This is a genomic window from Streptomyces gamaensis (assembly GCF_042656465.1).
Lineage (GTDB): Bacteria > Actinomycetota > Actinomycetes > Streptomycetales > Streptomycetaceae > Streptomyces > Streptomyces gamaensis.
The window spans coordinates 285,625-341,994 of sequence record NZ_JBHSPB010000007.1; the positions used below are offsets into that span (position 1 = coordinate 285,625).

The window sequence follows — 56,370 nt, forward strand, 5'->3', positions numbered from 1 at the left end:
GAGGGTGGCCTCCGCGCGGACCGCCTCCAGCATCGGAGCGATCATGTTGGAGCCGTCGTGGGCCGCGGCGATCATCGCCGTCAGGGAGGCGCGCACCTTCGCGTCGTCGCGGGCCGCCCTGCGCCCGCCCAGGACGCGGACCTGCTCGCGCTCGACCTCGTGGCTCACCCGCAGGATCTCCAGGTCGCCGGTGACCGAGCCCTCGTGGCAGTTGACGCCCACGACGCGCTTGTCGCCCTTCTCCAGGGCCTGCTGGTAGCGGAAGGCGCTCTCGGCGATCTCCCCGGTGAACCAGCCGTCCTCGATGCCCCGCAGGATGCCGGAGGTCATCGGACCGACGGGGTGCTGCCCGTCGGGGTGGGCCAGCAGTCCGCGCTCCTTGATCCGCTCGAAGATCCGCTCCGCGTCGGCCTCGATGCGGTCGGTGAGCTGCTCGACGTACCACGAACCGCCCAGCGGGTCCGCGACGTTGGCGACGCCGGTCTCCTCCATGAGCACCTGCTGCGTGCGCAGCGCGATCTCCGCGGCCTGCTCGCTGGGCAGCGCCAGGGTCTCGTCGAGGGCGTTGGTGTGCAGCGAGTTGGTGCCGCCCAGGACGGCGGCCAGCGCCTCCACGGCCGTACGGACCACGTTGTTGTACGGCTGCTGCGCCGTCAGCGAGACACCGGCGGTCTGGGTGTGGAAGCGCAGCCACTGCGCCTTGTCGCTCTTCGCGCCGTAGACCTCCTTCATCCAGCGCGCCCAAATCCGGCGGGCCGCGCGGAACTTGGCGATCTCCTCGAAGAAGTCGACGTGCGCGTCGAAGAAGAAGGACAGACCGGGCGCGAAGGTGTCGACGTCCAGCCCCCGCGACAGGCCGAGCTCGACGTACCCGAAGCCGTCGGCGAGGGTGTACGCGAGCTCCTGCGCGGCCGTCGCGCCCGCCTCACGGATGTGGTAGCCGGAGACCGACAGCGGCTTGTAGGCGGGGATGGCGCTCGCGCAGTGCTCCATCAGGTCGCCGATCAGGCGCAGATGCGGCTCCGGCGGGAAGAGCCACTCCTTCTGCGCGATGTACTCCTTGAATATGTCGGTCTGCAGCGTGCCGTTGAGGACGCCCGGGTCGACACCCTGCCGCTCGGCGGCGACCAGATACATGCAGAAGACGGGGACGGCGGGCCCGCTGATGGTCATCGACGTCGTCACGTCGCCCAGGGGGATGTCCCGGAAGAGGACCTCCATGTCCGCCGCCGAGTCGATCGCGACGCCGCAGTGGCCGACCTCGCCGAGCGAGCGCGGGTCGTCGGAGTCGCGGCCCATGAGGGTGGGCATGTCGAAGGCGACGGACAGGCCGCCGCCCCCGGCGGCCAGGATCATCTTGTACCGCTCGTTGGTCTGCTCGGCGTTGCCGAAACCGGCGAACTGCCGGATGGTCCAGGCGCGGCCCCGGTAGCCGGTAGGGTGCAGGCCGCGCGTGAACGGGTACTCACCGGGCCAGCCGATCCGCTCGAAGCCCTCGTACACATCGCCCGGGCGCGGCCCGTACACCGGCTCCACCGGATCACCCGAGAGCGTACTGAAGTCGGCCTCCCGCTTGCGGGCCGCGTCGTAGCGCGCCTGCCAGCGGGCGCGCCCCGCCTCGATCGACTCTGCGTCCATGCTGCTGCCCCGCCTCCACCAGATTTACTAGGACGTCCTACTAAATCGTCGCGCACGAAAGCCCCGAACACAAGGGCATTCGGGGCTGTGCGGGGCCGTCCGGGAAGGACGCGCAGGTCAGGCGGGAACTTCGGCGGCGACGAGGGGTTCGAGGTCGCGGGTGGCCCGGCGCTCGACGAAAAACGCCGCCAGCGGGATCGTGCCGGCGACCAGGGTCCACACCAGGCGGCCGAACGACCACTTGGCCTTGGAGGCCATGTCGAAGGCGAAAACCAAGTACACGACAAAGAGCCAGCCGTGCGCGATCGCCACGATCCGGACCGCCCCGGCGATGTCCATGTCCAGCCCGTACTTGGCGATCATGCCGAGCGTCAGGAGGATCAGCAGCGCACCGGTGATGTATGCCATCACGCGATAGCGGGTCAGCACAGATCGTTTCATGGTGGGGTTCCTCGTCTTGCGGTCCGTTGCGCGGCCTCTCGCGGAAGACCGGCCTCGCCCGAGCGTAACCGCCCGATCCGGGGCGATCTTCGCCGCCCCCGCGGACACGCGCTACTCGTCCGCGAAATCCCCCGCCGCCACCCGCAGCGGCCGCAGCAGTTCGAAGATCCGCGCGCACTCCTCCGCGTCGTACACGCCCAGCCCGAAGTCCATCGCCATCAGATCCCGCGTCGCGGCCTCCACGACCTCGCGCCCCTTGTCCGTGATCGAGGCGAGCGTGCCGCGGCCGTCGTCGGGGTTGGGGCGCTTGGCGACGAGACCGGCCCGCACCAGACGGTCGACGGTGTTCGTCACCGACGTCGGGTGCACCATCAGACGCTCGCCGATCTTCGACATCGGCAGCTCCCCCGCCTTGCTGAAGGTCAGCAGCACCAGCGCCTCGTAGCGGGCGAAGGTCAGCCCGTACGGCTTGACGACCGCGTCGACCTGCCCGAGCAGGATCTGCTGGGCGCGCATGACCGAGGTGATCGCGGCCATCGAGGGCACCGAGCCCCAGCGCTGCTTCCACAACTCGTCGGCGCGGGCGATGGGATCGAAGGAGAGGCTGAGCGGCTTGGACACGGCACGAGCCTAGCGGGCGGCCGTGGCCCCGTTCCCGCCGTCTCGGATGTCGGGATCCGCGAACCGCCCGCTCCCCCGGGGCGTCGGCTACGCGTTGACCACGCCCTCCTTGCGCGCGCGGGCCGCGATGACGCTCGCCTCGGCCTCCCGGCACAGCCTGCGCTCGGCGAAGAAGCCGCCGGTGGGCAGGACGGACAGGACGAAGTAGAGGGCGGCGGTCTTCAGCGGCCACTTGGTCTTGTTCCAGGCGTCGAGCCAGAACAGGACGTAGAGGACGAAGAGCACACCGTGGACGGCGCCCATGACCGGGACGGCGTCGAAGTCGGTCGTGCGCTTGAGGATCGAGCACACCAGCAGGACCAGGAACGAGATGGCCTCCGGGGCGGAGACCAGGCGGAGCCGGCGCAGGGCGGAGGCGGTCTTGATGTCCACGGAGGGCACGCACCTTCCTTCGGTGAGCAGTGGCGGAACGACTACAGCTTGTGAGGGTATTCACAAGCTGCTCCATTGTCGCAGTACCGCGTTCGATCACCGCTTCCGGGTCCGCGGCCCGCCCGCTAGCGTCGGGGGGCGTGGCACAGTTTCGGCTCCAGGGGAGCAGGGTCCTCGCCGTCGACCTGGCGGGAGACGCGGTCAAGGCCAAGAACGGCTCGATGGTCGCGTACGAGGGCGAGATGACGTTCAAGAAGCGCACCGGTGGCGGTGACGGGCTGCGGGGCGTGGTCACCCGCCGCCTCACCGGCGAACAGATGGAGGTCATGGAGGTCAGGGGCAGCGGCACCTGCTACTTCGCGGACAGGGCGAGCGAGATCAACCTGGTGTCGCTGCACGGCGGGACGCTGTACGTGGAGGCGGGCAATCTGCTGTGCACGGACGCGGCGCTGCGGACGGGCACGACGTTCACGGGGCTGCGCGGCGCCTCGCAGGGCAACGGTTTCTTCACCACGACCGTCGAGGGCACGGGACAGGCGGCGATCCTGTCGGAGGGCACGGCGGTGGTGCTGCGGGTGACGGCGGAGACGCCGCTCCAGGTGGACCCCGGCGCGTACATAGCGCACACGGGCCGGCTGCGGCAGCACTTCCAGTCGGGCGTGAACTTCCGCACGTTCGTGGGCGAGGGGTCCGGGGAGGCGTTCCAGATCCGCTTCGAGGGCGAGGGCCTGGTGTATGTGCAGCCCAGTGAGCGGGAGACGTTCGGGGGTGATCTGTGATGCCGATCCGGTCGCTGAACTCGCGGATGGCGGAGGCGCAAGTGCTGCCCGGGCAGCGGATGTTCAGCCAGCGCGGGGCGATGCTGGCCTGCCGGGGCGAGGTGTCGTTCACCCCGAGCATCACGGGCGGGCAGGGCGGGGTCATGGGGATGATCGGCCGCCGGGTCGCGAACGAGGCGACTCCGCTGATGACGGTGGAGGGGAACGGGACGGTGATGTTCGGCCACGGCGGCCATCACGTCCAGGTGATCACGCTGCACGGCGAGACCCTGTACGTGGAGTCGGACCGGCTGCTGGCCTTCGACGGGACGCTGCGGCAGGGGACGGTGTTCCTGGGGTCGCAGGGCGGCGTGATGGGCATGGTGCGCGGTCAGGTCACCGGGCAGGGGCTGTTCACCACGAGCCTGGAGGGGCACGGGGATGTGGCGGTGATGGCGCACGGCGGATTCATCGAGCTGCCGATCACACCTCAGCGGCCGGTGCACGTGGATCCGCAGGCGTATGTGGCGCACCGGGGCGAGGTGCGCAACCGGCTGTCGACGGCGATCGGCTGGCGGGAGCTGGTGGGGCGGGGCTCGGGCGAGGCGTTCCAGCTGGAGCTGTCGGGTCAGGGCACGGTGTACGTACAGGCCTCGGAGGAGAAGCTTTGAACGCCGCGAACGGCGCGCAGTGGGGTGCGGCCGGCGGGCCGCAGGTGTACGACGCGCACACGCTGCCGGTGGACGACAATGTCAACCCCTATGTGTTCAGCGTGGAGTTGGACGGCCGGTGGTTCCTGCAGAAGGGCAAGATGATCGCCTATTACGGGCGGATCGATTTCCACGGCATCGGGCACGGACCGCTGGACCGTGTGATTCAGGCCAGTTTTCACTCGCCGTTGCACGCGGCGGACTGGGTGGTGGCCGAGGGCCGGGGGCGGATGCTGCTGTCGGACCGGGCGTTCGAGGTGAACTCCTACGACCTGACCGAGGGCAATCTGACGGTGCGTTCGGGCAACTTGCTGGCGTTCACACCGTCGTTGGCGCTGAAGCAGTCGATCGTGCCGGGGTTCGTGACGCTGATCGGGACGGGGAAGTTCGTGGCCGCGTCCAATGGTCCGGTGGTCTTCGCGGAGCCGCCGATCCGGGTGGATCCGCAGGCGCTGGTGGGCTGGGCGGACTGCCCGACGCCGAACCACCACTACGACCACGGGTATCTGCGCGGTGTGCTGGGCGGGCTGCGGGGGCTGACGGGCTTCGGCGGCACCTCGGGCGAGGAGCACCAGTTCGAGTTCGTCGGCGCGGGGACGGTGCTGCTGCAGTCCTCGGAGCAGCTGATGGCGGAACGGGCCGTGGGGCGGCCGCCCGAGGAGGAGGGGGTGCCGCAGCACGGCGGCCCCGCGCGGGGTTCCGACTCCGGAACGCCTCGGCTGCCGGGTCAGCTGGGGGACCTCCAGCGCCGCTTCGGCCTGTGAGCGGTACTCTGCGGAATGTGATGTCGAACGTGTGACCTCTCTCCTGTGGAATTTCCGCCCCTGCCGAGCCCTTACTGGTTAATATTTCAACTTCCTTAGGTAGAATTCCTCTATGTCTATGGACACCGAGAACGGCACGCGCTGGCTCAGCGAAGAGGAACAGCGCACCTGGCGCACCCACCTGGACGTCAGCCGGCTGCTGATGCACCAGCTCGAACGCGACCTGCAGCCCTTCGGCCTCACCAACAACGACTACGAGATCCTGGTCAACCTCTCGGAGTCCGAGGACCACCGGATGCGGATGAGCGACCTCGCGGCCGCCACCCTGCAGTCCAAGAGCCGGCTCTCCCACCAGATCACGCGCATGGAGAACGCGGGTCTGGTGCGCCGCGAGAACTGCGAGTCCGACCGGCGCGGGCTGTACGCCGTGCTGACCGAGCACGGCTGGCAGACCATGCGGGAGGTGGCCCCGCACCACGTCGCCTCGGTGCGCGAGCACTTCATCGACCTGCTGGGCGAGGACCAACTCAAGGCGCTGTACGACTCGTTGCTGCCGGTGGCGGGTCATCTGCGCGCGACGCGCGGCAAGTACTGACGCGGTGCGGGCGGGCCCGCGCCGGACCGGCGGGCCCGCCCGGACCGCGTACGGCGCGGGGCGCCGTACGGCCCGTACGCCCGGCCGTCAGTTGCCCGTCAGCCCCGCCACCAGTTCGTCCGCCGCCGCGTACGGGTCCAGCTCGCCCGCCACGATGCGCTCCGCGAGCGCGCCCAGCCGGCGGTCGCCGTGCAGGTCGCCGATCCGCTCGCGCAGGGCCGTGACCGCGATGGTCTCGACCTCGTGCGCGGCACGGGCCCGGCGGCGCCCGTCGAGCACGCCGCGCTCCTCCGTCCACGCGCGGTGCTTCTCCAGCGCCGCGACGAGCTCCTCGGTGCCCTCGCCGCGCGCGGCCACGGTCTTGACGATGGGCGGCCGCCAGTCGCCGGGGCCGCGGGCCTCGCCCAGGCCGAGCATGTGGTTCAGCTCGCGGGCCGTGGCGTCGGCGCCCTCCCGGTCGGCCTTGTTGACGACGTAGACGTCACCGATCTCCAGGATCCCGGCCTTCGCGGCCTGGATGCCGTCGCCCATGCCGGGCGCGAGCAGCACCACGGTGGTGTCGGCCTGCGCGGCGATCTCCACCTCGGACTGGCCCACGCCCACGGTCTCCACGAGCACCACGTCGCAGCCCGCCGCGTCCAGCACCCGGATCGCCTGCGGCGCCGCCCAGGCCAGCCCGCCGAGGTGGCCGCGGGTGGCCATCGAGCGGATGTAGACGCCGGGGTCGGAGGCGTGCTCGGCCATCCGCACCCGGTCCCCCAGCAGCGCGCCGCCGGAGAACGGCGAGGAGGGGTCGACGGCCAGCACCCCGACCCGCTTGCCGGCCCGCCGGTAGGCGGTCACCAGCGCGGAGGTCGAGGTGGACTTGCCCACGCCCGGCGATCCGGTGAGCCCGACGACATAGGCGCCGCCGGTCAGCGGGGCCAGCGCCGCCATGACGTCGCGCAGTTGCGGGGACGCCCCCTCCACCAGCGAGATCAGCCGGGCCACGGCCCGCGGCCGGCCCTCCCGTGCCTGCTCGACCAGTGCGGGGACGTCCACCATGTCTGCTCCGAATCTGCTAGGCGCTCCGCGGAAAGGACAGCCCCCCAGGCCAGGGGCGTCCACGGGCGCGGTCAGTTGCCGTTGGCGGGGACCTTGAGGATCAGGGCGTCGCCCTGGCCGCCGCCCCCGCACAGCGCGGCGGCGCCCACGCCGCCGCCGCGCCGCTTGAGCTCCAGCGCGAGGTGCAGCACGGTCCGGGCGCCGGACATGCCGATGGGGTGGCCGAGCGCGATGGCACCGCCGTTGACGTTCACCTTTTCCGGGGAGACCCCGAGGTCCTTGATTGACTGCACGAGGACGGCGGCGAACGCCTCGTTGATCTCGATGAGATCGAGGTCCCCGACGGTCAGCCCCTCCTTGCGCAGGGCGTCGTCGATGGCGTTGGAGGGCTGCGAGTGCAGGGAGTTGTCGGGGCCGGCGACATTGCCGTGGGCGCCGATCTCCGCGATCCACGCCAGGCCCAGCTCCCGTGCCCTGGCCTTGCTCATCACGACGACGGCGGCCGCGCCGTCGGAGATCTGCGAGGAGGTGCCGGCGGTGATGGTGCCGTCCTTGGCGAAGGACGGGCGCAGCCTGCCCAGCACCTCGGCGGTCGTGTCGGCGCGCACGCCCTCGTCCTGCCGGAAGAGCACCGGGTCGCCCTTGCGCTGCGGGATCTCCACGGGGGTGATCTCCGCGTCGAAGATGCCGTTCTTCTGTGCGGCGGCGGCCCGTTGGTGGGAGCGGGCGCCGGCCTCGTCCTGCTCGCGGCGGCCGATCCCCAGACGGGTGTTGTGCCGCTCGGTGGACTCGCCCATGGCGATGTGCTCGAAGGAGTCGGTGAGCCCGTCGTGCTCCATCGAGTCGAGCACCTCGATCGCACCGTACTTGTAGCCCTCGCGGGACTTGGGCAGCAGGTGCGGGGCGTTGGTCATGGACTCCATGCCGCCGGCCACCACGATCTCGAACTCGCCCGCGCGGATGAGCTGGTCGGCCAGCGCGATGGCGTCGAGCCCCGACAGACAGACCTTGTTGACGGTCAGCGCGGGCACGCTCATGGGGATGCCGCCCTTGACGGCCGCCTGGCGGGCGGGGATCTGCCCGGCGCCGGCCTGGAGCACCTGACCCATGATCACGTACTGCACCTGGTCGCCGCCGATGCCCGCGCGGTCCAGGGCGGCCTTGATGGCCACACCGCCGAGGTCGGCCGCGGAGAACGTCCGCAGGGAGCCGAGGAGTTTGCCCATGGGCGTACGGGCGCCCGCGACGATCACGGAGGTGGTGCGGGGAGAACCGTTCGTACCAGTCATGAGGCGTGGCCCCTTCGAGCAGTGGAGGTTTCGGGGGTTAACGGTGGTTCCCGTCAATGTACTGAGCGGTACGGTGCCCGGTCACCGGGCAGTGGGTGTGATCGCGCGCACGTCGGGGGCCATTGCGCGCGGCCGCCGAAGGGCGGTGGACTGTTGGCATGCTGACGCGCATCGACCACATCGGGATCGCCTGCCTCGACCTCGACAGGACTGTCGAGTTCTACCGTGCCACGTACGGCTTCGAGGTGTGCCACACGGAGGTCAACGAGGAGCAGGGCGTACGCGAGGCCATGCTGCGGGTCAACGGGACCGACGACGGCGGCTCCTCGTATCTGCAGCTCCTGGAGCCGATCCGGCAGGACTCCCCGGTCGGCAAGTGGCTCGCGAAGAACGGCGAGGGCGTCCACCACATCGCCTTCGGCACCGCGGACGTCGACGCCGACGCGGAGGCCGTGCGCGGCAAGGGCGTCCGGGTGCTGTACGACGAGCCGCGCACCGGCTCGATGGGCTCGCGCATCACGTTCCTGCACCCCAAGGACTGCCACGGCGTGCTCACCGAACTGGTCACCTCGGCGCCGCCCGCGGAGCGGGAGCACTGACCCACCCCTTCCCCGGCCGGTAGAGTGCAGGTTCGGCCGGGGTCCGGCGAGGTGGGGGCCCGGGCCAGGCTGTACCGATGATCTGACACCATTTCTTCGGAAGGGCAGGCTCCGGCATCCCGCCGCCGGGCAGGACGGGGCCCGCCGCCAACGCGACCAGGGGACGGATGGGACCGCGCAGTGCGGGGCTACGACCGCTACGAGGCTGACGACCACCTCTCGCAGTTCGAGGCCGAGATGGAGCGGCTGAAGAAGGAGCGGGAGAAGGCGGTCCAGCACGCCGACGACCTCGGCTACCAGGTCGAGGTGTTGCGCGCCAAGCTCCACGAGGCGCGCCGCAAACTCGCCCACCGTCCCGCCTACGACTCCGCGGGTCTCGGCTACCAGGCGGAGCAGCTGCTGCGCGACGCCCAGATCCAGGCCGAGCAGTTGCGCACCGACGCCGAGCGGGAGCTGCGCGAGGCCCGGGCCCAGACCCAGCGGCTGCTGCAGGAGCAGGCCGAGCGGCAGGCCCGGGTGGAGGCCGAGCTGCACGCGGAGGCCGTCGCCCGCCGCCAGCGGCTGGACGAGGAGCTCAACGAGCGCCGGCAGACCGTCGAGTCGCACGTCAACGAGAACGTCGCCTGGGCCGAGCAGCTGCGCGCCCGTACCGAGTCGCAGGCGCGCCGGCTGCTGGACGAGTCCCGCGCCGAGGCCGAGCAGTCGCTGGCCGCGGCCCGCGCGGAGGCCCAGCGCGTCACCGAGGAGGCCCGTACCCGGCTGGCCGGCGCCGCCGAGGAGGCCCGCGCCGAGGCCGAGGCGCTGCTGCGCCGCGCCCGCGGCGACGCCGAGCGCCTGCTGACCGCCGCCTCCGCGCAGGCGCAGGAGGCCACCGAGCACGCCGAGCGGCTGCGCGGCGAGGCGGGCGCCGAGGCCGAGCAGGCCCGCGCCGCCGCCGCCGAGCTGACCCGGACCGCCGACGCCCGGCTGCAGGCCGCCGACACGGCGCTGCGCGAGGCCCGCGCCGAGGCCGAGAAGCTGCTGGCCGACGCCAAGGAGCGGGCCGACGCCCAGGTCGCGGGCGCCGAGTCGGAGAACGAGCAGCGCACCCGCACCGCCCGCGCCGAGATCGCCCGCCTGGTGGGCGAGGCCACCAAGGACGCCGAGGCGCTGCGCGCGGAGGCCGAGCAGCTGCGCGCGGACGCGGCGGCGGAGGCCGAGCGGCTGCTGGCCGAGGCCACCGAGACCGCCCGCAGCGCCGCCGCCGAGGATTCGGCCGCGGCCCTCGCCAAGGCCGCCCGCAGCGCCGAGGAGGTGCTGGCCAAGGCGTCCGAGGACGCCAAGGCGACGACCAGGGCGGCCGCCGTCGAGGCCGAGCGGATCCGCGCGGAGGCCGAGGCGGAGACGGAGCGGCTGCGCGCGGAGGCCGAGGCGGCCGCCGAGCAGCTCAAGGGCGCGGCGAAGGACGACACCAAGGAGTACCGGGCCAAGACCGTCGAGCTGCAGGAGGAGGCCCGCCGGCTGCGCGGCGAGGCCGAGCAGCTGCGCGCGGACGCCGTCGCCGAGGGCGAGCGGCTGCGCGGCGAGGCCCGCCGCGAGGCCCTGCAGCAGATCGAGGAGGCGGCCAGCACCGCCGAGGAGCTGCTGGCGAAGGCGAAGGCGGACGCCGAGGAGACCCGTTCGGGGGCCGGCGCGGAGAGCGAGCGGGTCCGCGCGGAGGCGGCCGAGCGGGCCGCCGCCCTGCGCAAGCAGGCCGAGGAGCTCCTGGAGCGGGCCCGCAACGAGGCCGAGGAGATGGCCAAGGAGGCCGAGGAGCACTCCGAGCGCACCCGTGGCGAGGCCGCCGAGGCCGCCCGGCAGCTGCGCGAGGAGGCCGAGCGGGCCGCCGCGGCGCGGCGCGAGGAGGCCGAGGAGGAGCTGTCCCGGCTGCGCGCCGAGGCCGGGCAGCGCGTGGAGTCGGCGGAGGAGGCGCTGCGCGAGGCCCGTGCCGAGGCCGAGAAGCTGCGCCGGGAGGCCGCCGAGGAGACCGAGCGGCAGCGCGCCGAGTCCGCGGAGCGGGTACGGGCGCTGCGGGAGCAGGCCGACGCCGACGCCGAGCGGCTGCGCGCCGAGGCCGCCGAGGAGGCCGCGGCCGCCCGCGGCGAGGCCAAGGAGACGGCGGCCCGGCTGCGCGAGGAGGCCGACGCGGAGGCGGAGCGGCTGCGCGCCGAGGCGCAGGAGAGCGCCGACCGGATCCGCAGTGAGGCGAACGCCGCCGCCGAGCGCACCGCCACCGAGGCCGCCGAGGCCCTGGCCGCCGCCCAGGAGGAGGCCGCGCGCCGCCGCCGGGAGGCCGAGGAGACCCTCAGCGGCGCCCGCAACGAGGCGCAGGCCGAGCGCGAGGCCGCCCACGAGCAGAGCGAGGAGCTGCTGGCGGCGGCCCGCAAGCGGGTCGCCGAGGCGCAGCAGGAGGCGACGCTGCTGGTCGAGGAGGCCGAGCAGCGGGCCGCCGAGCTGGTCTCGGCCGCCGAGACCACCGCCCAGCAGGTGCGGGACTCCGTCTCCGGGCTGCGCGAGCAGGCCGAGGAGGAGATCGCCGGGCTGCGCTCGGCCGCCGAGCACAGCGCCGAGCGCACGGTGACCGAGGCGCAGGCCGAGGCCGACCGGGTCCGCTCCGACGCCTACGCCGAGCGCGAGCGGGCCGGCGAGGACGCGGCCCGGGTGCGGGCGGAGGCCCAGGAGGCGGCCGAGGCCGCCAAGGAGATGGCCGAGCGCACCATCGAGGAGGCCATCGCCGAGGGCCGGCGCGTGGAGGGCGACGCGGCCCGGGTGCTGGACGAGGCCCGCGACGCGGCGGGCGCGCTGCGCTCGGAGGCGGCCGGGCAGGCCGAGGAACTGCTCGCCAGGGCGCGGGAACAGGCGCGGCGGCTGGAGGCCGAGGCCGAGGAGCTGCTGGAGAGCGCGCAGCAGGAGGCTGCCCGTACCGCCGACGAGGCCCGTGCGGCCGCCGACGCCCGCCGGGCCGAGGCCGCCGAGCAGGCCGACGCGCTCATGGCCGAGGCCCAGACGGAGGCCGAGCGGCTGATCGCCGAGGCGACGGCGCTGCTGGACGAGGCGCGCGAGAGCGCCGCCGCGCAGAAGGCGGAGGCGACGGCCGAGGCGGAGCGGCTGCGCGCCGAGGCCGCCACCACCGTGGAGGAGGCCGGTGAGGAGGCCGCCGCCCTGGTCGCGAAGGCGACCGCGGAGGCCGACCGGCTGGTGTCGGACGCGGGCGCCAAGGCGCAGCAGCTGCGGACGGACGCCTCCGACGCGCTGGCGTCCGCCGAGCAGGACGCGGCGCGCGCCCGGGCCGAGGCCCGCGCGGACGCGAACAAGATGCGGGCCGACGGCCGTACCGAGGCCCAGCGGATCGTCGACGAGGCCCGGGAGCTGACCTCCTCGGCCCAGGACGACGCCGACCGCATCGTCGATCAGGCCCGGGAGTCGGCCTCGAAGAAGCTGGCCGAGGCCGCCGAGCAGGCGGACGCCCTGATCGCCGAGGCCACGGCCGAGAGCGAGCGGACGGCCGCCGAGTCCGCCCGGGCGGTGGAGCGGGCCCGTGAGGAGGCCGAGGCCCACCGGTCCGAGGCCGCCGGGCAGGCCGAGCGGACGCTGGCCGGGGCGGACGCGGAGGCGCGGCGGCTGCGGGCCGAGGGCGAGCAGGCGCTGGCGAAGGCGGAGGCCGAGGCCCAGCGCGTCACGGACGAGGCGCGCGAGGCCGCCCACACCCGCCGCAGCGAGGCCGCCGAGCAGGCCGACTCCCTGATCGCCGAGGCGACCGCCGAGGCGGAGCGGATGGCCGAGGAGGCCTCCACGGCGCTGAAGTCCGCGCAGGAGAACGCCAACAGCACGCGCGCCGACTCCGCGAAGATCAAGGCGGACGCGGTGCTGGAGGCCGAGAGGCTGCGCGAGGAGGCCATCGCGGCGGGCGAGCGCACCGTCGACGAGGCGCGCGAGAGCGCGGCGAAGAGGCTCACCGAGGCCGCCGAGCAGGCCGACGCGCTCGTCGCCAAGGCGCAGGAGGAGGCGCTGCGCACGGCGGCGGCCGCCGAGGAGCAGGCCGACACGATGGTGGGCGTGGCCCGCCGGGAGGCCGAGCGGATCGTCGCCGAGGCCGCCTCGGAGGGCAACTCCCTGGTGGAGCAGGCCCGTACGGACGCCGACACCCTGCTCGCCGAGGCGCGCGGGGACGCCACCGCCATAAGGGAGCGCGCCGACGAGCTGCGTGCCCGGGTGGACGCCGAGGTCGAGGAGCTGCACGACCGGGCGCGCCAGGAGGCCGCCGAGGCGATGCAGTCGGCGGGCGAGCGCTGCGACAAGCTCGTGGCCGCGGCGACCGAGCAGCTGGCGGAGGCCGAGGCGAAGGCGAAGAAGACCCTGGCCGACGCCGGCAGCGAGGCGAACAAGGTCCGCATCGCGGCCGTGAAGAAGGCCGAGGGGCTGCTGAAGGAGGCCGAGCAGAAGAAGGCGGCCGCCGTCCGGGAGTCGGAGCGCCTGCGTGCCGAGGGCGAGCAGGAGGCGAAGCGCCTTGTCGACGAGGGAAAGCGGGAGTTGGAGGTGCTGGTCCGCCGCCGCGAGGACATCAATGCCGAGATTTCCCGTGTCCAGGACGTGTTGGAGGCGTTGGAATCATTTGAAGCCCCGGGGGCGGCAGGCACCAAGGAGAGCGGGGTGAAGGCAGGGGCGGTTGCGGGTGCAACTCGATCGGGTGGCAAGCAGGGCCAGAAGTAGCCACTCAAACGAGGGGTCATTCTCCAGTTCTGCCAGCGAATCACTCGATGACACGCCGCTCGCGCCCCTAGGATTCCCTCTATCACCTCACCGGTCTCTTATGACAGGAACCCCATGAGCGACACTTCCTCCCCCTTCGGCTTCGAGCTCGTGCGGCGTGGATACGACCGCGGCCAGGTGGACGACCGTATTACCAAGCTCGTCGCCGACCGTGACAGCGCACTGGCACGGATCACTTCTCTGGAAAAGCGCATCGAAGAGCTCCATCTCGAAACGCAGAATGCCCAGGCCCAGGTCAACGACGCCGAGCCGTCGTACGCGGGGCTGGGCGCGCGGGTCGAGAAGATCCTGCGGCTGGCCGAGGAAGAGGCCAAGGATCTTCGTGAGGAGGCCCGTCGCGCGGCCGAGCAGCACCGCGAGCTCGCGGAGTCGGCGGCGCAGCAGGTCCGTAACGACGCCGAGGCGTTCGCCGCCGACCGCAAGGCCAAGGCGGAGGACGAGGGCGCCCGGATCGTCGAGAAGGCCAAGGGCGACGCCGCGTCGCTGCGGGCCGACGCGCAGAAGGACGCGCAGTCCAAGCGCGAGGAGGCGGACGCCCTCTTCGAGGAGACCCGCGCGAAGGCCGCCCAGGCGGCCGCGGACTTCGAGACCAATCTGGCCAAGCGCCGCGAGCAGTCCGAGCGTGACCTGGCGGCCCGCCAGGCCAAGGCGGAGAAGCGGCTGGCGGAGATCGAGCACCGGGCCGAGCAGCTGCGTCTGGAGGCGGAGAAGCTGCGGACGGACGCCGAGCGGCGGGCCCGGCAGACGGTGGAGACGGCGCAGCGGCAGGCCGAGGACATCGTGGCCGACGCCAATGCCAAGGCGGACCGCATCCGCAGCGAGTCCGAGCGCGAGCTGGCGGCGCTGACCAACCGCCGCGACAGCATCAACGCCCAGCTGACCAATGTCCGCGAGATGCTGGCGACGCTGACCGGCGCGGCGGTGGCCGCGGCGGGTGCCCCGGGTGACGACGAGCCGATCACGCGCGGCGTCCCGGCCCAGCAGAGCCGCTGAGCGGGCCTCGCGTCGGCGTCCCGTGTGCCCGGTGAGCCCTGTGCGGCCCTGACTGTTCGACGGCATGCGGGGCGTCGGCCCCGCCCCGCTCCGGCCGCCCGCTCCGATACCACCGGCGGAGCCCTCGCCACCGGTGGCGGAGCACGACGGCCGCCCTTACCGTGGCTGAATGATCGAGCTGGACGGTCTGACCAAGCGGTACGGCGACAAGCTCGCCGTGGACGGCATCAGCTGCACCGTGCGGCCCGGGATCGTCACCGGCTTTCTGGGGCCCAACGGCGCGGGCAAGTCCACGACGATGCGCATGATGCTCGATCTGGACCGTCCGACGGCCGGTGAGGTCCGCCTCGACGGCAGGCACTACCGGCAGTTGCGCGATCCGCTGCGGGTCGTCGGCGCGCTGCTGGAGGCCAAGGCCGTGCACGGCGGCCGCAGCGCCTACCACCACCTGCTGTGTCTCGCGCAGAGCAACGGCATTCCGCGCTCCCGGGTGTGGGAGGTGCTGGACACGGTGGGCCTGACGTCGGTGGCGAGGAAGCGGGCCAAGGGCTTCTCCCTGGGCATGGGCCAGCGGCTGGGTATCGCGGCCGCGCTGCTCGGCGATCCGCAGGTGCTGCTGTTCGACGAGCCGGTCAACGGGCTCGACCCCGAGGGCATCCACTGGATCCGCAACCTGATGAAGAATCTGGCGGCCCAGGGCCGTACGGTCTTCGTCTCCTCGCACCTGATGAGCGAGATGGCGCTCACCGCCGACCACCTCGTGGTCATCGGGCAGGGCAGGCTGCTCGCCGACACCTCGATGGCCGACTTCATCGCCCGCAACTCCCGTTCCTACGTGCGACTGCGTGCGCCGGAGCACGAGCGGCTGCTGGACGTGCTGACGGGCGCCGGGATCACCGCGGTGACCACCGCGGGCGGCGCCCTGGAGGTCGACGGCCAGGACGCCGCGCACCTGGGCGAGCTCGCGGCGCGGCACCAGCTGGTGCTGCACGAGCTGAGCCCGCAGCAGGCCTCGCTGGAGGAGGCGTTCATGCGGCTGACGGCGGAGTCGGTGGAGTACCACGCGCACACCGATCCGCTCTCCGTTCCGCAAGCTGCCGGTGCTCCCGGGCAGCCTTCGGCGCCGCCGCCCGCGCCCCGGGCCGGCTGGGGCGCGGACTGGCGGAAGAAGGGGTCGTGAGGCGATGGCCGTGGTGACGCAGGTCCTCCGCTCGGAATGGACGAAGATCAAGTCGGTGCGGTCCACGGTGTGGACGCTCGGCCTCGCCCTGGTCGTCACGGTCGCGCTCGGCGCGCTCATCAGCGCGCTGACCAAAGCCGACTTCGACTCACTGTCCCCCGGGGACAAGATCACATTCGATCCGACGTTCACGAGTTTCGCGGGGATGGGTCTCGGCCAGCTCGCATTGATCGTTTTCGGGGTGCTGGTGGTCTCCAACGAATACAGCACCGGAATGATCAGGGCTTCGCTCGCGGCGGTTCCGCAGCGCGGGACTTTTCTGTTCAGCAAGATCGGTGTGGCGACGGTGATCGCGTTCGCCGTCGGCATGGTCACGAGTTTTCTGGCCTTTTTCGTCGGCCAGGCCATGCTCGGCGCTCACCGTACGTCGCTGGGCGAGCCGGGAGTACTGCGCGCGGTGATCGGCGGCGGGCTCTATATGACGCTGATCGCGGTGTTCTCGATGGGTGTCGCGGCGATGCTGCGCAGTCCGATGCTCTCGCTCGGCATTCTCATGCCGTTCTTCTTCCTGATCTCGACGGTCCTGGGCAATGTCCCGGCGACCAGGAAGGTCGGGCAGTACCTTCCCGACCAGGCCGGGCACAAGGTCATGCAGGTCGTCACGGCCGGCGACCAGGCGCCGTACGGGCCGTGGGGAGGCTTCGCGATCATGGTGCTGTGGGTGGTGGCGGCGTTGGCCGGGGGGTACACGGTGCTCAAGCGGCGCGATGCGTAGCCCGCGCGAGCGCGGGGCGACCGGGAGCGGCGGGGAGCCGCGTGCGGCCCTGGACCCCGCTTCCGGGAGGGCCGCCACGAACGACCGCAGGCTGGAAGCCCTCGGCTTCACCGACGTGCCCGCCGAGCGGCCGCTGTCCTATCCGGGCCGTCCGGTCACCGAACCCTCCCTGCTCACCGGGCCGGAGCTGCTGCCGCTGCGGGTGGGGACGGGCCGGCTCGGCGGCTGGCGGGTGGTGGACGCGTACGGCCCGTACGCTCCGGCGGCGGCCCGCGAGCCCGCTCTCGACGAGGCCCTCGCCGCGCTCGGCGCCCCGCCGTGCGGGGAGCGCCGCCCCGTGCTCGCCGTGGGCTCCAACGCCTCCCCCGCCCAGCTGCGGCACAAGCTGACCCGGTGCGCCCGCTCCGCCGTCGTGCCGCTGGTGCCGGTCCGGGTGCGGGGGGTGTCGGTCGGCTGCTCGGCGCACATCGGGGTCAACGGGTATGTGGCCGCCGCCCCCTTCGCGGCGCCGGAGGCGGTCTCGACGCTGGTCCTCGGCTGGCTGGACGCCGGACAGCTGGCGGCCGTCGACGCCACCGAGCACAACTACCGGCGCGTCCTGCTGCCCGGGGACGCCTTCCCCGTGGAGCTGCCCTCCGGGGAGCGGCTCGACGGCGCGTACCTCTACGTGAGCCGGCACGGCGTCCTGGCCGATCCGGCGGATCCGGGCCGGCCCCGGCCGGCCGGCGGGCAGCGCGCCCTGCTGGCCTCCCTGCTCGCCGCCTCCCCCGCGCTTCGCGCGCTGCTCGGGGCGGACCCGGAGAGCTGGGTGGCGCGGGCGCGTGCCGACGAGGCGGTGCGGGCTGCGGGCAAGCGGATCTTCGGCGAGCTGGGCTGGACGCTGCCGGTGCGCGGCTTCCCCGGGGCCACCGCCCCACCATCGGGACAAAGCTCACATATCGGGAATCTCCCCTAACGGGAACCGTCAGCCCCTCGTTAAGCTTCTAAGGCTTACGGGGCTCACGCCCCCTGTTTCCACGCAGAGCTCGCGAGGGGCGGAGAATGATCGAGGCAGTCGGCCTGACCAAGCGCTACGGCGCCAAGACGGCCGTGGACCATCTGTCGTTCCAGGTGCGGCCCGGCGCCGTGACCGGCTTCCTGGGCCCCAACGGCTCCGGCAAGTCCACGACGATGCGCATGATCCTCGGCCTGGACGCCCCCACCTCCGGGCACGTGACCGTCTGCGGCCACCCCTACCGGCAGCTGCCGAACGCCCCGCGCATGGTCGGCGCCCTGCTCGACGCGAAAGGCGTGCACGGCGGCCGCAGCGCCCGTATGCACCTGCTCGCGCTCGCGCAGCACGCCGGCATCCCGGCCCGCCGCGTCGACGAGGTGCTCTCGGTGGTCGGCCTGCAGGACGTCGCCAGAAAGCGCCCGGCCGGCTTCTCCCTGGGCATGGGCCAGCGGCTCGGCATCGCGGCCGCGCTGCTCGGCGATCCGCAGGTGCTGCTGTTCGACGAGCCGGTCAACGGGCTCGACCCCGAGGGCATCCTGTGGGTCCGCAACCTGATGAAGGCCCTCGCCGCGGAGGGCCGTACGGTCTTCGTCTCCTCGCACCTGATGAGCGAGATGGCGCTCACCGCCGACCACTTGATCGTCATCGGGCGCGGGCAGCTGCTCGCCGACATGAGCGTGAAGGACTTCATCTCCGCGAACTCCGCCGACTTCGCGCGGGTGCGCACCCCCGACTCCGAGCCGGAGCTGCGCGAGAAGCTGACGGCCGCGCTCGTCGAGGCGGGCGCGCACGTCCTGGCCGAGACCGACGGGGCGCTGCGGGTCATGGGCCTGCCGCTGCCGCGCATCAGCGAGGTCGCGCACAGCGCGGAGGTCCGGCTGTGGGAGCTCTCCCCGCACCAGGCGTCGCTGGAGGAGGCGTACATGCGCATGACGCAGTCGGCGGTGGACTACCGCTCGACCGCCGACCAGCGGGCCGGGCTGCAGCAGTTCGCGCAGCCGTACACCTACGCGCCGCCGGCGGCCGTCCCCCAGGACTGGGGTGCCCCGGCCGCCCCGCACCGGCAGGACCGGCTCCAGGACCCGCGGCCGACGGCCTCCGAGCCGCCCCGGAGCCCCGGCGCCGCGCCGTCCGCCGACGCTTCCCCCGCCCTCTCCGGCCCCGACAGCGAGGACGCCCGATGACCGCCCCCGCCCCCCAGCCGCAGCACACGCCGCAGCCCCCCGCCGGCCCCCTGGCCCGGCCCGCGCAGCCGCACTGGCCCGGTGCCGCGCCGTTCGGCGGCTACACCTCGCCGATCCCGCTGCGCAAGGCGCACCTCGGGGACGCCGTGGCCGCCGAGTGGACCAAGATCCGGTCGCTGCGCTCGACGATGTGGACGCTCGGTGTGCAGGCCGTCCTGATCATCGGCATCGGGATCCTGTTCGCGGCGGCGGTCGGCGCCTCGGACGCGGCGGTGACCGAGGGGACGACACCGCTGGCCTACAGCGTGTTCGGGACGCTGCTGGGCCTGGTCTGTGTGATCACCCTCGGGGTGCTGACGATGTCGTCCGAGTTCGGTACGGGCCTGGTGCGCACGACGTTCACCGCCTGCCCGGACCGTACGCGCGTGCTCGCCGCGAAGGCGATCGTCTACTTCCTGCTGGTGACCGTCGTCACCACGGTCGCGGTGGCGGTGACCGGCGCCGTCTCCGTGGCGCTGCTCGACGGCCGCGGCTTCGCGGAACCGACCGGCGGGGAGTGGCTGCGCTCGACGCTGGGCACGGGTGTCTTCACCGGGCTCGTGGGCCTGGTGGCCCTCGCGGTGGGCACGCTGCTGCGGCACTCCGCCGGGGCGATCACCGCGATGCTGGGTCTGGTGCTGCTGCCGATGGTGGCGGGCGCCTTCATGTACGCGGAGAGCCTGATGGACCTCCGCCAGGCGCTCATCGAGTACTCCATCCCCTACCAGCTGTTCAGCCTCTACGGGTCCGATTCCGGGTCCGGCGGGCCCGGTGGCGGCGGCCCGCTCACCGGCTGGGACGCCGTGTGGCTCATGCTGGCCGTGGCGGCGGCCGCGCTCACCGCGGCCTGCGCGACGCTGACGCGCCGCGACGCCTGACCGCGGGCCGGGTACGAAGCGCCCGCGCGCTTTTTCAGCAGCGCGGCTTTCAGTAGCGCTTCAGTAGCGCGGCGCGTTACGGGACCGCTGGAGCCTCGCGCCCCGGCGGTCCCGCGCGTTCCAGCAGGACGTGTGCCAGTGCCGCCGGTCGTCGACTCCGGCGCCGTACTGCGGCCAGGCCACCAGGTGCGGCACTCCCGGCGGGATCTCCTGGTCGCAGCCCGGGCAGCGGTAGTGCTTGGTGGCCGCGCCGCCGCCGATGGTGCGCACGGCCCACTCCTCGCCGCGCCAGCTCACCGTGGTCTCCAGTCCGTAGCGGTCGCCGCCTTCCGCGCGCGTCGGGTCTGATCGCTTCTCGGCGCCGCCTCGCGGGCGGTTTCGACGCGGGGACACGGGGCACCTCGGGGGTTCATGGGAGCTACGGGCCGCGACCAGGGTACGCGGCATTGTCACGACGTCGGGCGGTCGTCCCGCCCGTACCACCGGAAGCGTTGTGATCATCATGAAAACTTCACGGACGGCCGTGCCCATGGCACGTGTCAGGCGTTGATTCCGGGTGGGGGAGGCCGCGTCGGTCGCAGCGAGGAGTCAAGAGCGATGCGCGTTGGAGCATTCGTCCTGGCCGCCCAGTTCCCGGGCCAGGGCCATGGGGAGGCACTGCATCGCGCGGTGCGTTCGGCGGTCGTCGCCGAGCAGGCCGGGCTGGACGCGGTCTGGCTGGCCGAGCACCACTTCGTGCCCTACGGGGTGTGCCCGTCGGCGGTGACGCTGGCCGCCCTGCTGCTGGGGCGTACGCAGCGCATCGGGGTCGGCACGGCGGTGAGCGTGCTGCCCACCGCGCATCCGGTGGCCCTCGGCGAGCAGGCGGCCCTGCTGCATCTGCTCTCCGAGGGCCGGTTCACCCTGGGCGTGGGCCGGGGCGGCCCGTGGGTGGACCTGGAGGTCTTCGGCGCGGGCCTCGCGGCGTACGAGGAGGGCTTCCCCGACTCCCTCGACCTGCTGCTGCGCTGGCTGCGCGAGCCGCGGGTGAGCGCGTGCGGGCCGCGCTTCTCCTTCCGTGAAGTGCCCGTCGTCCCCCGGCCGGACGATCTGGAGTATCGTTCCGGCCCGCCCGTGATGGTGGCCTGCACCTCGCCCGCGAGCGTGGAACTGGCGGCCGTACGGGGGCTGCCGATGCTCCTGGGCATGCACTCCGGCGACGAGGAGAAGGCGGAGATGGTCGCCCTGTGGCGCAAGTGCGCGCTGGCGGCGGGGAGTTCACCGGAGACGGTCGCGGCCGTGGCGGCCCGCCATGTCGCGGCCGGGGTCGTGCAGATCGCGGACCGGCGCCAGGAGGCGGCCGAGACCCTCGCCAAGGCCATGCCGGGCTGGCTGCACCAGGGGCTCGCCGCCCATGTGACCGTCGACGGCCGGCCGCGCCGTATGCGCGACCCCTTCGCGTACACCCGGCTCCTGTGCGAACTGCACCCCGTCGGCGCCCCCCGGCTCTGCGCGGACCGCCTCGCGGCCACCGCCGAGCGCACCGGCATCACCCGCTTCGCCCTTCTCGCCGAGGGCTCGGGTGATCTCTCCGCCACGGAGGAGAACCTCCGCCGCCTCGGCACCGAGGTCCTGCCGCTGCTGCGCTGACCCGGCGCCCGTTCCCGCAACTCGCTGTCGCCCGACCGCACTTGCCGCCCGTCCCGCTGTGTGCCGGCCGGACCCGGCGCCGGCGCGGAGCTGCCGCTCCCGCACTGCTTCGCACCTCCCGTACGGAGCGGCAGCACACGCAACTCAGCAGTCCCTGAGCTCCGGTGACTGGTTCAGTAACTGGCCGCGGACCGAGATGAAGCGCGCCAGCCGGTCGTTTGCCGAGCCGTCGAGCGGGAATACGGCAACTCGATGGCAGTTCTGGAATGCGAGCCGCACCCCGAAGTGCCGCTCCAGCGCACCGCGAATCGCGTCACTCGCCAGGGCTCGCAGCAGCTGTCCACGGGCCTGCTCGTCCGGCGGCGGGGTCCGGTTGTCCGCGAACCCGCCACCGTCCGTGCCGAGCCGGTCCACCAGGGAGCTGATCACCCCCCACGCGTACGGCAGGGAGGTCCGGACGCAGTCGACGAACTCCGCTTCGTCGACCTCGCCTCGCTCGGCCTGTGCGAGAAGGGCCGGTGAGACGTCGAGCGACATGGGTTCTCCTCTCGCGACCCCGCGTGAGCGAGGTCTCACGGGACGGGCGAGCGGACGACGACGCCCCGTACCTGTACGACGACCGCCCGCTTCAACGGTAATTCGGCCACTGCGGGCGCACCAGGACAGCGGACCGACAACCAGCCACCCCCGAACGGGACCGACGGGGGCGAATCGCGTCGGGTGCCCCGAGTCGAGTAGCGTTGCCCACCATGCGTCTCGTCATCGCCCGTTGCTCCGTGGACTACGCGGGGCGGCTCACCGCCCATCTCCCCTCCGCGCCGCGGCTGATCCTCATCAAGGCGGACGGCAGCGTGTCGATCCATGCCGACGACCGCGCCTACAAACCCCTCAACTGGATGTCCCCTCCGTGCACGCTCAAGGAGGGCGACGGGGACGTGTGGACCGTCGTCAACAAGGCGGGCGAGAAGCTGATCATCAATCTTGAGGAGATCCTGCACGACTCCTCCCACGAGCTCGGCACCGACCCCGGGCTCATCAAGGACGGCGTGGAAGCGCACTTGCAGGAGCTCCTCGCGGACCGGATCGAGATCCTCGGCGAGGGCTACTCCCTCATCCGCCGCGAGTACATGACGGCCATCGGCCCGGTGGACATCCTGTGCCGGGACGCGGACGGCGGCACAGTGGCCGTCGAGATCAAGCGACGCGGCGAGATCGACGGCGTCGAGCAGCTCACCCGCTACCTCGAACTCCTCAACCGCGACCCCCACCTCGCGCCGGTGCGCGGCGTCTTCGCCGCGCAGGAGATCAAACCGCAGGCGCGGGTCCTGGCCACGGACCGGGGGATCGGGTGTGTGGTCCTCGACTACGATGCGATGCGCGGCATCGAGGACGACAAGCTCAGGCTTTTCTAGGGGGCGTCCTCAATTGCCGGACGGGCTTGAAAATCAAGCCCGTCCGGCGATTGAGGACCGGGGTCTGGGGCGGAGCCCCAGTTTCGGGAAGGGGCGGGGAGGGGAAAGCCCGCCGCAGGCGCCCCACCCGCACCCGGACACGGCCCTACGCACCCGACGGAGAGCCCGGCGTCCCCTCCGTGGAGCCGCTCGCCGACGTGTGGTCGCCCCCAGAAGACGGCCGCGTCGGCGGCACCGGCGTCTTGGTCGAAGGCGTCTCACTGCCCCCACCCCCCGTACTACGGCTGGGCGAGGGCCGGGACGGCCCAGAGCTCTCCCCGCCGGACGGCGAGCGCGATCCGGAGGAGCCGTGCGAGGGCTCCCCGCCCGGCTCCTCCGGATCGGAGGAAGCGGACGAACCGTGTGAGGGTCGGCCGCTGCCGCCCGGCTCCTCCGGCGGCAGGGCGCTGCCCGACGGGCCGGGCGGCGTCGCCGGGCCGCTCGGGCCGGCGCTGTGGCCCGGCTTTCCGGGTGCGCCGGGCAGCGGACGGTGGCCGCTGCCACCGCGCACGGGTTCGTCGGCGGTCAGCTGGTCCGGGCCGTTGTCCTGCCGGGAGGCGGAGCGGTCCGGCTTGACGCCGCTGTCGGCGGGCGGTCCGCCGTTGCCGCCGCCGGACGCGGTGCCGAGGGCGACGATCGTGCCGAGCACGGCGGCGAGCGCGACGCCCGCTCCGGCGGCGGCGAGATTGCGCCGGGTGCCGGCGGCCGCGAGCTTGCGCAGCCACGGCGGACGCGCGGTGGGCGTGGCCGCGCCGGCCGGCTTCTTCGGCCCGCCGGGGACGATCTTGTTGATGACGGCGGTGCTGACGTTGTCGGGGTCGGCGGCCGGCGGCGGCGCCGACTGTTCGCTGCGGGCGGCCGGGACTTCCTCGCCCGCGCGGGTACGGCCGCTGGGCGCGCCGTGCAGCGGGGCGGGCGGCACGGCGGGGGCCGCGGCGCCCGTACGGACCGGTCCCGTGGCGGGGGTGCGGGGAGCGGAGCGGTCGGCGACCAGGGCGAGCGCGCGGCGTCCCGCTATGGCGCCGCGCTGGTCGGAGAGCGCGCCACGCATCGCGATGGACGTCTCCAGTTCGGCGCGGGCCCGTTCCAGGTCGCCGGCGCACAGGGCGAGGATGCCCAACTCGTGGTGGAAATAGGCTTCTTCGCCGGCTTCTCCGGCGAGTCGGGCGGCTTCCTGCCCGTACCGCAGGGCGCGCTCCCAGGCGTTCCAGTGCAGGGCGGCGGCGAAGGCGGGCGCGGCGGCGCGGGCGAGGGGCACCGCGTCGTCGGGGTGCCCGGCGAGGCCCTCGCCGGTGAGCGCCGCGAGCGCGGCGAGGACGGTGTCGGCCTCGGCGGCGGCGCGGGCGGGTTCGACGGAGGGGTGGCCGGCCCACCAGGTGTAGTGCCGGGCCGCGGCGAGGGCGCGCTCGGCGGAGCCCTGCGCGTGGCCGGCGGCGGCGAGTTGCTCGGCGACGCCGGCGGCGAGCCGGTAGCGGGCGCCGGCGGCGGTGACGAGCCCGTGGTCGAGGAGTTCGCCGATGACGGTGTCGGCGTGGGTTTCGCCGACGAGGGCGGGCAGTTGGGCCTGGTGCGGGACCTCGCCGCCGAGCGCGAGCGCGAGCCGCAGGGTGTCGCGGGCGGCGGTGGACAGGCGGGCGGCGAGCAGCGCGGCGGGGGCGGCGGCCTCCGCGACGGCGGGCAGCGGCGGCGTGGCAGCTGCCACGTCCTCGATGTCCGAGGCACCCGAGGTGCCCGAAGCGTCCGACGTGCCCAAGCCCGAGGCACCCGACGTACCCGAGGTGCCCGAAGCGTCCGACGTACCCGAGCCCGAGGCACCCGACGTACCCGAGGCACCCGAGGTGCCCAAGGTCTCCGACGTGCCCGAGGCGGATGACGCGCCCGACACACCCGAGGCCCCCGAGGCCCCCGAGGCCCCCGAGGCGTCCAGCTCATCCGAGGTGGATGACGTGCCCGAGAAGCCCGACGTGCCTGACGTACCCGAGGCGTCCGACGTGCCTGAGGCACCAGAAGCGTCCGGGGCACCCGAGGAGCCCGACGTACCCGAGGCGTCCAACGCATCCGCGGCGCCCAAGGTCTCCGAGGCACCCGAGGCACCCGACGCGTCCGCGCCCTTCGCGTAAGCGCACTCCGCGAAGACGCCGTGCGCATCAAGCGCCCCCTCCCGCGCGCCGAGCGCATCCCGCTGCCGCAGCAGCGCCCCGGCCTGGACGAAGCGCAGCGGCAGCCCGTCGCAGGCGAACCACAGGTCGGCGGCCCAGCGGGCCTCCTCGTCGGTGAGGGGCCGGTCCACCGCGTGTTCCAGCAGCTCCAGGCAGTGGGTGCGGTCGAGCCCGCCGAGGGAGACCTCTTCGAGGTGGGAGCCGGGGGACGGGGCGGCGACGTCGGGGGTGGCGGCGAGCAGGAAGGCGCACTCGGGGGTGGCGTCGAGGAGCGCGTCGAGCGCGGCGCCCCCGAATTCGAGGTCGTCGAGGACGACGACGGCGCCGATCTCCTGGACGTGCGCGAGGAGTCGGTCGTGGTCGGGGCGGTGGCGGGGGGCCGCGTGGACGGCGGCGAACAGCTCGTGGAGCAGGTCGTCCGTGGTGCGTCCGCGGCCGTCGAGACGGACGACGCCGTCGGGGGCGAGGCCGGCGCAGTCCTCGGCGACGGCGTCGAGCAGGACGGTGCGGCCGGAGCCGGAGGGTCCGGTCAGCCGGACGGAACGGCCGCGCGAGAGCAGCCGGGAGAGCCGCTCGCGCTCCTCCTGGCGGGCGGTCAGGGGCAGTTGGGGGCCGGGGCGACGGGCGGGCGGCGGCGGGGCGGCGGCCCGGTCGCGTTCGGCGCGCTCCTCGGCGCCGTGCCGGGCGGGCGGGCCGGGGCGCTCCATGGGCGGGCAGGGCTCGATCTCGCTGCCGTCGACGGGGTTGACGGTGACGAGGTGGTCACCGGCGACGATCCGCACGACGCGGGCGGGTCCGGCTGCCGCGCCGGACCGCGGGAGCGCTGCGGCGGGGCGCGGCTCGCGCGGCGCCGCCTCCTCGCGCTCGCCGCGCGTGCCCCGGGTCTCCCCCGGGCTGTACGGGCCGCGGCCGTCGTGTGTCTCCCGCCCGTCACTCCCGCCCGGGGAGGCCGCCCCTGAGGGGGCGTCGGCCCGGGGCGGGCGGCCCGCGGCGCCGGGCTCGCGGCCCTCGGCGCCGGATCCCTCGGGTCGGTTCGTCGAGTCCATGGTCAAAGCCCCCAAATGCGTGGCGTGCCGTCGTGCCCTCCCGGCCTGTCCGCACTCCCTCGGCCCTGGTGGCCGGGGACCGACCCGGCCGGTGCCTCGGTCCGGTGCCTGTGGGCTTGCTCTGTCGGCCTTGCGCGGCGGGCGGGAACACCGAGCCTGAAGACCTGTGGACAGTATCCACGAACACGACGGCCGCTCGCCGCCCGGGGACGTCCCGTCGCGTGAGGATTCGCGTACGGACCGGGGCGGCGAACTGCCGTGAGGACGCCCGTACCCCAGGGGGCACGGGCGTCACACGCGGGGCAGGGACTCCGCAGCGATACCGCCCTCGATGGAGAGGATGCGGTGCAGTCGCGTGGCGACGAGGAGGCGCTGCATCCGGTCCGGCACCCCGCGCAGGACGAGGCGCCGGCCGCTGCGCCCGGCGCGGCGGTGGGCGCCCATGATGACGCCGAGCCCGGTGGCGTCCCAGGAGTCGAGCTCGGTGAGGTCGAGCACCAGGTCGCCGCGGCCCGCGTCGAGGGCGGAGTGCAGCACCGCACGGGCGTCCGCCGCGCTGCGCACGTCGAGGCGGCCCCCGACGGCCAGTTCGGCGTGGTCGCCCCTGATGTGCATATGCGCTCCCGGGAGTGGTGCGTCAGAACGGGCCCGCGACGGCCCGCAGTGGCGGGTGTGACTGGAGACAGTTCTCAAGGACTGACTGCCTCTCACACGACAAGGTTGCCGTTTGCGGGAGAACCGATACCTAATTCACCCCGCTGAGTGAACCGGGTAGCCCTGACCCCCTCAGTACTGGTAGAAGCCCTGCCCGCTCTTACGGCCCAGATCCCCCGCGTCCACCATGCGCCGCATGATCTCCGGCGGCGCGAACTTGCCGTCGCGGCACTCGTCGTAGATGTTCTCGCTGGCGTGCAGCAGGATGTCGACCCCGGTCAGGTCGGCGGTGGCCAGCGGGCCCATGGCGTGCCCGAAGCCGAGCCGGCAGGCGGTGTCGATGTCCTCGGCGGTGGCCACCCCGGACTCGTAGAGCCTGGTGGCCTCGACGACGAGCGCCGAGATCAGCCGGGTGGTCACGAAGCCCGCGACGTCGCGGTTGACGACGATGCAGGTCTTGCCGACGCCCTCGGCGAACTCCCGTGCCCTGGCGAGGGTTTCGTCGCTGGTCTTGTGGCCGCGCACCAGCTCGCACAGCCGCATCATGGGCACCGGCGAGAAGAAGTGCACGCCCACGACCCGCTCGGGGTGCCGGGTCGCCGCCGCGATCTTGGTGATCGGGATGGCGGAGGTGTTGGAGGCGAGGACCGTCTCCTCCTTCACCACGGCGTCCAGGGCGGCGAACAGCTCCCGCTTGACCTCGACGTCCTCGAAGACGGCCTCGACGACGACATCGGCGTCGGCGGCCGCGTCCAGGTCCGTGGTCGTGGTGATCCGGGCGAGGGCCTCCTCGGCCTCGGCCGCCTGGAGCTTGCCCTTGGCGACGAACTTCTCGTACGAGGCGGCGATTCCGTCCGTGCCCCGCTTGAGGGCCGCGTCGGTGACATCCCGCAGCACGACGTCCCAGCCTGCCTGCGCGGAGACCTGCGCGATCCCCGAACCCATCAGTCCGGCCCCGATGACGGCGAGCTTCCTGGCCACTGCTTCCCCTTACTCCCATGCGGACCTGGTGCACACGAACGCCGGCACCCGCCCGTCACCGCACAGCCCTCCACGGCCCTGCTTCTGACCGGGTGTGTACGGAAATGGCGCCTGTCGTGCACGGCTCATGGCCGGACCTTAGCGGCAGCGGAGGCGCCGTTGGGCGGTAAGAGATGCGCGTCACGTCCCGTTTGACGGACGTCACACTACGGAACAGTACGGAACAGCGGTTCGCTCATCAACCGTGCCCCGCACAGCAGTTGGACCTGCTCCGGGGCGCGGCTCGCCGCGCGGGCGCGGCGGAGCGCTTACGCTCGTCACCATGGTCAATCTGACGCGTATCTACACCCGCACCGGAGACAAGGGCACCACCGCGCTCGGCGACATGAGCCGTACGAAGAAGACGGATCTGCGCATCGCCGCGTACGCGGACGCCAACGAGGCGAACGCCGTGATCGGGGTGGCCCTCGCGCTGGGAGCGCTGCCCGAGGAGGTCCGGGCGGTGCTCACCCGTATCCAGAACGACCTCTTCGACGTCGGCGCCGACCTCGCGACGCCGGTCGTCGAGCAGCCCAAGCACCCGCCGCTGCGCGTCGAGCAGTCCTACGTCGACCGTCTGGAGGCCGACTGCGACCGCTTCCTGACGGGGCTGGAGAAGCTGCGCAGCTTCATCCTGCCCGGCGGCACCCCGGGGGCGGCGCTGCTGCACCAGGCGTGCACGGTGGTCCGCAGGGCCGAGCGCTCGACGTGGGCGGCGCTGGAGGAGCACGGCGAGAGCATGAACGCGCTCACCGCGACCTATCTCAACCGTCTGTCGGACCTGCTGTTCATCCTCGCCCGCACGGCCAACAAGGAGGCCGGGGACGTCCTGTGGGTGCCGGGCGAGAACCGCTAGCGCCGGCCGAGCTCCCGCTCGCGGCCCGCGGCGGAGTCCGAACCCTCCCCGCCCGGGGGCTGCTTGGGCCAGATCGTGTAGCTCAGCGCGATGGCCAGGTTGATGCCGATCACGATGAGCATCTTGGTCTGCCAGTCCCGCAGCGAGCCGGTGTCGCCGCCGTCGCCCACGTACCAGACGGCCGCCTGCAGCAGGGCGAGCGCGACGCCGGCGGCCAGGCACCAGCGGCCGGCGGCGCGCCACTCGTGGGCGGTGCGCGCCGCCCCGTACTTGGGCGGCTTCACCGGCGGCGGGCCGCCCGCGAAGCGGTGGGCGAAGCGGACGTCGACCCACTTGAGGGTGGCGTGGCCCAGGCCCACGGACCAGCCGAGGTAGACGGCGGCCAGGCCGTGCTTCCAGTCCGGGGAGGCGCCGTTCTTCAGGTCGACCGCCGTCACGACCAGCAGGACGAGCTCCAGCAGCGGCTCCACCAGCAGCACCGCGAGTCCCGTGCGCGGCATGCGCGCCAGATAGCGCAGGGCCAGTCCGGCGGCGAGCAGCACCCAGAACCCGATCTCGCAGACGACGATCAGTGTGACGATCACGGATCCCGTCCCCCCTTCCCCTTGCTCTTCCCGGCCTGTTCTCCCGGCTTGCTCTTCCGGCGGTCCGTGGTCACCAGCCTCTCCCCCGCCGCGGGCGGTTTCGTCGTCGCGGGAGAGGATCCGCGACTGCATCCTTCGATGTAGCGGGCAGCGGTCGGCAGGGCCCCGGGCGGGACGACCGCCCCCGCCGCGACGTGCTGTGATGGACCCATGCACGGCCCGATCCCCCAGCTGTCCCTGGTGCGCCGCCTCGGCCGCGACGAGGCCCTGATCGCGGCCGGCGGGCTGCTCTGCGGGCTCGTGCTGTGGTCCCTCGGACTGCACGGCGGGCCACCGCTGTTCGGGCTCCCGGCGTGGCTCACGCTGGGCTCGCTGACCGTGATGGCGGGCGCGGAGCTGCTGCGCCGCCGGGCGCCGCTGACCGCTCTGGCGATCGGTACGGGCGCGCTCGCGGTGGACCTGAGCACGGGCACGCTCATCGCGACGATCGTGATGTACACGGACCTGGTCTACGCGGGCGTGCTCTACGGACGCCCCGCGGCGGCCCGGCGCATCCCCCGGGCCTGCGAGATCGCCACGCTCGTGGCGACACTGCTCGCGCTGGCCCTGATGCGCAGACCCGAGGGGCTGATGATCGGCTTCGTGATGGCCGCGATCACGATCGCCCCGGCCTGGACGGGGGTCAGTGTCCGTACGCACCGCGACGCCGCCGAGTCCGCGCGGCTCGCGGCGGAGCGGACCGCGCTGCTGGCCGAACTGGACCGGCGCGAGGCGGTCGGCGCCGAGCGCGCGCGGATGGCCCGCGAGCTGCACGACATGGTGGCGGGCCATCTGTCGGCCATCGCCATCCACTCCACGGCCGCGCTGTCCATCGGTGAAGAGGCCGCCTCCCGCGAGGCGTTGGGCGTCATCCGGGAGAACAGCGTGCAGGGGCTCGCGGAGATGCGCCGGCTCATCGAGGTGCTGCGGCGGGCCGACGAGAACTCCGGCGAGCCCGCCGCCACCCCGACGCTCGACGGTCTCGACGCGCTGCTCACGCACGCGCGGGCCGCCGTCCGCGACAGCCGTTTCTCCTTCGCGCTGCGCGACGAGCGCGGCCCGGACCCGCTGCCGGCCCCGGTCGAGCTGGCCGCGTACCGGATCGTCCAGGAGTCGCTGACGAACGCGGTCAAGCACGCGGCTCCCGGCGAGGTGACGGTCGCGCTGCGCCGCGCGGGCCCCGGGCCGCTGACGGTACGGGTCACCAGCGCGCTCGGCGAGGGCGTGGGGCCGCGCGCGCCGGGCGCGGGGGCCGGGCTGGTCGGGATGCGCGAGCGGGTGGCCCTGCTGGGCGGCCGGCTGACGGCGGGCCCGGCGCCGGAGGGCGGGACGAAGGTGTGGGAGGTACGGGCGCATCTGCCCGTGGACAGCGAGGAGTTGCCGTGACGGTGGACGGGGCGGACATCCGGGTCGTCGTCGCCGAGGACCAGGCGGCCGTACGCTCGGGGCTGGTGCTGATCCTGCGTTCGGCGCCCGGCGTCGAGGTGGTCGGCGAGGCCGGAGACGGCGAGGAGGCGGTGCGGCTCGCCCGCGAACTGCGCCCGGACGTGGTGCTGATGGACATCCAGATGCCGCGCCTGGACGGGGTGTCCGCGACCCGGGAGATCGTCGCCGGGCAGCTCGCCGACGTGCTCGTGCTGACCACGTTCGACCTCGACGAGTACGTCTTCGGGGCGCTGCGCGCGGGGGCGGCCGGGTTCCTGCTGAAGAACAGCGAGGCCGCCGAACTCGTCGCGGCCGTACGGACGGTGGCCGCCGGAGAGGGGCTGATCGCGCCCGCGGTGACGCGCCGGCTGATCGCGGAGTTCGCCCGCCCCGGGCGCGTACGGCTGCCGGGCGGTCCGGACCCGGCGGTGCTCGACACGCTCACCCGCCGCGAGCGCGAGGTGCTGGCGCGGCTGGGCGAGGGGCTGTCGAACGCGGACATCGCACGGTGCCTGGGCATGGCCGAGGCGACGGTGAAGACGCATGTGAGCCGCGTGCTCGGGAAGCTGGGGCTGCGCAGCCGGACCCAAGCGGCCGTCCTCGCCCAGGAGTTGGGTCTGGTCCAGACCTCTTGACCATTGGTACGGACCTTTCTACCCTCCCCTCACACCCGTGCGGACCGCGTCCGCGACAACGCACTCCTTGCGGGCTCCCACAGGTCCGGACGGCATCAACCCCCCACACCGGCCAAGGAGCTTCCTTGAGCACTGGACCGAGCACCGGAATCCCCAGCCCCCTGCGACGACTGCCGCACAGAGCCCTCGCGGCCCTCGCCGCACTGCTGCTCCCCCTCGCCGCACTCGTCGGCTACGCGTCCCCTTCCCAGGCAACTCCCCTGTCCCACAAGCCCGTTGCCGCCGCTTCCACCACCTCCGCCACCGCCGTCTTCGCCAAGACCTCCGACTGGGGGACGGGCTACCAGGCGGCGTGGACGATCAAGAACACCGGCACCACGGCCCTCACCGGCTGGACCGTGGAGTGGGACCTGCCCGCGACGACCGCGGTCGGCTCCTTCTGGGACGCCCTGATCACGGGATCCGGCAACCACTACACGGCCAGGAACCGCGAGTACAACGGCACCGTCGCCCCCGGCGCGAGCGTGTCCTTCGGCTTCGTCGCCTCCGGCAACGGCGCCCCCACCGGCTGCCGGCTCGACGGCGGCGCCTGCGACGGCTCCTCCCAGGACACCCCGAGCGCCCCCGGCACCCCCTTCTCGACCGCCGTGACCGCGGACAGCGTCTCCCTGAAGTGGCCTGCCGCCACCGACGCCAAGGGCATCAAGAACTACGACGTCTACCGCGGCTCCACGAAGGTCGCCACCGTCGGCAAGCTCGCCCACACCGACACCGGCCTGACCGCCGACACCGAGTACACCTACACCGTCGTCGCCCGCAACACCGCCGACCGCACCGGCCCGGCCGGCCCGCCGCTGACCGTACGCACCACCCGGGGCGGCACCCCGCAGCCCGCCGGCGACCGCGCCAAGGTCGGCTACTTCGTGCAGTGGGGCATCTACGGGCGCGGCTACACCGTGAAATCCCTCGACACCACCGGAGCCGCCGCCAAGCTCACCCACCTCAACTACGCGTTCTCCAACATCGATCCGGTCAACCTCACCTGTCTCAACGGCGTCACCAAGGCCACCACGCCCAACCCCCAGGACCCCAGCCAGGGCGACGGCGCGGGCGACTCCTGGGCCGACTACGAGAAGGGCTTCGGCGCCGGGGAGTCCGTCGACGGCACCGGCGACACCTGGGACCAGCCGCTCGCCGGGAACTTCAACCAGCTCAAGAAGCTCAAGGCCAAGTACCCGAACCTCAAGGTGCTGATGTCCATCGGCGGCTGGACCTACAGCAAGTACTTCTCCGACGTCGCGGCCACCGACGCCTCCCGGCAGAAGTTCGTGAAGTCCTGCATCGACATGTACCTCAAGGGCGATCTGCCGGTCAGCAACGGACGCGGCGGGCCCGGCAGCGCCGCCGGGATCTTCGACGGCTTCGACATCGACTGGGAGTGGCCGGGCTCCGAGGGCCACGCGGGCAACCACGTCTCGAAGGACGACAAGGCCAACAACACCCTGCTGTTCGCCGAGTTCCGCAAGCAGCTCGACGCGCTCGGCTCCACCACCGGCAGGAAGTACCTGCTCACCGCCTTCACCCCGGCGGACCCCGCGAAGATCGCGGGCGGCTGGGAGATCGGCGGGAAGACGGGCGTCTTCGCGTCCATGGACTACGCCAACGTCCAGGGCTACGACTTCCACGGCTCCGGCAGCGACAACAGCTGGGAGCCGAACCTCACCGGCCACCAGGGCAACCTCTACGCCGACCCGAAGGACCCCTACGCCACGAAGTTCAGCGTCGAGAAGGCCATCGGCACCTATCTCGACGCCGGCGTCGACCCGCGCAGGCTCGTCGTCGGTCTCGCCTTCTACGGGCGCGGCTGGCAGCAGGTCACCGACGGCGGCGCCCACGGCGTCTGGCAGAAGGCGAACGGGGCCGCCCCCGGCCAGTTCCCCGAGGAGGCCGGCACCCGCGGCTACGACAACCTCCTCGCCTCGGTCGCCAACCTGACCGTCCACCACGACGAGAACTCCGTCGCGACCTACGGCTACACCGGTGACGGCGGCCAGTGGTGGTCCTTCGACGACGCCTGGTCCATCGGCAAGAAGGCCGCCTGGCTCACGTCGAAGAACCTGCTGGGCGCCATGATCTGGGAGATGTCCGGCGACAGCGGCACGCTGATGACGGCACTGGACAACGGTCTGCGCGACTGACAGCGAACGACTGACAGCCGCAGCTGACAGCGGCGGCAGACAGCGAAAAGCCGGACGGGCTGCACCAGCGGCCTGTCCGGCATCCCCTGCTCTGTCCCTGCTGTGCCCCTGCTATGCCACGTTCACCCGCTGGCCGGGAGGCGCCGCCTCCAGCCACGCCAGGAACCCGGTCAGCGCGTCCTCGCTCATGGCGAGCTCCAGCCGCGTCCCCCGGTGCGCGCACACCAGCACGATCGCATCGGACAGCAGAGCCAGCTCCTCGTCCCCCGCGGGCGCCCGCCGCCCCAGCACCTCGATGCGCCCGCGCTCCAGGATCCGCCGCGGACGGGGCGCGTACGAGAAGACCCGGAACCACTCGACACGGTCGCTGTTGTAGCGGGCGACCCCGTACACCCACCCCTTGCCGGGCGGCTCGGGGGCCTCCTCCGGTACGTTCCAGCGCAGGCTGCAGTCGAAGGTGCCGCCGGAGCGCTGGATGAGCCGGCGGCGCAGCCCGAAGACGAAGAGCCCCAGCACCACCAGCAGTACGACGATGCCGCTCACGAGCAGAGCGAGGACCATCTCCACCGACCTCCTCGCATCATCTAGAGCAACCGCACCTGTATTGCCTCAGCCGCGGACCGCCCTGGATTGTTCCAGTGCGGTCCGCGGCTGAGGGACGAACTTCCGTCGGTCGTGGGCGCTCAGTGAGTACCCGTGACCGCACGCAGCCGGACAGCCGCGCGCCGTTCGGCGGCGGCGTCGGCGTCGCCCTTCGCACGCTCCAGCGCCCGCTCCGCGCGCTGGACGTCGATCTCGTCGGCCAGCTCCGCGACCTCGGCCAGCAGCGAGAGCTTGTTGTCCGCGAACGAGATGAAGCCGCCGTGCACCGCGGCGACGACATTGCCGTCGCGCGTCTTGATGGTGACCGGGCCGGACTCCAGGACACCGAGCAGCGGCTGGTGGCCGGGCATGACGCCGATATCACCCGATCCAGTGCGCGCGATGACCAGGGAAGCGTCGCCGGACCAGACGCTCCGGTCCGCCGCGACCAGCTCGACGTGCAGCTCAGCAGCCAACGTGGCTCCTCGGGTTACCACCCGCCGGGTTCGGCGGGTGTTGGGTCAAAGAATAGGGGACGTGGTGGCCGGGGGCGGGAGTGCCCCGCCCCCGGCCGTGAGCACGAGGGCTTCAGGAGACGCCCAGCTCCTTGGCGTTCTTCTTCAGGTCCTCAAGACCACCGCACATGAAGAAAGCCTGCTCCGGGAAGTGGTCGAACTCGCCGTCGCAGATGGCGTTGAACGCGGCGATGGACTCGTCCAGCGGCACGTCGGAGCCGTCCACACCGGTGAACTGCTTGGCGGCGTGGGTGTTCTGGGACAGGAAGCGCTCCACGCGGCGGGCGCGGTGCACGACCAGCTTGTCCTCCTCGCCGAGCTCGTCGATACCGAGGATCGCGATGATGTCCTGGAGGTCCTTGTACTTCTGGAGGATCCCCTTGACGCGCGAGGCGCACTCGTAGTGCTCCGCGGTGATGTAGCGCGGGTCCAGGATGCGGGACGTGGAGTCCAGCGGGTCCACCGCCGGGTAGATGCCCTTCTCCGAGATCGGACGCGAGAGCACCGTGGTGGCGTCGAGGTGGGCGAAGGTGGTCGCCGGCGCCGGGTCGGTCAGGTCGTCCGCGGGGACGTAGATCGCCTGCATGGAGGTGATCGAGTGACCGCGGGTCGAGGTGATGCGCTCCTGGAGCAGACCCATCTCGTCGGCCAGGTTCGGCTGGTAGCCCACCGCGGAGGGCATCCGGCCGAGCAGCGTGGAGACCTCGGAACCGGCCTGGGTGAAGCGGAAGATGTTGTCGATGAAGAACAGCACGTCCTGCTTCTGCACATCGCGGAAGTACTCCGCCATGGTCAGACCGGCCAGGGCCACGCGCAGACGGGTGCCCGGGGGCTCGTCCATCTGACCGAAGACCAGCGCGGTCTTGTCGAGCACGCCGGACTCGTCCATCTCCGCGATGAGGTCGTTGCCCTCACGGGTGCGCTCACCGACACCGGCGAACACGGAAACACCGTCGTGCAGCTTCGCCACACGCATGATCATTTCCTGGATCAGCACGGTCTTGCCGACACCGGCACCACCGAACAGACCGATCTTGCCGCCCTTGACGTACGGGGTCAGCAGGTCGACGACCTTCAGACCGGTCTCGAACATCTCGGTCTTCGACTCAAGCTGGTCGAAGGCCGGGGCCTTGCGGTGGATGGACCAGCGCTCGGTGACCTCGGACTCGGCCTCGGGCTCGTTCAGGATGCGGCCCAGGGTGTTGAACACCCGGCCCTTGGTGACATCGCCGACGGGCACGGTGATGCCGTCGCCGGTGTCGGTCACCGGGGCCTGGCGCACCAGACCGTCGGTGGGCTCCATGGAGATGGCGCGCACCAGGCCCTCGCCCAGGTGCTGCGCGACCTCCAGGGTCAGGGTCTTCTTCTTGCCCGCCTCGGAGGGGTCCGAGACCTCGACGGTCAGCGCGTTGTAGATCTCCGGCATCGCGTCGACGGGGAATTCCACGTCGACGACCGGGCCGATGACCCGGGCGACGCGGCCCGTGGCGGCGGCCGTCTCAACAGTGGTGGTCATTTAGCGGTCACTCCCCGCGGTCGCGTCGGCAAGGGCGCTCGCGCCACCGACGATCTCGCTGATTTCCTGGGTGATTTCGGCCTGTCGGGCCGCATTGGCAAGCCGCGTCAGCGACTTGATGAGCTCTTCGGCGTTGTCGGTCGCCGACTTCATCGCCCGGCGGCGGGCCGCGTGCTCGGAAGCGGCGGCCTGCAGCAGGGCGTTGTAGATACGGGACTCGACGTAGCGCGGCAGCAGCGCGTCGAGCACGCCCTCGTCGGACGGCTCGAAGTCGTACAGCGGCAGGATCTTGCCCGCCTCCGACTGCTCCTGCTCCGTCTTCTCCAGGCTGAGCGGCAGCAGCCGCCTGTCGACGGGCGTCTGCGTCATCATCGACACGAACTCGGTGAAGACGATGTGCAGTTCGTCCACGCCGCCCTCGGCCGTGTCCGTCAGGACGGCCTCGATCAGCGGGCCCGCCACCTGCTTGGCGTCGGCGTACGTCGGGCTGTCGGTGAAGCCGGTCCACGACTGCGCGACGGGGCGCTCACGGAAGGCGTAGTACGCCACACCCTTGCGGCCGACGACGTAGGTGACGACCTCCTTGCCCTCCGCGCGCAGCCGCTCGGTGAGCCGGTCCGCCGCCTTGATGGCGTTGGAGGAGTAGCCGCCGGCCAGACCGCGGTCGCTCGTGACGAGCAGCACCGCGGAGCGCACCGGGTTCTCCGCCTCCGTCGTCAGCGGGTGCTTGGTGTTGGAGCCGGTCGCCACCGCCGTCACTGCCCGGGTGAGCTCACTGGCGTACGGAGTGGACGCGGCCACCTGGCGCTGTGCCTTGACGATGCGCGAGGCGGCGATCATCTCCATCGCCTTGGTGATCTTCTTGGTCGCGGAGACGGACTTGATCCGCCTCTTGTAGACCCGGAGCTGGGCACCCATACGCTCAGCCCTCGCCCAGCAGCTTGCCGTCCGCGGTCTCGAACTGCTGCTTGAAGGACGCGATCGCGTCGCCCATGGCCTGCAGCGTGTCGTCGGACATCTTGCCGCCCTCGACGATGCTGGTCATCAGGCCCTTGTGCTCGCGGTGCAGGTAGTCCAGCAGCTCACGCTCGAAGCGGCGGATGTCCTCGACCGGGACGTCGTCCATCCTGCCGGTGGTACCGGCCCAGATCGAGAGCACCTGGTCCTCGGTGGCGTACGGCGCGTACTGGGTCTGCTTCAGCAGCTCGACCATGCGCTTGCCGCGCTCCAGCGCCGCCTTGGAGGCCGCGTCCAGGTCGGAACCGAAGGCGGCGAACGCCTCCAGCTCACGGAACTGGGCCAGGTCCACCCGGAGTCGGCCGGAGACCTGCTTCATGGCCTTGTGCTGGGCGGAGCCACCGACACGGGAGACCGAGATACCGACGTTCAGCGCCGGGCGCTGGCCCGCGTTGAACAGGTCGGACTCCAGGAAGCACTGGCCGTCGGTGATGGAGATGACGTTGGTCGGGATGAACGCCGAGACGTCGTTGGCCTTGGTCTCGACGATCGGCAGACCCGTCATCGAGCCGGCGCCCATGTCGTCGGAGAGCTTGGCGCAGCGCTCCAGCAGACGCGAGTGCAGGTAGAAGACGTCACCCGGGTACGCCTCACGGCCCGGCGGGCGGCGCAGCAGCAGGGAGACGGCACGGTAGGCGTCGGCCTGCTTCGACAGGTCGTCGAAGACGATCAGGACGTGCTTGCCCTGGTACATCCAGTGCTGGCCGATGGCGGAACCGGTGTAGGGGGCCAGGTACTTGAAGCCGGCCGGGTCGGACGCCGGGGCCGCGACGATCGTCGTGTACTCCAGGGCGCCGGCCTCCTCCAGCGCGCCGCGCACGGACGCGATGGTGGAGCCCTTCTGGCCGATGGCGACGTAGATGCAGCGGACCTGCTTGTCGGGGTCGCCGGTGCGCCAGTTGGCGCGCTGGTTGATGATCGTGTCGATGGCCAGGGCGGTCTTGCCGGTCTGGCGGTCACCGATGATCAGCTGGCGCTGGCCGCGGCCGATCGGGGTCATCGCGTCGACGGCCTTGTAGCCCGTCTCCATCGGCTCGTGGACCGACTTGCGCTGCATGACCGTGGGGGCCTGCAGTTCGAGGGCGCGACGGCCCTCGGTCGCGATCTCGCCGAGGCCGTCGATCGGGTTGCCCAGCGGGTCGACGACGCGGCCGAGGTAGCCCTCGCCCACCGCGACGGAGAGCACCTCACCGGTGCGCTGCACCGGCTGGCCCTCCTCGATACCGCTGAACTCGCCGAGGACGACGGCGCCGATCTCGCGCTCCTCAAGGTTGAGGGCGAGACCGAGGGTGCCGTCCTCGAACTTCAGCAGCTCGTTCGCCATGGTCGAGGGAAGACCCTCGACCTTCGCGATGCCGTCGCCGGCAACGCTGACCGTACCGACCTCCTCGCGCGAGGCCGCGTCCGGCTTGTACGCCTGGACAAAGTTCTCCAGCGCGTCCCGGATCTCCTCCGGCCGGATCGTGAGCTCCGCCATCTGGGTTCCCTGCTCTCCTTGTTGGGCCCGAAGTATTTCTGTCCGGGGGGAGTGCTCCCCCCGGAGGACACCGTCGGCCCAACTCGGGCCGTCAGTCCTGCTCTTGAGTTGGTGGCTGGTCAGCCGGCCATGCGCCGGTCCGCCTCGGCGAGACGGTCCGCGATGCTCCCGTTGATGACCTCGTCGCCGATCCGCACCTGGATACCGCCGAGGACCTCGGGGTCCACGTCCAGGTTGAGGTGGACGCGCCGCCCGTACAGCTTGGCCAGGGCGTCGCCCAGGCGCTGCCGCTGCCGCTCGCTGACCGGCACCGCGGAGATGACCTCCGCGACCATCCGGTCCCGGCGCTCGGCGGCCAGCTTGGACAGGGCGGTCAGCCCACCGTCCAGGCTACGGCCCCGCGGGTGCGCGACAAGACGGCCCACGAGCCGCTCGGTCGTGGCCCGGGCGCGGCCGTCCAGCAGCTCCCGCACCAGGCCCGCCTTGGCGGCCGGGCTCGCGGCCCGGTCGGTCAGCGCGGAGCGCAGCTCCGGGCTGGAGCCGATGATCCGGCCGAAGCGGAACAGCTCGTCCTCGACGTCGTCGAGCTCCCCGGCCCGGTCGGCGGCGACCAGGTCGGCGCCGGAGGCGAGCTCCTCGGCCGCGTCCACCAGGTCGCGCGACTGCGACCAGCGGGAGCGGACCATGCCGGAGACCAGATCGGCGCACTCGCCCGAGACCTGGCCGGTCAGCAGCCGCCGGGCCAGCTCGGCCTTGGCCTCGCCCGGCTGGGCGGGGTCGGTCAGCACCCGGCGCAGCGAGACCTCGCGGTCGAGCAGCGCCGTGACGGCGGCCAGGTCGTCGGCGAGCTTCGCCGGGTCCACGGAGGTGTTGTCGGCGAGGGCGTCGAGGCTCTCGCGCGCGGAGGCCAGTGCCTCCCGGCTCGCAAGGCTCATCGGTTCGCCTCCGTCTTCGCCCCGTCGGCCACTGCCTTGGCCTCCAGGTCGTCCAGGAAGCGGTCGACGGTCCGGCTCTGCCGGGCCGCGTCCTTCAGGGACTCACCGACGATCCGGCCCGCCAGCTCGACGGCCAGCTGCCCGACGTCGGCGCGCAGCTCGGCAGCGGCGACCTTGCGGTCGGCCTCGACCTGGGCGTGCCCGGCAGCGATGATCTCGTCACGCTGGCGCTGACCCTCGATACGCATCTCGGCGACCATCGCCGCGCCGTGCTCCTGCGCCTCCTGGCGCAGCCGCGTGGCCTCGTGACGGGCGTCGGCCAGCTGGGCCCGGTAGTCGTCGAGCACCTGCTGCGCCTCGGCCTGCGCGGCCTCGGCCTTCTCCATCCCGCCTTCGATGGCCTCGCGGCGCTCGTCGAGGGTCTTGTTGATCCTCGGCAGGAGCTGCTTGGCCAGGAAGATGAAGACGATGGCGAAGGCGATCAGGCCGATGACGAGCTCGGGGATCGGGGGCAGAAGCGGGCTCTCCACCTCTCCCTCGCTCGCCAGGGCTGCCAGGGCTTTCACATCAATGCCTTCCGTCGAGAACAGTGGTCGCGAGACTGTGATCAGGAGGTCGGGTAGACGAACGGCATGACCAGACCGATCAGGGCGAGCGCCTCACAGAAGGCGAAGCCGAGGATCTGGTTGGCGCGGATCAGACCGGCGGCCTCGGGCTGGCGGGCCAGGGCCTGGGTGCCGTTGCCGAAGACGATGCCGACGCCGACGCCGGGGCCGATCGCGGCGAGACCGTAACCGATCGAGCCGAGGTTGCCCTTGATCTCGACACCAGCGGCGAGGGCCTGGAGAGCAGCAGACATGCTCGTTCTTCCTTCTCTTTCACGGACCGGTGGGGGTTGGCCACCGGACGATTGTTGGACGGTGCGGGGCGGGACGACTTTAGTGGTGCTCGGCGAGCGCGCCCTGGACGTAGTTCGTGGCCAGCAGGACGAAGACGTAGGCCTGCACGGCCTGGATGAAGAGCTCGAAGGCCGTCATCACGACGGTCATCACGAACGAGACACCGGCGTAGGCGATACCGATGCCGTTCAGCAGGTACCAGCTGGCGACGGTGAACATCAGGATCAGCAGGTGGCCGGCGAACATGTTGGCGAAGAGCCGGACCGCGTGGGTGAACGGCCGGATGATCACGTTCGAGAAGAACTCAAGGATCACCGCGAGCGGGAGCACCGGGCCGAGCGACTTGTCATAGCCGGTGATGTTCTTCAGGCCGCCGACGAAGCCGTGCTTCCGGAACGTCAGGTACATCCACAGGACGTAGACGATCAGCGCGAGGGCCGCCGGGAAGGCGATGATCGAGGTCACGGGGAACTGGGCGACCGGAATGATCGACCACAGGTTCATGATCCAGACGAAGAAGAACAGCGAGACCATGAAGGGGACGTACTTCTCGCCGACCTTCTTGCCGAGCGCCTCGTAGACGATGCCGCGGCGCACGAAGTCGTAGCCCGCCTCACCGACCATCTGCAGCTTGCCGGGGACCACCTTGGCCCGGCCGAACGCCGCCCAGAAGAAACCGATGATGACGACCGTGCCGAGCACGGCGAGCAGCATCGGCTTGTTGAAGTCGTAGCCGCCGACCGTGAAGAGCGGCTCGAACAGGAAGGAGTGGAGTCCTGGGGCTGGGAAGCCGCACCCATCGAAGATGTGGCAATCGGTCTCGAAGGCGAGCATCTCGTTAGCACTCACCGCGAGCTCCTTCAGCGTGGCGCATAGGTACGGCAACCTCGTTGTGTCGGCGCGGCGCGCGGCCGCGGAACGGCACTGGACTGGTTTTGCGGATGGGGGGGCAGGTGATCGGCGCGGGGCCGGTCGGGGTGGTGGGCATCAGCTGCATGGACCGCCGATTCCGTCCCGGAGAACTCGGGAGTTCAGCTGCCTGCGCCCACTGTGCCTCAGATGGCACCGGACGATAGCAGGTGAGCGCCGACACCTTTATCGCGGCCCTACCGGTCACGTCGCGGACCCGGCCGGCGCGGACTTCTTCGCGTCGCCGGATTCGGGGTCCACATAAAGGATCTTGGCCTTCAGGTGGGCCCGGGTCTGTGCGGCGGTCCACACGATCACCGCGGCCAGCAACGAGAAGGCGAAGGCCCGGGTGTTGAAGGCGGTGGTGTCCCGGAACAGCGCGAGCACGACGGCCGAGATCAGGAACTGGACCACGTAGAGCACCAGGCCCATGGCCTGGAACAGGTGCGGGAAGGACCGGGCGGTGCGCTGCAGCACGTACAGGCCAAGGGCCATCACGCCGCCCGCGACGAGCGTTCCGACGGCGCTGCCGAGAGCGCCCTTGCCGCCGGCGAGCACTCCGCTCACCACGGCTGCGACAACACCGGCGAGGGCGGTCGGGACGGCGCACTGCAGGAGTGTTCGGGCGTCGTTGGACTGCATGAAGGGGTTCTCCGGCGGTGAGGTCGGAAACAACGATTCGTCGTGGACGAGCGTATCCCCGGGATGAGACATGACTCGCACGCGAAGGGCCGCCGCACTACGGTCCTTCGGCTTCAGCACCGGGTTTCGTGAACGGTATCACAAACTATTTGATGAGGTCTTTACCTATATCGTGTGCTGAGCCTCACACGCAAGTGTCAATGTACGGTCCCTCCAGCTGACGGGCCGCCGCGCTTCTGCTAGAAGCGCCGCGGAGCAGCAACCGCGGCCGGAAGAACGGCGGTTCAGCGGGGGCTGCTGATTCTGCGGGGATGGGTGAAACGCGAGCGGTCACCGACGGCCGTCGCCCCGCTCAGCCCGGCCGGCACCGGCTCCCGCCCGGACTCCTCCTCGGCACTCCCGGCCGTCCCGCCCGCCACGGCGGTCCCGGCCGTCGCTGCGGTGGTGGCCACCGGCGCCACCGCGCGACGGCGGTAGCGCGGCGGCACGAACGCTTCGGCCCAGCGCGGCGCCCTCGGCTTGAACCGCGGCAGCAGCAACAGCACCAGCCCGACCGCGCTCAGCGCGACGATCAGCAGCACGAACCACACACTCGCCGAGTGCACCGAGTAGGCCACCGTGCCGAAGGCGATGAGCGCCGACCAGAAGTACATGATGAGCACGGCCCGGCTGTGCGAGTGGCCGATCTCCAGCAGCCGGTGGTGCAGGTGCCCTCGGTCGGCGGCGAACGGCGACTGGCCGTTCCAGGTCCGCCGGACGATCGCCAGCAGCAGGTCGGCGATGGGCACCGCGATGATCGTCAGCGGCAGCAGCAGCGGGATGTACACCGGCACCGTCGCGTGCACGATCGCCCGCTCCCCGCCGGTGAAGGTGCCCAGCACGTCCGGGTCCACCTGCCCGGTGATCGAGATCGCGCCGGCCGCGAGCACCAGGCCGATGAGCATCGAGCCCGAGTCGCCCATGAAGATCCGCGCGGGGTGCATGTTGTGCGGCAGGAAGCCCACGCACATGCCGATCAGGATCGCGGCGAAGAGCGTCGCCGGTGCCGCGGCCTCCACGTTGTGCCCGAACCACAGCCGGTAGGCGTACAGGAAGAACGCCGCCGCGGCGATGCCCACCATGCCCGAGGCCAGTCCGTCGAGGCCGTCGACGAAGTTGACCGCGTTGATGGTGATGACGACGAGCGCGACCGTCAGCAGCGTGCCGACCATCGGGTCCAGGACGACCGTGCCGACGCCCGGCACCGGGATCCACAGGATCGTCAGCCCCTGCAGCACCATGACACCGGCGGCGATCATCTGGCCGCCGAGCTTGACCAGGGCGTCCACGCCCCACTTGTCGTCGAGCACGCCCAGCAGCCAGATGAGCCCGGCGCCCGAGAGCAGCGCGCGCGGCTCGTTGGAGTTGGAGAGCACGAAGACCTTGCCGAGGTTCGTCAGATGCGCGGCGACCAGCAGTCCCGCGCACAGCCCGCCGAACATCGCGATACCGCCGAGCCGCGGCGTGGGCTCCCGGTGCACGTCGCGCGCGCGGATCTCCGGCACGGCACCGGCCACGATCGCGAACTTGCGCACCGGGCCCGTCAGCAGATAAGTGACCGCCGCGGTGACGCACAGCGTCAGCAGGTATTCACGCACGGGCTGCCCCAGGGGTCGCGCTGGACATCACAGCCCCACACCATATTCGCGTCCGTCCTCGTTCCGTGAATGGTCCGGGTGAATGGTCCGGTGAAGGTATCCATGAATGGTTCCACGGATGACGCCGCAGACGATGGCGCGGACGATGCTGCGGTTGATGGCGCAGACGTCCGGCCACCCTGCGATGGTTGCAGTCCTCACGTGTGCGCGGGGTAAGGAGGGAAGGCCCGGGCCAGCTCGGCGACCGCCGCCCGCAGCCGCGCGGGGCGCTCCACGCCGCGGATCGCCGCGGCCGCCAGCGCCGCGATCCGGGCCATCTCGCCCGTGCCCATGCCCTGGGTGGTGACCGAGGCCGTGCCCAGGCGCAGTCCGCAGCCACCGCCCTGCGGCAGGGCGCAGGTGTCCAGGACGATTCCGGCGGCCGCGAGCCGTCCGCGCGCCGTGAAGGCGTCCAGGGCGAGCGCGGAGGCGTCGACGGTCATCATGTGCGTGTCCGTGCCGCCCGTGGTCACCACGAGGCCCTCAGCGGCCAGGGCGGCGGCCAGGGCGCGGGCGTTGGCCACGACCTGCCGGGCGTAGGCGGCGAACTCGGGGGTCGCGGCCTCCCCGAAAGCGACCGCTTTGGCCGCGATCGTCTGCATCTGCGCCCCGCCCTGGGTGAAGGGGAACACCGCCCGGTCGACCCGCTGGGCCAGCCGCCCCCCGCACAGCAGCATGCCGCCGCGCGGGCCGCGCAGCACCTTGTGCGTGGTGGCGCACACCACGTCCGCGTAGGGCACCGGGTTGGGCGCCACTCCCCCGGCGACCAGCCCGATCGGGTGCGCGGCGTCGGCGATCAGGTACGCGCCCACCTCGTCGGCGATCATGCGGAAGGCCGCGTGGTCCAGGTGCCGGGGGTAGGAGATCGAGCCGCACACGATCGCCTTCGGCCGGTGCTCGCGGGCCAGGGCGCGCACCTGCTCGTAGTCCACGAGCCCGGTGTCGGGGCGCACGCCGTAGCCGACGAAGTCGAACCAGCGGCCGGAGAAGTTGGCGGGCGAGCCGTGCGTGAGATGCCCGCCGTGCCGCAGGGACATCGCGAGCACCCGGTCCCCGGGCCGCAGCAGCGCCGCGTAGGCGGCCAGCACGGCGGAGGAGCCGGAGTGCGGCTGCACATTGGCGTGCTCGGCGCCGAAGAGCGCGCAGGCCCGCTCCACGGCGGTGCGTTCGGCGACGTCGACGAGCTCGCAGCCGCCGTGGTGCCGGGCGCCGGGGTAGCCCTCGGCGTACTTGTTGGCGAGCGGGGAGCCGAGCACCGCGAGCACGGCGGGCGAGGTGAAGTTCTCGGCGGCGATCAGCTGCAGCCCGTCCGCCTGCCGGGCCGCCTCGCCCAGCACGAGCCCGGCCATCTTGGGGTCCTGCCGCAGCAGCCGCGCGAAACCGGACGACCACGCGGCCGCCTGCTCGGTGGCGCCTGCCCGGTGCCGGGGCAGGTCGGCGAGGCTGCCGCCCCGGGCGGGGGCGGGGGTGACGGACATCGCGGGCTCCGGGCGGTGGGCGGGAGGCGGCGCTGGGCCGTGGGTGAACGGGGCTCACCACCCAATGTAGGCCCGCCGCGGGCCGCCCGCCCGGTGTGCGCCCGCCTGCCCGGCGCGGGAGGCCCTAGGGGCGCGAGGACACCCCGGTCAGCGCGGTGACCACCGGGTCGAGCGCCTGGTAGATCTCCTCGCCGATGGAGCGGAAGAAGGTGATCGGGGCACCGTAGGGGTCGTGCACCTCGTCGGCCTCCGCGTCCGGGGCCAGCAGCCAGCCGCGCAGCGCGGCCGCCGCCTGCACCAGGGCGCGGGCCCGCTCGACGACGCCGCCCGGCGCGTCGGGGGCGGGCAGCGTCGCCGGGTCGATGGCGCGCACGAGCCGGGTGAACTCCTTGAGCGTGAAGGTGCGCAGCCCCGCCGAGTGCCCCATGGAGATGACCTGGGCGCGGTGGTCGCGGGTGGCGGTCAGGACCAGGTCGGCGCGGATGACGTGCTCGTCCAGCAGCTCCCGGCCGATGAACCCGTGCGGGTCGGCGCCGAGGTCGGCCAGGACGGTGGCGGCGTGCGCCTCCATCGGGGCCCCCTCGTGCCCCCAGGTGCCGGCGCTCTCCACGACGAGCCCGCCGGCGCAGGGGTCGCCGAGCCGGCCGGCGAGGGCATGCCGGGTCAGCCGCTCGGTGATCGGCGAGCGGCACACATTGCCGGTGCTGACGTGGAGGATGCGGAAGCAGTCGGTGGTGACCTCCGCTCCCGCTATGCCACGCCCTTGCGCGGCGATCAATGCGCCACCTCAAGCTCGGGTACGACCTCGCGCAGCTGCTCGGCGCTGATGGCTCCGGCGCGCAGCAGCACGGGCACCTTGCCGGTGACGTCCACGATGGAGGACGGCAGGTCGGCGGGGGTGGGGCCGCCGTCGAGGTAGACGGAGACGGAGTCGCCGAGCATCTCCTGGGCGGCGTCGCAGGTCTGCGGCGCCGGGTGGCCGGTGAGGTTGGCGCTGGAGACGGCCATCGGGCCGAACTCGGTGAGCAGCTCGATGGCCACCGGGTGCAGCGGCATGCGCACCGCGACGGTGCCCCGGGTCTCCCCCAGGTCCCAGGTCAGCGACGGCTGGTGCTTGGCGACGAGGGTCAGCGCGCCGGGCCAGAAGGCGTCGACGAGCTCCCACGCCTGCTCGGAGAAGTCCGTGACGAGTCCGTGCAGGGTGTTCGGGGAGCCGACCAGGACGGGCGAGGGCATGCCCCGGCCGCGGCCCTTGGCCTGCAGCAGACCTCCGACGGCCGCGCTGCTGAAGGCGTCCGCACCGATGCCGTAGACGGTGTCGGTGGGCAGCACGACCAGCTCGCCGCGGCGCACCGCGGCGACGGCTTCACGCAGACCGGTCTTGCGGTCGGTCGCGTCGCCGCAGTCGTATCGCCGTGCCATCACATCTCCTTCGCGAAGCGATTCTTGAAGCCGACAGTGCCTGGGAAACCGGTGCCTGGGAAGCCGCCGGGGCGCTCCTGGTCGGCGGTGCGTGCGGTCGCCCGGGTCACGGCGTGGCCCTGCGGGCCGTCGCGAACCGCGGGCGGTTGTTGAGGTCGGGGTGGTCGGCGGCGTCCGCCCACCCGCGTTCCTCGGTGAAGATCCACGGGACCTGGCCGCCCTGGGTGTCGGCGTGCTCGATGACGACGACGCCGCCGGGGCGCAGCAGCCGGTGCGCGGTGCGCTCCAGGCCGCGGATGGTGTCGAGGCCGTCCTCGCCGGAGAACAGGGCGAGCTCCGGGTCGTGGTCGCGGGCCTCGGGGGCGACGTACTCCCACTCGGTGAGCGGGATGTACGGCGGGTTGCTGATGACGAGGTCGACCTGGCCGTCGAGCTCGGGCAGCGCGGTGAGGGCGTCGCCGTGGTGCAGCTCGACGCGGGAGCCCTCGACGTTCTTGCTGGCCCAGCCGAACGCGGTCTCGTCGAGCTCGACGGCGTGCACGCGCGAGCGGGGCACTTCCTGGGCGAGGGCCAGGGCGATGGCCCCCGAGCCGGTGCACAGATCGACGATGAGGGGTTCGACGACGTCCATGGCGCGGACGGCGTCTATGGCCCAGCCGACGACGGACTCGGTCTCCGGCCGGGGGACGAACACCCCGGGCCCCACCTGGAGTTCGAGGTAGCGGAAGAAGGCGCGGCCGGTGATGTGCTGGAGCGGTTCGCGGGCCTCGCGGCGGGCCACGGCCTCCCAGTAGCGGGCGTCGAAGTCGGCGTCCGCGACCAGGTGCAGCTCGCCCCGTTTGACGCCGTGCACAAAGGCGGCGAGCTCCTCCGCGTCGAAGCGCGGCGAAGGCACACCGGCGTCGGCCAGCCGCTGGGTGGCTTGCGCCACCTCGGCGAGCAGCAGGTTCACGTTGTTCCTCTCGCGGTCGGCGTCGTCGTCGGGCTCGGGCGGGCCGCGGGCGCGCGGCGGTTCTCCTCCGGCGACCCCAGCAGTGTCTCAGGCCCGGGTCAGCTCGTGGCGGCGAGCTTGGCGGCCGCGTCGGCGTCCACGCACGCCTGGATGACCGCGTCCAGTTCGCCGTCGAGGACCTGGTCCAGGTTGTACGCCTTGAAGCCGACCCGGTGGTCCGAGATGCGGTTCTCCGGGAAGTTGTAGGTACGGATCTTCTCGGAGCGGTCGACGGTGCGCACCTGGCTGCGGCGCGCGTCGGCGGCCTCGGCCTCGGCCTTCTCCTGCGCGGCGGCCAGCAGCCGGGAGCGCAGGATGCGCATGGCCTGCTCCTTGTTCTGCAGCTGGCTCTTCTCGTTCTGGCAGGAGGCGACGACTCCGGTCGGCAGGTGCGTGATGCGTACGGCCGAGTCGGTGGTGTTGACGGACTGGCCGCCGGGGCCGGACGAGCGGTAGACGTCGATGCGCAGGTCGTTGGGGTTGATCTCGACGTCGATCTCCTCTGCCTCGGGCGTGACGAGCACGCCGGCGGCGGAGGTGTGGATCCGGCCCTGGGACTCGGTGGCGGGCACGCGCTGGACGCGGTGCACCCCGCCCTCGTACTTCAGCCGGGCCCAGACGCCCTGGCCGGGCTCGGGGCTGCCGCCCTTGGTCTTGACCGCGACCTGGACGTCCTTGTAGCCGCCGAGCTCGGACTCGGTGGCGTCGATGATCTCGGTCTTCCAGCCGACGCGCTCGGCGTAGCGCAGGTACATGCGCAGCAGGTCGCCGGCGAACAGGGCCGACTCGTCGCCGCCCGCGCCCGCCTTGACCTCCAGGATGACGTCCTTGTCGTCGCTGGGGTCGCGCGGGATCAGCAGCAGGCGCAGCTTCTCGGTGAGCTCCTCACGCTGCTTCTCCAGCAGCTTGACCTCGGCGGCGAAGTCGGGGTCGTCGGCGGCGAGTTCGCGCGCGGTGCCGATGTCGTCACCGGTCTGCTTCCAGGAGCGGTACGTGGCGACGATCGGGGTCAGCTCGGCGTAGCGCTTGTTGAGCCTGCGGGCGTTGGCCTGGTCCGCGTGGACGGCGGGGTCGGCGAGCCGCTTTTCGAGGTCGGTGTGCTCACCGATGAGTTCCTCGACTGCCTCGAACATCGTGTTTCCCTCGCTGGAAGGTGACTGGCCTGCTGGACGACAAAGCGCCGGTCCGGCCGCCCTCCGACACGGAGGACGCCGCGGACCGGCGCCTGCGGGTCGCTACTTCTTGGCGGACCCGGCGTTCTTGCCGAAGCGGGCCTCGAACCGCGCCACGCGGCCACCGGTGTCGAGGATCTTCTGCTTGCCCGTGTAGAACGGGTGGCACGCGGAGCAGACCTCGGCACGGATGGTGCCGCCGGCGATGGTGCTACGCGTGGTGAACGAGGCGCCACAGGTGCAGCTGACCTGGGTCTCGACGTACTCCGGGTGGATGTCGCGCTTCAAGGGTTCTCCTAGGTTCGGGAGGGCACCGGGTCGTAGAGGCGGGATTGCCGTACGTGAACCGGGGCCGACGTACCAGTCTGCCAGTACTGGCCGTATCCCCCAAAACGAGGGGTGCCGGCCCGTTATTCCGGGGCCGCGCGGGCCGCCTCGCGGGGCCCGGCGGCCGGCCCCGCGCTCACTTCACGACGCCGTCGGCCCCGGTCCTCGATCCCGCGGCGTCCTTGAGGACGGAGTCGGGGATGGGCTGGTCGGCGTTGAGGGCCTGCCACAGCTGCCGGGACTGCTCGGGGAGCGGGACCACCCGGTCCTTGTCGAGCGGGTCCTCGCCGACCGGCAGCGTGACCATGTGCATGTCGCCGGAGCCGATGCCCTTGAGGCTGTTGGCGAACTCCAGCAGCTTGTCGACGCTGCCGAGCTCGGAGTCGGTGGTCACCGCCTTGGTGGCGGTGTCGGCGAGCCCGTAGAGCTTGGCCGGGCTGGTGAAGACCCCGACGGACTTGATCTGGTCGAGCAGCGCCTTGATGAACGCCTGCTGGAGCTTGATGCGCCCGAGGTCGCTGCCGTCGCCGACACTCTTGCGGGTGCGCACCAGGCCCAGGGACTGCTCGCCGTTGAGGACGTGCTCGCCCGCGGGGAGGTTCAGGTGGCTCGAACGGTCGTTGATGGCCTTGGTCGTGGTGACCTTCACGCCGCCGAGCTGGTCGATGAGCTTCTGGAAGCCGACGAAGTCGACCTCCAGGTAGTGGTCCATGCGGATGCCGGTCATCGCCTCGACGGTCTTGACGGCGCAGGGGGCGCCGCCGACCGAGTACGCCTCGTTGAACTGGGCGCGTTTGACGGCCGGGCTGGTCTTGCCGCCGGGCTTGGCGCACTCGGGCCGGGGGACCATGGTGTCGCGCGGGATGCTGACGACGCTGGCCTGCTTGTGGCCCGCGTTGACGTGGACGATCATCGCGGTGTCGGAGCGCGCGCTGCCCTCGTCGCGCCCGTACTCGCTGTTGGCGCCGGCCCGCGAGTCGGAGCCGAGGACGAGGATGTCCATGGAGCCGTTGTCGACGTTCGCCGGGCGGTTCTTGCCCAGGGCGGCGTTGATGTCGACGCTGGTGAGGTTGCCGTTGAACTTGAAGTAGAGGAACCCGGCACCGGCACCGCCGAGGAGCAGGACTCCGGCGGTGCTCCAGGCGGCTATTCGCCAGCCCTTGCGGCGGGCGGATGCCTTACGGCGGCGGCCGCGCCTGCCGCCGCGGCGGTGCGAGCCCCGCGCGCTCCTGCTGTCGTCAGCCATGCGTTCCTCAGTTCTCCGCTTGGTTCGTCTGCACCCCCCTGCCCGGCCCCGCCGGCCCTCGGGCCGGTGCCGGACCGGTCGTCGCCCGGCAGTCGTCGGCCGGCATCAGAGCAGACGGGCGGGCTCGCGCCAGGGTTGCACAGCGCAATCTGAGGACGTTCTTAGAAAACCGCTGGCCGGAGCGGGTGGTGTGGCCGTCGGCACGGCCGTCACCTGCGGTTTCGGCCGACGGCGAGCGGTGGGATCCGGCCACGGCGCGACAGCGCCCTGTGGCACAGATCTCAGAAGATCACGGCTTGGTCACAGCCCCGCCGGGACGCGCGGCGGCACGGGGACAGCACGGCGAAGGGCCTCCCCGGCACCTGGGTGCCGGGGAGGCCCTTCACACGGTCCGCCGCGCGCGGCGGTCAGTCGTTGCCGTTGCCCGGGGCAGGGGTCGTCTTGGCGATCTGCATCAGGAACTCGGCGTTGGACTTCGTCTGCTTCATCTTGTCGAGCAGCAGCTCGATGGCCTGCTGCGAGTCGAGCGCGTGCAGCACCCGGCGCAGCTTCCAGACGATCGACAGCTCCTCGCTGCCCAGCAGGATCTCCTCCTTGCGGGTGCTGGAGGCGTCCACGTCCACGGCCGGGAAGATGCGCTTGTCCGAGAGCTTCCGGTCGAGCTTGAGCTCCATGTTGCCGGTGCCCTTGAACTCCTCGAAGATCACCTCGTCCATGCGCGAGCCGGTCTCGACGAGCGCGGTGGCCAGGATGGTCAGCGAGCCGCCGTCCTCGATGTTGCGGGCCGCGCCGAAGAACTTCTTCGGCGGGTAGAGCGCCGTGGAGTCGACACCACCGGAGAGGATGCGGCCCGAGGCCGGAGCGGCCAGGTTGTACGCACGGCCCAGACGGGTGATCGAGTCCAGCAGGACGACCACGTCGTGGCCCAGCTCCACCAGGCGCTTGGCGCGCTCGATGGCCAGCTCGGCGACGGTGGTGTGGTCCTCGGCCGGGCGGTCGAAGGTCGAGGAGATGACCTCGCCCTTGACCGACCGCTGCATGTCGGTGACCTCTTCGGGACGCTCGTCGACGAGGACGACCATCAGGTGGCACTCGGGGTTGTTGGTGGTGATCGCGTTGGCGATCGCCTGCATGACCATGGTCTTGCCGGTCTTCGGCGGGGCCACGATCAGCCCTCGCTGGCCCTTGCCGATGGGGCTGACCAGATCGATGATCCGGGTCGTCAGCACGCCCGGGTCGGTCTCCAGCCGGAGCCGGTCCTGCGGGTAGAGCGGCGTCAGCTTGTTGAACTCCGGCCGCCCGCGCCCGGTTTCGGGCGCCATGCCGTTGACGGAGTCGAGGCGGACGAGCGCGTTGAACTTCTCGCGGCGCTCGCCGTCCTTGGGCTGCCGGACGGCACCGGTGATGTGGTCGCCCTTGCGCAGGCCGTTCTTGCGGACCTGGGCGAGGGAGACGTAGACGTCGTTCGGGCCCGGCAGGTAGCCGGAGGTGCGGATGAAGGCGTAGTTGTCGAGGATGTCGAGGATGCCCGCGACGGGGATCAGCACATCGTCCTCGGACAGCTGCGGCTCGCCCGCGAAGTCGTCACGGCCACGGCGGCCGCGGCGGTCGCGGTAGCGGCCGCGCCGGCCGCGGCGGCCGCCCTCGAAGTCGTCCTCGTCCTGCGGGCCGGCCTGGGCCGCGCCGCGGCCCTCGCGCTGCTGCCGGCCGGCGCCCTGCTGGCCGGCGTCCTCGCCGCGGCCCCGGCGCTCGCGCTGCCGGCGCTCGCCCTTGCCGCCGCGCTCCTGGCGCTCGCCGCCCTTGGCGCGGCCCTCGGCGCTCTCCACGGCGGACTCGGCACGCTCGGCGGGACGCTCCTCGACGCGCACGTCGCCCTTGGCCTCGGTGGCGGTCTCGGGGCTGCCGACGGGCGCGGTCGCGCGCCGGCGGCGGCGCTCGCCGGACGGCTGCTCGTCGGCGCCCTGCTCCGCCGAGGCCTTGGGAGAGGGCTGGCCGGGGATCTCGATCTGCTGCTGGGTCGCCTTCTCGGCGGGCTTGTCGGCGGCCTTGCCAAGGGCGGTCTCGCCCGTACGGGCCTTGGAGGTGGCCCGGCGCTTGGGCTTGCCCGCCTCGGCGTCGGCGGGGCCCGCGGCCCCGTCGGCGGACTTGGCGGCCGGGGCGGAGGCCCCCGCCTGCCGTTCCTTGATGACCTCGATCAGCTGGCCTTTGCGCATCCGCGCGGTGCCCTTGATGCCGAGGCCGGAGGCGAGCTGCTGGAGCTCGGCCAGCACCATGGCGTCGAGGCCCGTGCCCGAGCGTCGCCGCTTGGGGGCGGTGGCAGCACCGGTGGCAGGCGCGGCGGGAGCGTCCGTGGCGGGCGCGGAGGCATTGCCGGCGGCTCCGGCGTTCACGCCCATCAGATCGGTGGTGTCGCTCACGAAGGGTCCTTCCCTGGAGCGGGCGTCGGCCTGTCTGGCTCGGCGACCGGTTGTGCTGTCCGGCTGCGATCCGGCGGTGCGGACCGGGCCGGGGCGGTGGTCCGCCGGGTTACGGCGGAAGAATCAGTTGAGTGGTTCCGGCGCGAAGAGATGAGGTGAAGACATGGCGTACCAACTTCACTCATGTCACCCACGCCGATTCCGGAGCGTGCTCGAAACTGCTCAGGCAGGCTGCTCAGGCAGTTGGGGAGGCTCCCGGAAGAAAAGCGGCCCCTGATCGGGACACAGAGCACCGAGCCGATGTGGCTTCGGGTGCAGACTTGAGGTTAACACTACCGGATCCCACAAACATTCCCCCTCTCCAAGACCGGCAACCGCTTTTTCGCGGGCCCGGGGCCGCACGGCCCCGGCGCGCCGCTTGTCGTTCAGGCGAGCGGCAGCACGCTCGTCCCCCCGGCGTCGAGGGCCAGCCGGTTGGCCGCCCACCCCTCGCCCGCCAGCTGTGCGACCTTGTCGGCCGCACCGTTCTCGACCAGCGCGAGGACCGTGGGGCCCGCGCCGGAGATGACCGCGGGGACGCCGTCCGCGCGCAGTCTGCCCACCAGGGCCACGCTCTCCGGCATCGCCGGGGCGCGGTAGTCCTGGTGGAGCCGGTCCTCGGTGGCCGGCAGCAACAGCTCCGGCCGCCTGGTCAGCGCCTCGACCAGCAGCGCCGCGCGGCCCGCGTTGGCGGCGGCGTCCACATGGGGGACGGTCCGCGGCAGCAGCCCGCGCGCGGTCTCCGTCAGCACGGGCCGGGACGGCACGAAGACCACCGGAACGATGGAATCCGCGGGGTTCATCCGGATGGCTCGCGCGACTCCCGCATCCATCCAGGCGAGTGTGAACCCGCCGAGCAGACAGGCGGCGACGTTGTCGGGGTGTCCTTCGATCTCGGTGGCCAGCTCGACGAGCGCCGCGTCGTCGAGCTTCTCGGCCCCGCCTATGGTCACGGCGCGGGCGGCCACTATCCCGGCGCAGATCGCGGCGGAGGAGGAGCCCAGGCCGCGGCCGTGCGGGATGCGGTTGGCGCAGACGACCTCCAGGCCGCGCGGCTGCCCGCCGAGCACGTCGAAGGCGGTGCGCAGGGCTCGTACGAGCAGATGGCTCTCGTCGCGCGGCAGGCTCTGCGCGCCCTCGCCGGCGATGTCGATGTGCAGGCCGGACTCGGCGACCCGCACCACGACATCGTCGTACAGCCCCAGCGCCAGGCCCAGGGCGTCGAAGCCCGGGCCGAGATTTGCGCTGGTGGCGGGGGTGCGCACGCGGACAGCGGCGGCGCGGAACGCGGGACCGGCCATCGCTCGATGACTCTCCTTGGTGTGGCCTTGGCAGGGCGTGCAACATCCGCAAGGGCCGCGACGGCGCTGCCGCGTGGGGGCGGCAAGGGTCTGCGACGGGGCGGAGTGAGTACAGCCTATCGAAGGAAGGTTCTGCGGCGACATAGGGCGCACGGGAGGCGCACGATGCGTGTCGCACGCCAATCCGTCCCCCTTCCTCGCCTTTACGGGCAAAGCGGATACCTCGCCGGATGGCCGGAATCCGCCGTGGACGGGACGCTTCCCCGACGGGATCCAGCCGAATCCAGCCGACGTGGACATCGGCGCAAACGCCGGCGCCACGTCAACGTGAACGTCAGCGGCTTGCCCCGGCGTCAACGCCGCCGTGACGCACCGCCGGCGCCGGACGATGCCCCGGCGCCGGCGGCCCGGCGCTAGAGAAGGCCCAGGCTCCGGGCCGCGACCTCGGCGTCGGCCGGGACGGTGACGGGCTGCGGCGCGCCGGCCACCGCCCAGTCCGGGTCCTTCAGGCCGTTGCCGGTGACCGTGCACACGATGCGCTGGCCCGGATCGACCAGCCCCTGCTCGGCGGCCTTGAGCAGGCCGGCCACGCTCGCGGCCGAGGCGGGCTCGACGAAGACGCCCTCCTGCGCGGCCAACAGCCGGTAGGCGGCCAGGATCTGGCGGTCGGTCACCTCGTCGATGAGGCCGCCGGACTCGTCGCGGGCCTGCTCGGCGAACTTCCACGAGGCGGGGTTGCCGATACGGATGGCGGTGGCGATGGTGTGCGGGTCGGTGACCGGCTCGCCGCGCACGATGGGCGCCGAACCGGAGGCCTGGAAGCCCCACATGCGCGGGGTGCGGGCAGCGATGCCGTCGGCCGCGTACTCGCGGTAGCCGCGCCAATAGGCCGTGATGTTCCCGGCGTTGCCCACGGGCAGGACGTGGATGTCGGGCGCGTCGCCGAGCGCGTCGACGATCTCGAAGGCCGCGGTCTTCTGCCCCTCGATACGCACCGGGTTGACCGAATTGACCAGCGACACCGGGTAGTTGTCGGCCAGTGAGCGGGCGAGCGTGAGGCAGTCGTCGAAATTGCCGTCGACCTGCAGGATGCGCGCGCCGTGCACGAGCGCCTGGCCCATCTTGCCGAGCGCGATCTTGCCCTGCGGGACGAGGACCGCGCAGACCATCCCGGCGCGCACCGCGTAAGCGGCCGCCGAGGCGGAGGTGTTGCCGGTGGAGGCGCAGATGACGGCCCGGGCGCCCTCCTCCTTGGCCCGGGTGATGGCCATGGTCATGCCCCGGTCCTTGAAGGAGCCGGTCGGGTTGGCGCCCTCCACCTTGAGGTGGACCTCGCAGCCGGTGCGCTCGGAGAGCACCTGGGCGGGGACGAGCGGCGTGCCGCCCTCACGCAGGGTGACGACCGGGGAGTCGGCGGAGACCGGGAGGCGGTCGCGGTACTCCTCGATGATGCCGCGCCACTGGTGGGTGGTGCGCCGTGCGCCCTGCTGGGCGGCTTCGCGCGGGCTGTTGTTGCCGGACATTGCTTCAGTGACTCCCTTATTCGCCTTCGACCCGCATGATGCTCGCGACCCCGCGCACCGTGTCCAGCCGGCGCAGCGCCCCGACCGTCGCCGACAGGGCGGCGTCGGTGGCGCGGTGCGTGACCACCACGAGGGACGCCTCGCCGTCCTTGCCCTGCTGGCGCACCGTGTCGATGGACACGCCGTGCTCGGCGAAGACGGTGGCGACCTGGGCGAGCACACCCGGTTTGTCGGCCACGTCGAGGCTGATGTGGTAGCGGGTGACCACCTCGCCCATCGGGCTCACCGGCAGCCGCGTGTAGGCGGATTCGCCGGGTCCGGTGGTCTCGCCGAGCTTGTTGCGGCACACCGCTACGAGGTCGCCGAGGACCGCGGAGGCGGTGGGCGAGCCGCCCGCGCCGGGCCCGTAGAACATCAGCTGTCCGGCGGCCTCGGCCTCGACGAACACCGCGTTGTACGCCTCGCGCACGGAGGCCAGCGGATGGCTGAGCGGGATCATCGCCGGGTGCACCCGGGCGGTGACCGACCGGCCGTCGGCGGCGCGCTCGCAGATGGCCAGCAGCTTGATGGTGCAGCCCATCTGCTTCGCGGACGCGAAGTCCGCGGCGGTGACCTCGGTCATGCCCTCGCGATAGACGTCGTCGAGCCGGACCCGGGTGTGGAAGGCGATGCCCGCGAGGATCGCGGCCTTGGCGGCGGCGTCGAAGCCCTCGACGTCGGCGGTCGGGTCGGCCTCGGCGTAGCCCAGGGCGGTGGCCTCGTCCAGCGCCTCGGTGTAACCGGCGCCGGAGGTGTCCATCTTGTCGAGGATGAAGTTGGTGGTGCCGTTGACGATGCCGAGCACCCGGTTGACCTTGTCCCCGGCGAG

At 72.2% G+C, this 56,370-nt stretch carries 52 protein-coding genes (2 of these 52 cut by a window edge); 18 read left to right on the forward strand and 34 right to left on the reverse strand.

Annotation, left to right across the window (positions count from 1 at the left end; translation table 11 throughout):
• The 4 genes from ACFP1Z_RS14205 to ACFP1Z_RS14220 all read right to left on the reverse strand — a co-directional run.
• Positions 1–1,638, reverse strand: partial view of an acyl-CoA mutase large subunit family protein gene (locus ACFP1Z_RS14205; protein ID WP_390316574.1) — the 5' portion only. The gene continues 63 nt to the left of window position 1, outside the view; 1,638 of the gene's 1,701 nt are visible here — the first part of the coding sequence; its start codon is at positions 1,636–1,638; the stop codon falls past the left edge of the window.
• A gap of 117 nt (positions 1,639–1,755) precedes the next feature.
• Complete coding sequence (locus tag ACFP1Z_RS14210; RefSeq protein WP_390316575.1) at positions 1,756–2,079, reverse strand: DUF3817 domain-containing protein; 324 nt, start codon at positions 2,077–2,079, stop codon at positions 1,756–1,758.
• Between the two features lie 111 nt (positions 2,080–2,190).
• Entirely contained in the window at positions 2,191–2,700 is a 510-nt protein-coding gene (locus ACFP1Z_RS14215) for a MarR family winged helix-turn-helix transcriptional regulator (RefSeq protein ID WP_390316576.1), read from the reverse strand.
• An 87-nt stretch (positions 2,701–2,787) separates the two neighbouring features.
• Entirely contained in the window at positions 2,788–3,132 is a 345-nt protein-coding gene (locus ACFP1Z_RS14220; RefSeq protein ID WP_390316691.1) for a DUF3817 domain-containing protein, read from the reverse strand.
• 140 nt (positions 3,133–3,272) lie between these two features.
• On the opposite strand from ACFP1Z_RS14220, the gene ACFP1Z_RS14225 reads away from it, so the two are divergent.
• From ACFP1Z_RS14225 to ACFP1Z_RS14240, 4 genes are all read left to right on the forward strand, one after another.
• Entirely contained in the window at positions 3,273–3,911 is a 639-nt protein-coding gene (locus ACFP1Z_RS14225; protein ID WP_390316577.1) for an AIM24 family protein, read from the forward strand.
• A complete protein-coding gene (locus ACFP1Z_RS14230) occupies positions 3,911–4,561 on the forward strand; it encodes an AIM24 family protein (protein ID WP_390316578.1) in 651 nt (216 codons plus the stop codon). Before ACFP1Z_RS14225 ends, ACFP1Z_RS14230 begins: the two co-directional genes overlap by 1 nt.
• Positions 4,558–5,364 (forward strand): AIM24 family protein, encoded by an 807-nt coding sequence (locus ACFP1Z_RS14235; RefSeq protein ID WP_390316579.1) that lies wholly within the window; start codon positions 4,558–4,560, stop codon positions 5,362–5,364. Before ACFP1Z_RS14230 ends, ACFP1Z_RS14235 begins: the two co-directional genes overlap by 4 nt.
• 118 nt (positions 5,365–5,482) lie before the next feature.
• Entirely contained in the window at positions 5,483–5,959 is a 477-nt protein-coding gene (locus tag ACFP1Z_RS14240; RefSeq protein WP_390316692.1) for a MarR family winged helix-turn-helix transcriptional regulator, read from the forward strand.
• Between the two features lie 87 nt (positions 5,960–6,046).
• On the opposite strand, the gene meaB is transcribed toward ACFP1Z_RS14240, so the two are convergent.
• Together meaB and ACFP1Z_RS14250 are read right to left on the reverse strand one after the other, a co-directional pair.
• Positions 6,047–7,003 (reverse strand): methylmalonyl Co-A mutase-associated GTPase MeaB, encoded by a 957-nt coding sequence (gene meaB / locus ACFP1Z_RS14245; protein ID WP_390316581.1) that lies wholly within the window; start codon positions 7,001–7,003, stop codon positions 6,047–6,049.
• Positions 7,004–7,074: 71 nt separating this feature from the next.
• The gene (locus tag ACFP1Z_RS14250; protein ID WP_390316693.1) at positions 7,075–8,256 is read right to left on the reverse strand and encodes an acetyl-CoA C-acetyltransferase; all 1,182 of its coding nucleotides are present in this window, start codon (positions 8,254–8,256) and stop codon (positions 7,075–7,077) included.
• Between the two features lie 194 nt (positions 8,257–8,450).
• Here ACFP1Z_RS14250 and mce point away from each other — a divergent pair, with 194 nt between their 5' ends.
• The 8 genes from mce (at position 8,451) to ACFP1Z_RS14290 (ending at position 19,722) form a co-directional block, all read left to right on the forward strand.
• A complete protein-coding gene (gene mce / locus ACFP1Z_RS14255; protein WP_390316582.1) occupies positions 8,451–8,891 on the forward strand; it encodes a methylmalonyl-CoA epimerase in 441 nt (146 codons plus the stop codon).
• 180 nt (positions 8,892–9,071) lie between these two features.
• Positions 9,072–13,619 (forward strand): polarized growth protein Scy, encoded by a 4,548-nt coding sequence (gene scy, locus ACFP1Z_RS14260; protein ID WP_390316584.1) that lies wholly within the window; start codon positions 9,072–9,074, stop codon positions 13,617–13,619.
• A gap of 114 nt (positions 13,620–13,733) precedes the next feature.
• Positions 13,734–14,672 (forward strand): coiled-coil domain-containing protein, encoded by a 939-nt coding sequence (locus ACFP1Z_RS14265; RefSeq protein WP_390316585.1) that lies wholly within the window; start codon positions 13,734–13,736, stop codon positions 14,670–14,672.
• Positions 14,673–14,841: 169 nt separating this feature from the next.
• On the forward strand, positions 14,842–15,852 hold the full coding sequence (locus ACFP1Z_RS14270; RefSeq protein ID WP_390316586.1) for an ABC transporter ATP-binding protein: 1,011 nt from the start codon (positions 14,842–14,844) through the stop codon (positions 15,850–15,852).
• Positions 15,853–15,856: 4 nt separating this feature from the next.
• A complete protein-coding gene (locus ACFP1Z_RS14275; RefSeq protein WP_390316587.1) occupies positions 15,857–16,627 on the forward strand; it encodes an ABC transporter permease in 771 nt (256 codons plus the stop codon).
• Complete coding sequence (locus tag ACFP1Z_RS14280; protein WP_390316588.1) at positions 16,620–17,582, forward strand: hypothetical protein; 963 nt, start codon at positions 16,620–16,622, stop codon at positions 17,580–17,582. The genes ACFP1Z_RS14275 and ACFP1Z_RS14280 overlap by 8 nt, the downstream gene beginning before the upstream one ends.
• 86 nt (positions 17,583–17,668) lie before the next feature.
• A complete protein-coding gene (locus ACFP1Z_RS14285; RefSeq protein WP_390316589.1) occupies positions 17,669–18,805 on the forward strand; it encodes an ABC transporter ATP-binding protein in 1,137 nt (378 codons plus the stop codon).
• Positions 18,802–19,722, forward strand: coding sequence for an ABC transporter permease (locus ACFP1Z_RS14290; protein ID WP_390316590.1), 921 nt, complete (start codon positions 18,802–18,804; stop codon positions 19,720–19,722). Before ACFP1Z_RS14285 ends, ACFP1Z_RS14290 begins: the two co-directional genes overlap by 4 nt.
• A gap of 60 nt (positions 19,723–19,782) precedes the next feature.
• Here ACFP1Z_RS14290 and ACFP1Z_RS14295 read toward each other — a convergent pair whose 3' ends face one another.
• On the reverse strand, positions 19,783–20,115 hold the full coding sequence (locus ACFP1Z_RS14295) for an ATP/GTP-binding protein (protein WP_390316591.1): 333 nt from the start codon (positions 20,113–20,115) through the stop codon (positions 19,783–19,785).
• 204 nt (positions 20,116–20,319) lie between these two features.
• Between ACFP1Z_RS14295 and ACFP1Z_RS14300 the strand changes: the two genes are divergently transcribed.
• Positions 20,320–21,351 carry an LLM class flavin-dependent oxidoreductase gene (locus ACFP1Z_RS14300; RefSeq protein WP_390316592.1) on the forward strand — a complete coding sequence of 344 codons (1,032 nt, stop codon included), beginning with the start codon at positions 20,320–20,322 and terminating at the stop codon, positions 21,349–21,351.
• A gap of 144 nt (positions 21,352–21,495) precedes the next feature.
• On the opposite strand, the gene ACFP1Z_RS14305 is transcribed toward ACFP1Z_RS14300, so the two are convergent.
• The gene (locus tag ACFP1Z_RS14305; RefSeq protein WP_390316594.1) at positions 21,496–21,888 is read right to left on the reverse strand and encodes an SCO5389 family protein; all 393 of its coding nucleotides are present in this window, start codon (positions 21,886–21,888) and stop codon (positions 21,496–21,498) included.
• A gap of 212 nt (positions 21,889–22,100) precedes the next feature.
• Here ACFP1Z_RS14305 and nucS point away from each other — a divergent pair, with 212 nt between their 5' ends.
• Entirely contained in the window at positions 22,101–22,763 is a 663-nt protein-coding gene (gene nucS, locus ACFP1Z_RS14310) for an endonuclease NucS (RefSeq protein WP_390316596.1), read from the forward strand.
• Between the two features lie 145 nt (positions 22,764–22,908).
• Here the strand turns inward: nucS and ACFP1Z_RS14315 are convergent, their stop codons facing one another.
• From ACFP1Z_RS14315 to ACFP1Z_RS14325, 3 genes are all read right to left on the reverse strand, one after another.
• Positions 22,909–26,007: a hypothetical protein gene (locus ACFP1Z_RS14315; RefSeq protein ID WP_390316597.1), complete on the reverse strand. Its 3,099-nt coding sequence runs from the start codon at positions 26,005–26,007 to the stop codon at positions 22,909–22,911.
• Between the two features lie 291 nt (positions 26,008–26,298).
• Positions 26,299–26,622 carry an STAS domain-containing protein gene (locus ACFP1Z_RS14320; RefSeq protein ID WP_390316598.1) on the reverse strand — a complete coding sequence of 108 codons (324 nt, stop codon included), beginning with the start codon at positions 26,620–26,622 and terminating at the stop codon, positions 26,299–26,301.
• A gap of 171 nt (positions 26,623–26,793) precedes the next feature.
• On the reverse strand, positions 26,794–27,642 hold the full coding sequence (locus ACFP1Z_RS14325) for a 3-hydroxyacyl-CoA dehydrogenase family protein (protein WP_390316600.1): 849 nt from the start codon (positions 27,640–27,642) through the stop codon (positions 26,794–26,796).
• A gap of 322 nt (positions 27,643–27,964) precedes the next feature.
• On the opposite strand from ACFP1Z_RS14325, the gene ACFP1Z_RS14330 reads away from it, so the two are divergent.
• Positions 27,965–28,537 (forward strand): cob(I)yrinic acid a,c-diamide adenosyltransferase, encoded by a 573-nt coding sequence (locus tag ACFP1Z_RS14330; protein WP_390316601.1) that lies wholly within the window; start codon positions 27,965–27,967, stop codon positions 28,535–28,537.
• Here the strand turns inward: ACFP1Z_RS14330 and ACFP1Z_RS14335 are convergent.
• Entirely contained in the window at positions 28,534–29,121 is a 588-nt protein-coding gene (locus tag ACFP1Z_RS14335; RefSeq protein ID WP_390316603.1) for a hypothetical protein, read from the reverse strand. The two genes, ACFP1Z_RS14330 and ACFP1Z_RS14335, sit on opposite strands and share 4 nt — an antisense overlap.
• 210 nt (positions 29,122–29,331) lie before the next feature.
• Between ACFP1Z_RS14335 and ACFP1Z_RS14340 the strand changes: the two genes are divergently transcribed.
• The 3 genes from ACFP1Z_RS14340 (at position 29,332) to ACFP1Z_RS14350 (ending at position 33,418) form a co-directional block, all read left to right on the forward strand.
• A complete protein-coding gene (locus tag ACFP1Z_RS14340; protein WP_390316604.1) occupies positions 29,332–30,546 on the forward strand; it encodes a sensor histidine kinase in 1,215 nt (404 codons plus the stop codon).
• The gene (locus tag ACFP1Z_RS14345; protein ID WP_390316606.1) at positions 30,543–31,220 is read left to right on the forward strand and encodes a response regulator; all 678 of its coding nucleotides are present in this window, start codon (positions 30,543–30,545) and stop codon (positions 31,218–31,220) included. The genes ACFP1Z_RS14340 and ACFP1Z_RS14345 overlap by 4 nt, the downstream gene beginning before the upstream one ends.
• A 125-nt stretch (positions 31,221–31,345) precedes the next feature.
• The gene (locus ACFP1Z_RS14350; RefSeq protein ID WP_390316607.1) at positions 31,346–33,418 is read left to right on the forward strand and encodes a glycosyl hydrolase family 18 protein; all 2,073 of its coding nucleotides are present in this window, start codon (positions 31,346–31,348) and stop codon (positions 33,416–33,418) included.
• A gap of 111 nt (positions 33,419–33,529) precedes the next feature.
• Here ACFP1Z_RS14350 and ACFP1Z_RS14355 read toward each other — a convergent pair whose 3' ends face one another.
• The 22 genes from ACFP1Z_RS14355 to ACFP1Z_RS14460 all read right to left on the reverse strand — a co-directional run.
• On the reverse strand, positions 33,530–33,979 hold the full coding sequence (locus ACFP1Z_RS14355; RefSeq protein WP_390316608.1) for a DUF2550 domain-containing protein: 450 nt from the start codon (positions 33,977–33,979) through the stop codon (positions 33,530–33,532).
• A 122-nt stretch (positions 33,980–34,101) separates the two neighbouring features.
• The gene (locus ACFP1Z_RS14360) at positions 34,102–34,476 is read right to left on the reverse strand and encodes a F0F1 ATP synthase subunit epsilon (RefSeq protein ID WP_390316610.1); all 375 of its coding nucleotides are present in this window, start codon (positions 34,474–34,476) and stop codon (positions 34,102–34,104) included.
• 112 nt (positions 34,477–34,588) lie between these two features.
• Positions 34,589–36,031: a F0F1 ATP synthase subunit beta gene (gene atpD, locus ACFP1Z_RS14365; RefSeq protein WP_390316611.1), complete on the reverse strand. Its 1,443-nt coding sequence runs from the start codon at positions 36,029–36,031 to the stop codon at positions 34,589–34,591.
• A complete protein-coding gene (locus ACFP1Z_RS14370) occupies positions 36,032–36,949 on the reverse strand; it encodes a F0F1 ATP synthase subunit gamma (protein ID WP_390316613.1) in 918 nt (305 codons plus the stop codon).
• Between the two features lie 4 nt (positions 36,950–36,953).
• On the reverse strand, positions 36,954–38,525 hold the full coding sequence (atpA, locus tag ACFP1Z_RS14375) for a F0F1 ATP synthase subunit alpha (protein ID WP_390316614.1): 1,572 nt from the start codon (positions 38,523–38,525) through the stop codon (positions 36,954–36,956).
• 119 nt (positions 38,526–38,644) lie between these two features.
• Complete coding sequence (locus ACFP1Z_RS14380) at positions 38,645–39,460, reverse strand: F0F1 ATP synthase subunit delta (protein ID WP_390316615.1); 816 nt, start codon at positions 39,458–39,460, stop codon at positions 38,645–38,647.
• Positions 39,457–40,026, reverse strand: a complete 570-nt coding sequence (locus ACFP1Z_RS14385) for a F0F1 ATP synthase subunit B (RefSeq protein ID WP_390316616.1) — start codon at positions 40,024–40,026, stop codon at positions 39,457–39,459. Before ACFP1Z_RS14385 ends, ACFP1Z_RS14380 begins: the two co-directional genes overlap by 4 nt.
• Positions 40,027–40,067: 41 nt before the next feature.
• Positions 40,068–40,319: an ATP synthase F0 subunit C gene (gene atpE, locus ACFP1Z_RS14390; protein WP_390316617.1), complete on the reverse strand. Its 252-nt coding sequence runs from the start codon at positions 40,317–40,319 to the stop codon at positions 40,068–40,070.
• 79 nt (positions 40,320–40,398) lie between these two features.
• Positions 40,399–41,193, reverse strand: a complete 795-nt coding sequence (atpB, locus tag ACFP1Z_RS14395; protein ID WP_390316695.1) for a F0F1 ATP synthase subunit A — start codon at positions 41,191–41,193, stop codon at positions 40,399–40,401.
• A 279-nt stretch (positions 41,194–41,472) separates the two neighbouring features.
• Positions 41,473–41,910 (reverse strand): hypothetical protein, encoded by a 438-nt coding sequence (locus ACFP1Z_RS14400; protein ID WP_390316618.1) that lies wholly within the window; start codon positions 41,908–41,910, stop codon positions 41,473–41,475.
• Positions 41,911–42,194: 284 nt separating this feature from the next.
• Positions 42,195–43,547, reverse strand: a complete 1,353-nt coding sequence (locus ACFP1Z_RS14405; protein ID WP_390316619.1) for an MraY family glycosyltransferase — start codon at positions 43,545–43,547, stop codon at positions 42,195–42,197.
• Positions 43,548–43,744: 197 nt separating this feature from the next.
• The gene (locus ACFP1Z_RS14410; RefSeq protein ID WP_390316696.1) at positions 43,745–44,935 is read right to left on the reverse strand and encodes a serine hydroxymethyltransferase; all 1,191 of its coding nucleotides are present in this window, start codon (positions 44,933–44,935) and stop codon (positions 43,745–43,747) included.
• A gap of 253 nt (positions 44,936–45,188) precedes the next feature.
• Positions 45,189–45,842: an arsenate reductase/protein-tyrosine-phosphatase family protein gene (locus ACFP1Z_RS14415; RefSeq protein WP_390316620.1), complete on the reverse strand. Its 654-nt coding sequence runs from the start codon at positions 45,840–45,842 to the stop codon at positions 45,189–45,191.
• A complete protein-coding gene (locus ACFP1Z_RS14420; protein WP_390316621.1) occupies positions 45,839–46,486 on the reverse strand; it encodes an L-threonylcarbamoyladenylate synthase in 648 nt (215 codons plus the stop codon). Before ACFP1Z_RS14420 ends, ACFP1Z_RS14415 begins: the two co-directional genes overlap by 4 nt.
• Positions 46,487–46,592: 106 nt before the next feature.
• Complete coding sequence (prmC, locus tag ACFP1Z_RS14425) at positions 46,593–47,438, reverse strand: peptide chain release factor N(5)-glutamine methyltransferase (RefSeq protein WP_390316623.1); 846 nt, start codon at positions 47,436–47,438, stop codon at positions 46,593–46,595.
• A 98-nt stretch (positions 47,439–47,536) separates the two neighbouring features.
• Positions 47,537–48,610 carry a peptide chain release factor 1 gene (prfA, locus tag ACFP1Z_RS14430; protein WP_390316624.1) on the reverse strand — a complete coding sequence of 358 codons (1,074 nt, stop codon included), beginning with the start codon at positions 48,608–48,610 and terminating at the stop codon, positions 47,537–47,539.
• Positions 48,611–48,712: 102 nt separating this feature from the next.
• The gene (gene rpmE, locus ACFP1Z_RS14435) at positions 48,713–48,937 is read right to left on the reverse strand and encodes a 50S ribosomal protein L31 (RefSeq protein WP_344024196.1); all 225 of its coding nucleotides are present in this window, start codon (positions 48,935–48,937) and stop codon (positions 48,713–48,715) included.
• A gap of 175 nt (positions 48,938–49,112) precedes the next feature.
• Positions 49,113–50,222, reverse strand: coding sequence for an LCP family protein (locus tag ACFP1Z_RS14440; protein WP_390316625.1), 1,110 nt, complete (start codon positions 50,220–50,222; stop codon positions 49,113–49,115).
• 407 nt (positions 50,223–50,629) lie between these two features.
• A complete protein-coding gene (rho, locus tag ACFP1Z_RS14445) occupies positions 50,630–52,639 on the reverse strand; it encodes a transcription termination factor Rho (protein ID WP_390316627.1) in 2,010 nt (669 codons plus the stop codon).
• Between the two features lie 425 nt (positions 52,640–53,064).
• Positions 53,065–53,979: a homoserine kinase gene (gene thrB / locus ACFP1Z_RS14450; protein ID WP_390316628.1), complete on the reverse strand. Its 915-nt coding sequence runs from the start codon at positions 53,977–53,979 to the stop codon at positions 53,065–53,067.
• A gap of 413 nt (positions 53,980–54,392) precedes the next feature.
• Positions 54,393–55,502, reverse strand: coding sequence for a threonine synthase (gene thrC / locus ACFP1Z_RS14455; protein WP_390316629.1), 1,110 nt, complete (start codon positions 55,500–55,502; stop codon positions 54,393–54,395).
• Positions 55,503–55,518: 16 nt separating this feature from the next.
• Positions 55,519–56,370: the 3' portion of a homoserine dehydrogenase gene (locus ACFP1Z_RS14460; RefSeq protein ID WP_390316630.1), read on the reverse strand. It continues 441 nt past the right edge of the window; only the last 852 of its 1,293 coding nucleotides appear in the window; its start codon lies off the right edge, out of view; it ends in the stop codon at positions 55,519–55,521.

Excerpts from the sequence above, each read along its gene's own strand:
- ACFP1Z_RS14280 (WP_390316588.1), top strand. The coding sequence starts at position 16,620 with ATGCGTAGCCCGCGCGAGCGCGGGGCGACCGGGAGCGGCGGGGAGCCG.
- ACFP1Z_RS14300 (WP_390316592.1), top strand. The coding sequence starts at position 20,320 with ATGCGCGTTGGAGCATTCGTCCTGGCCGCCCAGTTCCCGGGCCAGGGC.
- ACFP1Z_RS14355 (WP_390316608.1), bottom strand. The coding sequence starts at position 33,979 with ATGGTCCTCGCTCTGCTCGTGAGCGGCATCGTCGTACTGCTGGTGGTG.
- thrB (WP_390316628.1), bottom strand. The coding sequence starts at position 53,979 with ATGGCCGGTCCCGCGTTCCGCGCCGCCGCTGTCCGCGTGCGCACCCCC.
- ACFP1Z_RS14275 (WP_390316587.1), top strand. The coding sequence starts at position 15,857 with ATGGCCGTGGTGACGCAGGTCCTCCGCTCGGAATGGACGAAGATCAAG.
- ACFP1Z_RS14330 (WP_390316601.1), top strand. The coding sequence starts at position 27,965 with ATGGTCAATCTGACGCGTATCTACACCCGCACCGGAGACAAGGGCACC.
- atpD (WP_390316611.1), bottom strand. The coding sequence starts at position 36,031 with ATGACCACCACTGTTGAGACGGCCGCCGCCACGGGCCGCGTCGCCCGG.
- ACFP1Z_RS14210 (WP_390316575.1), bottom strand. The coding sequence starts at position 2,079 with ATGAAACGATCTGTGCTGACCCGCTATCGCGTGATGGCATACATCACC.
- ACFP1Z_RS14265 (WP_390316585.1), top strand. The coding sequence starts at position 13,734 with ATGAGCGACACTTCCTCCCCCTTCGGCTTCGAGCTCGTGCGGCGTGGA.
- ACFP1Z_RS14340 (WP_390316604.1), top strand. The coding sequence starts at position 29,332 with ATGCACGGCCCGATCCCCCAGCTGTCCCTGGTGCGCCGCCTCGGCCGC.
- ACFP1Z_RS14320 (WP_390316598.1), bottom strand. The coding sequence starts at position 26,622 with ATGCACATCAGGGGCGACCACGCCGAACTGGCCGTCGGGGGCCGCCTC.
- ACFP1Z_RS14305 (WP_390316594.1), bottom strand. The coding sequence starts at position 21,888 with ATGTCGCTCGACGTCTCACCGGCCCTTCTCGCACAGGCCGAGCGAGGC.
- atpE (WP_390316617.1), bottom strand. The coding sequence starts at position 40,319 with ATGTCTGCTGCTCTCCAGGCCCTCGCCGCTGGTGTCGAGATCAAGGGC.
- mce (WP_390316582.1), top strand. The coding sequence starts at position 8,451 with ATGCTGACGCGCATCGACCACATCGGGATCGCCTGCCTCGACCTCGAC.
- ACFP1Z_RS14270 (WP_390316586.1), top strand. The coding sequence starts at position 14,842 with ATGATCGAGCTGGACGGTCTGACCAAGCGGTACGGCGACAAGCTCGCC.
- ACFP1Z_RS14230 (WP_390316578.1), top strand. The coding sequence starts at position 3,911 with ATGCCGATCCGGTCGCTGAACTCGCGGATGGCGGAGGCGCAAGTGCTG.
- ACFP1Z_RS14440 (WP_390316625.1), bottom strand. The coding sequence starts at position 50,222 with ATGGCTGACGACAGCAGGAGCGCGCGGGGCTCGCACCGCCGCGGCGGC.
- ACFP1Z_RS14285 (WP_390316589.1), top strand. The coding sequence starts at position 17,669 with ATGATCGAGGCAGTCGGCCTGACCAAGCGCTACGGCGCCAAGACGGCC.
- prfA (WP_390316624.1), bottom strand. The coding sequence starts at position 48,610 with ATGTTCGAGGCAGTCGAGGAACTCATCGGTGAGCACACCGACCTCGAA.
- atpA (WP_390316614.1), bottom strand. The coding sequence starts at position 38,525 with ATGGCGGAGCTCACGATCCGGCCGGAGGAGATCCGGGACGCGCTGGAG.
- ACFP1Z_RS14400 (WP_390316618.1), bottom strand. The coding sequence starts at position 41,910 with ATGCAGTCCAACGACGCCCGAACACTCCTGCAGTGCGCCGTCCCGACC.
- atpB (WP_390316695.1), bottom strand. The coding sequence starts at position 41,193 with ATGCTCGCCTTCGAGACCGATTGCCACATCTTCGATGGGTGCGGCTTC.
- ACFP1Z_RS14380 (WP_390316615.1), bottom strand. The coding sequence starts at position 39,460 with ATGAGCCTTGCGAGCCGGGAGGCACTGGCCTCCGCGCGCGAGAGCCTC.
- ACFP1Z_RS14420 (WP_390316621.1), bottom strand. The coding sequence starts at position 46,486 with ATGGCACGGCGATACGACTGCGGCGACGCGACCGACCGCAAGACCGGT.
- ACFP1Z_RS14290 (WP_390316590.1), top strand. The coding sequence starts at position 18,802 with ATGACCGCCCCCGCCCCCCAGCCGCAGCACACGCCGCAGCCCCCCGCC.
- nucS (WP_390316596.1), top strand. The coding sequence starts at position 22,101 with ATGCGTCTCGTCATCGCCCGTTGCTCCGTGGACTACGCGGGGCGGCTC.
- ACFP1Z_RS14315 (WP_390316597.1), bottom strand. The coding sequence starts at position 26,007 with ATGGACTCGACGAACCGACCCGAGGGATCCGGCGCCGAGGGCCGCGAG.
- meaB (WP_390316581.1), bottom strand. The coding sequence starts at position 7,003 with ATGGTGGACGTCCCCGCACTGGTCGAGCAGGCACGGGAGGGCCGGCCG.
- thrC (WP_390316629.1), bottom strand. The coding sequence starts at position 55,502 with ATGTCCGGCAACAACAGCCCGCGCGAAGCCGCCCAGCAGGGCGCACGG.
- ACFP1Z_RS14370 (WP_390316613.1), bottom strand. The coding sequence starts at position 36,949 with ATGGGTGCCCAGCTCCGGGTCTACAAGAGGCGGATCAAGTCCGTCTCC.
- ACFP1Z_RS14240 (WP_390316692.1), top strand. The coding sequence starts at position 5,483 with ATGGACACCGAGAACGGCACGCGCTGGCTCAGCGAAGAGGAACAGCGC.
- ACFP1Z_RS14410 (WP_390316696.1), bottom strand. The coding sequence starts at position 44,935 with ATGGCCGGGCTCGTGCTGGGCGAGGCGGCCCGGCAGGCGGACGGGCTG.